Below are 57671 nucleotides of genomic sequence, written 5' to 3'. Positions count from 1 at the left end.
TGTCGGTCATCGTGATCCTGTCGGCAGGTGGGGGCGACCCTGAGGCCGCCCCTCGAAAACGGTGAAGCGGGAGTGCGGGGCTACTTGATCGCCGAGGCGTCGGCCTTCTCGGCGAAGGTCGGGTTCAGCAGCGTGGCCAGCGCGTCGTCGATCTGCGACTGCGCGGCGACGTCGCCGGTGGCGACGAAGGTCGGGCCGATCTTCGTGAGCACCTTCAGCTGAGCGTCACCGGGAACGTTGTCGACGCCGAGGTTGGTGCGCTCAGTGATGACCTTGGTGGCGACGGCGAGGTCGAGTCCGGCAACGTCGGAAAGAATCTGTGCGGTCTTCTCCGGGTTGGCCTGAGCCCACTCGCGAGCGTGCTCGTAGGCGTTCACGACGGTCTGGGCGACGTCGGGCTTCTCGGCGATGAATGCCTCGGTCGCGTTCAAGAAGCCGTAGCTGTTGAAGTCGACGTTGCGGTAGATGAGCTTGGCGCCGGCCTGCTCAGCACCGGCCATGATCGGGTCGAGGCCGCTCCAGGCATCGACAGAGCCGCTCTGCAGCGCCGACCAGCCGTCGGCGTGCTGCAGGTTTTCGACGATCACGTCGTCGGGGGTGAGGCCTTCGGCTTCAAGCGACTGCAACAGAAAGAAGTAGGGGTCTGTGCCCTTGGTGGCGGCAACGTGCTTGCCCTTGAGGTCGGCGACCGAGGTGATCGGCGAACCGTCGGCCACGACGATGGCTGCCCACTCGGGCTGGGAGAAGATGTTGATCGCCTGAATCGGCGAACCGTTGGAGCGGGCGAGCAGTGCGGCCGAGCCGGCCGTTGATCCGACATCGATGGCCCCGGCGCGCAGGGCCTCGTTCGCCTTGTTCGAGCCGGCCGACTGCACCCAGTTGACCGTGATGTCCTGGTCCGCGAGGGCATCCTCGAGCCAGCCCTGGTCCTTGATCACGAGGCTGAGCGGGTTGTAGGTGGCGAAGTCGATGTTGAGGGTTCCGCCCTCAGTCACGATGCCGGAATCGGCACCGGCCGACGAGGTCGCTTTGGTGTCGGCCTTGGCCGGCTGGTTTTCGCCGGCGACGCAGCCGGTGAGCAGCAGACTGGCGGCCGCGGCGGCGGCGATGAGGGCGGTGGCGGTGACGCTGCGTTTAGTCATGATGGTCTCTCGATTGGAGGGGCGTGGGTGCAGTGGGTGCAGTGGTGCGGGGATGCTGTGGTGCGGTGGATGCTGTGGGTCAGGCAGGGAAGAAAGGGTGACGGAGAGTCAGAACGGAAAACTGGCGGTCTGACCGGCGGAGTGGCTGGCCGGAAGGCCGGTCAACCGGTCGGATTCGGCTGCGGCGGCAGCGGACTGGGCGTTGGCCCGTTCTGCCTCCTGGGCTTCGGCTGCCACGTCGTGCCGATCGTCGTGCCGCACGTCGTGCGGGTTGTTCTGCCCGTCGTGCGCCCCGCCGTCATGCCGGTCGATGCCGAGACCGGCGAGCAGCTCGGCACGCAGCTGGGCGAGCTCGGCTGATCCGCGGTCACGCGGACGCACGCCCGGAACGACAAGCGACTGACGGATGCCGGCGGCCGAATCGCCATCGCCTCGCCCGAGCAGAATGATGCGGTCGGCCAACTGCAGCGCCTCGTCGACGTCGTGGGTGACGAGCAGCACGGTGGTCGGCGCGGCACGGTGCACGTCGAGCAGGAGGTCTTGCATCTTCAGGCGGGTGAGTGCGTCGAGGGCGCCGAACGGCTCGTCGAGCAGCAGCACGCCGGGGTTGCGAGCGAGGGCGCGGGCCAGCGAAGCGCGCTGGGCCATGCCGCCGGAGATTTCACGCGGCCGGTGGTCGGCGAAGTCGGCGAGGCCGACGAGCGCAAGCAATTCGGCGACGCGGGCCTCACCGGCAGCACGCGCCGTTCCGCGTGGGAGTCCGAGGGCCACGTTGCCGGCGACGGTGCGCCACGGCAGCAGTCGCGGTTCCTGAAAACCGACGGCGCAGCGCGGATCGATGCCGCGCACCGGCGTGCCATCGATGGTCACGCTACCCGCGGAAGGTTGGTCGAGACCGCCCGCGATGCGCAGCAGAGTCGACTTGCCGCATCCGCTCGTGCCGAGAATCGCGAGAATTTCACCGGCCGCGACCGTCAACGAAATATCGTCGAGCACCGCGAGCGAGCCGACGGATGCGCCGCGCTTGCGTTCGGCGGCAAACACCCGGCCGACGCGGTCGAAGGTCACGGAGAATGACGAGTTGTCGGCCGCAACGCTCTGCTCGTCGCTGCGTTCGCTGGCACGTTCGGTGCTGCGCTCGCTGCCGGGCTCAGGGCGACGCGAGGCTCGGAGGAGGGTGGCGGTGTCGCTCGACATGGCTGGTTTCCGGCAATCGTCTCGTGTGGGGTTGCACTGACGTTATCGATTGGCCGGTCTTGCACGCACGCGCGCTGAAACCCGGCGTAACACTTCGTTCGCAGCAGCATTCGTGAGGTGCCAACTTTTGCTAGTGATTCGGCTGCCGCACTAGCAAAAGTTGGCACCTCACGTAGAAAGGACGGGTCTAGCGGGAGGCCTCCACGATCTCGGCGATGCGAGCCGGCACGGTGTCGTCTTGCAAGGAGGTCACGTCGCCGAGCGGGCGTCCGTCGACGAGATCGGCCAGCAGCCGCCGCAGGATTTTGCCCGAGCGGGTTTTCGGCAGGTCAGGCACGGTGAACACCAGTCGGGGGCGGGCGATCGCGCCGATCTCCCGCGTCACGTGCGCCCGCAACAGGGTCGCGAGGGCGTCGTTCTGCGCAACAGACAGTGCGCCGGTGTCGGCGGCGGAGGCCGAGCCAGCGGCCGAGCCAGCCAGCGAGCCAGCCAGCGATCCAACCGAGCCGGCGAATGATCCGCCCGCCGATCCGTCCACCAGAACGGATGCCGCCGCATCCGTCGGGATCACAAACACCGCGATCGCCTGCCCCGTCGTCGGGTCGTTGACTCCGACGGCTGCCGCTTCGCCGACCATGGGGTGGGCGACCAGCGCTGATTCGATCTCGATGGTCGAGAGGCGGTGCCCCGACACATTGATGACGTCGTCGACGCGTCCGAGCAGCCAAATGTCGCCGTCATCGTCATATTTCGCGCCGTCGCCGGAGAAGAAGTAGCCCTGCTTCGCGAACCGCGCCCAGTAGGAGTCGCGGTAGCGCTCGGGGTTACCCCAGACGGTGCGGGCCATTCCCGGCCAGGTGCCGTCGATCACGAGATAGCCGCCCGAACCGTTCGGAACCTGCTCGCCGGCGTCGTTCACGACCCGCGTGGTCAGCCCGGGGATCGCGCGCAGGGCCGAACCGGGCTTCAACGTGCTCACACCGGGCAACGGCGCCATCACTGCCGCGCCGGTTTCAGACTGCCACCAGGTGTCGACGATCGGAGCGGTACCGGCACCGATGTTCTCGCGGAACCAGACCCATGCCTCCGGGTTGATCGCCTCGCCGACCGAGCCGAGCAGCCGAATGCTGGACAGGTCGTGTTCGGCCGGCAGCCCGTCGGGAAACCAGGTCATGAACGTGCGGATCAGTGTCGGCGCCGTGTAATAGGTGGTCACCTGGTAGCGCTCGATGATCTCAAAGTGCCGGGCCGGATGCGGGGTGTTCGGGGTGCCCTCGTAGATCACCGAGGTGGTGCCGTTCGACAGCGGTCCGTAGTGCACATAGCTGTGCGCGGTTACCCAAGCAAGGTCGGCCGTGCACCAATGCACGTCGTCGTCTTTGGCGTCGAAGATGGCCCAGTGGCTCCAGGAGGCGTGGGTCAGGTAGCCGCCGCTCGTGTGCACGAGGCCCTTCGGCTTGCCGGTGGTTCCCGAGGTGTAAATGATGAACAGCGGCGTCTCGGCATCGAAGAACTCGGGCTCATGCGTCTCGGAGGCGGAGTCGACGACGTCGTGCCACCAGACGTCGCGGCCCGGGGTCCAGGGGATGTCGGCGGATGCGGCTGCGGATGCGCTGGGGTCGGCGGATGCGCCGGCGGGCGTTGCGTCGCTGCTCGCGTCGCTGTTGCTGTCTGCGCTGCTGTCCACCGCGCCGGTGCGCCGCACCACGAGCACGTGCTCGATCGAGTCCACTCCCGCCACTGCCTCGTCGGCCGCGGCCTTGACCGCAACCGCGACTCCGCGCCGGTACTGGCCGTCGGTGGTGACGAGCAGTTTCGCGCCGGTGTCCTCGATCCGAAACCGCAGCGCTTCGGCCGAGAACCCGCCGAAGACGAGCGAGTGCACGGCACCCAGCCGCGCGATCGCCAACGTGATGATGATCGTCTCCGGAATCACCGGCAGATAGAGCACCACCCGGTCGCCCTGCACGATGCCGAGTGCGGTCAGTGCGTTGGCCGCCCTGTTCACCTCGTTTTGCAGGTCCCGGTAGGTCAGCGTGCGCCGGTCGCCCGGTTCGCCCTCGAAGTGAAAAGCGACCTTCTCACCCTTGCCAGCGGCAACGTGCCGGTCGACACAGTTCACGGCCACGTTGAGGGTGCCGCCAGCGAACCACTCGGCGCGCGGGATCGCGAGCGCTGCGGGGTCGTTGCCGGCATCACTCTCGTCGCCGGTCGCGGCCGAGACGCTGACACCAGTCGAGTCGCCGACCGTGGCCGACGGGTCGACGGATGCGTCGGCATCCGTTCGCAGCGCCGGCTGCCAGCTGTGGTCGGTGTGCCACGGCGTCGCCCAGTCGAGGCGTTTGGCCTGTTCGGCCCAGAACGCGACGGGGTCGGCATCCGCCTTCGCCCACCAGCTCTCGTCCACGTTGGCCTGCGCGGCGAACGCGGCGTCGGCGGGGTAGCGGCGATTCTCGGTGAGCAGGTTTTCGATGGTCGCGGACTCGGGAACGGAGGTGGTCGGCATAACGGTGATCCTTGTGAGTCGGGGGCGGTGCGTGGTGCGGAAGTGAAAACGCCGAGAATCGCCCGTGCTGCCGAGAATCGCCGCTAGAACGGCGACTCTCGGTAGAAACGGCGACTCTCGGCGGTGAGGGACTGACGGGGGAGCGCGCGGGGCTAGCTGAGCTCCGCGCCCTTCTTGAAGTAGCCGACCACCGGGCCGGCCGCGAAGGCCAGGGCGAGCAGCACCAGCACTCCGATGGAGAACGGTCCGTACGAGGCCTCGCCCACCAGAACCGGCAGGTTGAGCAGGATCACGACGAGGAATCCGATCAGGCTGACCAGCCCGATGGCCGGGGCGATGGTCGTGCGCCAGAGGCTCAGCTCGTGCTTGTTGCGGCGGAATATCGAGATGACCGACACGCTCGTGATCACGAGCAGCAGCACGATTCCGACCGACGAGATGCCGCCGAGCCAGGTGTAGAACTGGGTGATCGGGTCGAGCTGAAGCAGCACGGCGGCGATGATCAGCACGGCGACGATTGCGGATGCGAGAAGCGACGAGAGAGACGGCGAACCGTGCTTGGGGTGCGGCTTCGACAGCGCGGCCGGCAGCACCTGCTTGCTCGAGAGCGAGAAGAAGTAGCGCGAGACGATGCTGTGGAACGAGAGGATGCAGGCGAACAGGCTCGTCACGAACAGAATCTGGATGATGTGCCCGCCGACCGTGCCGAGGTACTTCTCGGTGGTCGTGGCCAGGATGCTTCCGGCGTTGTCCCCGGCGTTCTGCACGATGTCGCTCTGGCCGTTGGCCGTGATCAGCACCCAGCTTGAGACCGTGTAGAAGACGCCGATCAGAATCAGCGAGATGTAGGTGGCCTTCGGGATGGTCTTGTCGGGGTCCTTCGTCTCGTCACGGAACACGGCCGTTGCCTCGAAACCGATGAAGCTCAGGATCGCGAAAAGGATCGCGAAGCCCGGTGCGCCAGAGACGATCTCGGCCGGGTCGAAGATGCCGGTCGAGAAGCCTTCCGGCCCGCCGCCGGAGAACACGACTGCCGCGTCGAGCACGAGCACGATCGCGACCTCGGCGATCAACAGCACGCCCAGGATGCGGCCAGACAGTTCGATCTTCAGGTAGCCGAGCGCCGACACCACGACAAAGCCGACGGCCGCGTAGACCCACCACGGCACGGGCGGCAACCCGTAGCTCTGCAGGAGGCTGTCGAGCGCCGGACCGAAGAGGCCGAAGACACCGGCTTCGAGGGCGAGGTAGGAGAGCAGGGCGGCGAACGCGGTGCCGAGGCCGGCCGAACGGCCGAGACCCTTGTCGACGTAGGCGTAGAACGCGCCGGCCGAGCGCACGAACGGTGTGGCTGCGGTGAAGCCGACGGCGAAGAAGAGCAGCACGGCGGTCACGACGATGAAGGTGAAGGGAAAACCCGCTCCGTTGCCGAAGGCGATGCCGAGCGGAACCGGTCCGCCGATCACGCCGAGCGGCGAGGCCGCGGCGACGACGATGAAGACGATGCTGGCGACGCCGAGGGATCCGCGGAGCTTGCCAGGGCCGGATGCGACGGTGCCGGAAGCGCCTGGCGCCGAGTCGCCCGAACTCGAAGTGGAGCTGGGCGAAGCCGGCGCGGGGGCGGCGGCGGTAAGCGTATCGGCCATGACGATCCAATCAGATGCGGGCGAGCGGGTGAATGCGAGAGTATTCGCTGCCCGCGCCGTCTGTCGCGGTCGTTACTCCATGTGTCGACATGTGCCGTAACACAGCGGCGACGGTCGTGCAGCGGATCGTGCCGCCCCCGTTGATCGAGGAGCGGCCTCCTTCGTCGGCTGCTCTTCGATCAACGAAACGGTCATATACCGAATAGGCGCGTGCTCGCTGGCGCTCACCTGCTCCTCGACCAACGACGCGAGGGTGTCCCCTACGCCGGAATCCGCACCTGCGCCGCCGGATGGTCGGCCGCGACGCGTGCCGCCGCACCCGTGCCGCCGAGCTTCTCGCGCAGCGTGCCCGGCGCGTACTCCTTCTTGAACCGTCCGCGCTTCTGCAGCTCGGGCACGAGCAGCTCGGTCACCTGGCTCCAGGTTTCCGGAACCGCAATGCCGGCCAGGTTGAAACCGCCAACGCCGGTTTCCTCCACCCAGCCCTCCAGCTGGTCAGCAACGGTGGCGGCCGAGCCCACGATCACTGGGCCGTCGCCGCCGATCTTGGCGTATTCGGCGATCTCGCGGATGGTCCACTTTCGGTCGGGATCTGCCGCGGTGAACGCCCGCACCACCGACTGGATGCCCTCGCTCGCCTGGTCCTGCAGCACGCTGTCGGCGTCGAGCTGGGCAAAGTCGATGCCGGTCCAGCCCGACATCAGGGTGAGGGCGCCCACCCCGGACGCCAACTCCAGGTACCCCTGGAACAACCGCTGCGCTTCGGCATCCGTCTCGGCCACAACCACGGTCTGCTGGTTGATCACGGTGACGCTGCCGGCGGTGCGTCCGGCTGCACCGAGAGCATCCTGCAGCCCGGCGATCTGTTTCGCCAGAACGGTCTTGCTCGGGGCCGCGACGAACACCGATTCCGCGTGACGCGAGGCGAACTGCACGCCGCGCGGCGACGCCCCGGCCTGAAACAGGTACGGCGTGCGCTGCGGCGACGGCTCACTCAGGTGAATGCCGGGCACCGCGAAGAACTCGCCCTGGTGCGCGATCGGGTGCACCCGCGTCGGGTCCGCATAGACGCCGGACGCGGCATCCGCCACGACCGCGTCGTCATCCCAGCTGCGCTCCCAGAGCTTGTAGCAGACCTCGAGGTACTCCTCGGCGATGTCGTAGCGCCGGTCGTGCGCGACCTGGCCGCTGACCCCCAGGTTGAGGGCGCCGCTGGTGAGGTAGGAGGTGACGACGTTCCAGGCCACGCGCCCGCGGGTGAGGTGGTCGAGGGTCGACATGCGCCGCGCGAACGGAAACGGATGCTCGAACGACACCGACGAGGTCACCCCGAAACCGAGATCGCTGGTGACCGACGCCATCGCCGGGATCAGCTGCAGCGGGTCGTTGACCGGCACCTGCACGCCGCCGCGAAGTGCGGCATCCGCGCTGCCGCCGTAGACGTCGTAGACGCCGAGCACGTCGGCGAGAAAGAGGGCGTCGATCTTGCCGCGCTCGAGTGTCTGGGCGAGCTCCATCCAGTAGTCGAGGTCGAGATAGCGGCGCGACTGGTCACGCGGGTGCCGCCACAACCCCGGCGACAAATGCCCGACGGTGTTCATACTGAAGGCGTTGAGGCGGATTTCCTGCGGAATCTCTGGCATGCGTGCTCCGGGTTCGGGCTGTTTCGGCCGTGAGGTGCCACCTTTTGCTAGTGCGGAGCCCCGGCAACTAGCAAAAGATGGCACCTCACGGGCGGGATGATCGGGGGAGGGGGAAGGAAGCGGGAAGAGACGGGCTACTTCGGGGCCGCAGCCGGCTTCGCGCCCACGCCGACGTACCACTCGTACGGCGGCTCGGCGTCGTTGACGAGATAGTCGCCCACGATGCGCGCCTTGAACGCGACCGGGTTGTGCGAGGTCACGGTGCGGGCGTTGCGCCAGTGCCGGTCGAGCGAGGACGACGTTGAGGTAGCGGATGCCCCCAGGCCGTCGAAGAGGCGAGTGGTCACCCCGAGCGTCAGTTGCGACACCACGATCTGTGCCTGAGCAGTCTCGATCTCGGTCTCGCGCTTGGCGCGATCGCGCACCCCTGCCGAGGAATCCCGCGCGTCGAACGCCCGCTGCAACGACTGCGCGGCCCGCTCGGTCACGGCCTCTGCGGCAAAGGCATCGGCCGAAATGCGCCCGACGATGTCGAGGATCTGCGGGTCCTCTCGGGTGATCGGGGAGTTGCCATGGCTGAAGGCCCGCGATCGGTTGGCGACCTGGTCGGCCGCATCCCGCTCGGCAGCACGGGCGATGCCGGCCAGCACCGCCACCAACGAGAGCTGGTAGAGCGCGGTTTGGTAGGGGAACCGCTCGCTGAAATCGTAGACATGCGCCGCCTGCACGGGAGCCGCCGTGAAGACCGTCGTTCCGCTTCCGGTCAGGCGCTGGCCGAATCCGGTCCAGTTGTCGCTGATCTCGACCGAACCGGATGCTGTCGAGTCGGGCGCCGTCGAGACGAGTGCCGCGACCTCGACGCCGTCGGGGCTGACCGCTGTCGCGTCGATCCACTCGGCGAAGATGCTGCCGGTCGTGTAGAACTTGCTGCCCGTGATCGTGAAACCGTCGGGCGCGGCATCCAACCGGGTGTTCGTGACGCCGAGCGCCACCGCTCCGATCTCGGTGACCGCGTTGCCGACGAGCTGGCCGGCGGCGAAACGGGCGAGCCACTCGTCGCGGTCGACACTCTCTGGTGCATAGAGGCGGTCCTCGACGAAGCCGAGGTGCCCGCGGATCGCCTGGGCCACATGCGAGTCGGCCGCGGCCAGTTCGACCAAAAGTCGGAACAGCTGCGGCAGGCTCGCGCCGTCGCCGCCGGCCAGCACCGGAACGCGCACGGCAGTGAACCCGGATGCCTTCAGCCAGCCGATCTGCTCGGCCGGCAGGATGCGCTCCAGCTCGCGCTCGACGCTTCCTTCGGCGATCCGGGCGAAGACCGGGCGGTATTTCGCGGCGAGAACGGCGAAGTCGACGGGGGCCGGGGCCGAGTCGGGGCGCGAAGAAGGCGCCGGCGTCGCGCCGAGGCCGACGGCGGCGCCGGCGTTCACGTGCGCGGCGGCACCGCGGCGAGTGGTCGGGGCGCCGGTTGCGACCCGGGTCGGAGCGCCGGTCTCGGGCGCATCCGTTTGGGTCACGTCGTCAGGAATCTCAGCAGAACTCATGGCACGACCTAGGTGTAGAGGGAGACGGGTTGCACGGCGCCGGTGAGATAGTGCGCACCGACCTCAATCTTCTTGTAGTCGACCGGGTCGTGCAGGCTGTGCGTGCGGATGTTGCGCCAGAACACGTCGAGACCGATGCTCGATTTCGTGGAGCTGGCTCCGGTCACCTCGTAGACCCGGCTCGACACCTCGAGTCCGACCTCGGTGGAGACGATCTTGAGTCCGGCGATGGCGATTTCGAGCTCGGCGCGGTCGGCGGCGGTGGTCGCGCCGCCGCGTGCGATGGCCGTGTCGAATTGGCGACCGAGGGCATCCGCCAGCGCCTCGACGGCACGCGTGCGGGCCACCAGCTCGCCGACCGTGCGGTGCACGATCGGGTCGTCGGCGTAGCGCTCGGCGGTGGAGAGGAACCAGGCGTTCGGGCGGGCAAGCGTGAGCGTGCGCGCCTGGGCGAGCGCGCCCTCGGCGACCGCGAGGTAGATGTTGCCGAAGAGCAGCTGCACGCCGGGCGTGACGATGGACGAGAACGGCTCCTCATGGTCGACGCCGATCACGTCGTCGGCAGTGATCAACACATTGTTGTAGCGCACCGAGCCGCTGGCCGAGGCACGGTAGCCGAGGTGGTCCCAGTCGTCTTGGTGCTCGACGCCGGCCCGGTTGCCGTCGACGGCGAAGACCACGAGCTCGCCGTCGAATTCGCCGCCCTCTGCGATGCCGCCGGCGATGATTTTGTCGGCGACCGCGGCGCCGGTCGCGAAGCGCTTGAGGCCGTTGAGGCGGTAGCCGGGGGTGCCGGTGCCGGTGCCGGTGCCGTCATCCCAGACGATCGACAGGTCGGGACTGACCGGGTTGAACGAGTCGCTCCAGACCCACTGATTCGCGGCGCTCGCCGTGTACCAGGCCGCCTGACGCGACTCGTCGGGACCATAGAACGTGACACAGGCCTGGTTCAGGTAGTGGTAGCCGAGCAGCTGGCCGATGGATGCGTCGACGCGCGCGATGATCCGTACCGCGCGGAACGCGGTTTCCCAATGCGCACCCTCGCCACCGAACGCACTCGGAATGAGCAGGTTGATCAGCCCGGCCTCCCGCAGCAGGTCGAGCGGCTCGTGAGGGAGCGCGCTGGTGCGGTCGCGCTCCAGGGCGCCGCCCTCGAGCTGGCCGGCCACGCGCGTAGCGACGGCGGTCCATTGGTCGAGCTCGGCGGTATCCGCCTGGCCCGTCCACGGACTGCGCGTGAAGAGTGTGCTGGTTGTCATAGTGCGTTCCTTGCTCGACAGGCGGTATCTGTCCCGAGTCTGGCGGACAACGCGGCCCTCCCGCCACCGCCGCCGAAACCTGGGGTAACACGGGGTGCGCCTCACGCGCCTCCGCGCCCTCGCTTTGCCCGAGCCCCCCGCGCCGAACTGTGGCAGATGACGGTTTTCGGCCGAAAAAATGGTAATCCGCCACAGTTCGGCGAAAGCGGGGACGGCTGCCGCGCACTCGTCACGGGAAGCTGGGCGTGTCGGCAGGGCCCCGTGAACCTTGCGATGATTGACACATGACTCGAACCGTTGCCGGAGCCCGCGTGTTGATCACCGGAGCGGCCAGCGGCATGGGCCGGTTGTATGCCGAGCGGGCCGTCGCCGAGGGCGCCGCCGCCGTCGTGCTCTGGGACAGGGATGCGGCCGGCGTCACGTCCACCGCCGCCGAGCTGAGCGCGCTCGCCGGTGAGGGCACGCGCGTCGTTTCCTACGTCATCGACATCTCCGACCTCGGCGCGATCGCCCAGACCGCGCAACGCGTGCGCACTGAGGTGGGCAACCCGGACATCCTGATCAACAATGCCGGCATCATCCGTGGCAAGTATTTCTGGGAGCACGACAACGGCGACGACACCAGGCCGACCATGCAGATCAACGCGCTGGCGCCGATGTACATCACGCGCGAGTTTCTGCCGGGCATGATGGACAACTTCTACCGGGCGGCCCGCATTGTGAACATCGCCTCGGCGGCCGGCACGTTGTCGAACCCGCGGATGAGTGTGTACGCCGCCTCGAAAGCCGCCCTCATCGGCTGGAGCGACAGCCTGCGACTCGAACTCGAGCACCAGGATCACGACAATGTGAAGGTCACCACGGTCAGCCCCAGCTACATTTCGACCGGGATGTTCGCTGGCGCGCGCGGCCCGCTGCTCACCCCGGTGATGACTCCCGAATACGTGGTCAACCGGGTCTGGGCGGCCATGCTCGCGGGCAGGCCGCAGTTGATGATGCCGTGGACCGTCGGTCTGGCCAGGGCGCTGCGCGGCGTACTGCCGCAGCCCGCCTGGGATGCCGTCGCCGGCCGCGTCTTCGGCGTCTATCGTTCGATGGACAGCTTCACCGGACGCAACTGACCCGTTTCGTTGATTGAGGAGCGAGCGAGCGAAGCGAGCACGCGTCTCGAAATCTCGTGAGCTAACCCTCAAAACGTGACCACGGTCAGGAGATCGGCTCGCGGGATCTCGAGACGCGGCCTCCTTCGTCGGCTGCTCCTCGATCACCGGGATTCTCAGAGCTCGAGCCTGATCCGATAGCCAGCCCGCACCGCCGTCGCCTCAATCAGCTCCGCATTCCGCTCGTCAGGCCCCGTCGACCAGGCGAGCGCCGCCGCCGGGCTCTTGCCGAATTCTTCATGCCGCGTGATCAGCCGCTCCACACGGATGTCCTGCGGGAGGTCCACGAACATGCTCACGTCGAGAAGCGGCAGCACCCGCTCCCAACCTCCCGCATCGTGCAACAGATAGTTGCCCTCGATCACGACGACGGACGAATCCGGAAACACGGTGAGTGCGTCGGGTATCGGCTCCTCGATCGCGCGATCGAAGCCGGGAACCGAGACCGGTTCGGTTGTGAACCGAACAGCTGTCAGGACGTCAACGAAGCCGTCGACATCGAAGGTGTCTGGAGCACCCATCCGTTCGCGGCGTCCGAGCTGCACGAGCGTCGACTGGGGGAGATGGAATCCGTCCATCGGGAGCAGCACCGCGTGCTTGCCTCCCCTCAAGCGTTCCATCAACGCGGCCGCGATCGTCGATTTGCCGGAGCCGGGCGACCCGGCAATTCCGACCATCGTGCGGCGTCGGCCGATCGTGGCGTTCTCGACGACGCGCACGATCTCATCCAGGCTGCCGAGTGTGCTCACCAGGCCGATGCTAGCGCCAGCGCGACTGCCGTGACCGCCGCGCTGTCAGGTGCCTAGACTTGGCAGGTGGATACCACTGGATTGAATGAGTTTCTGGCCGACAACGAGTTCGCGGGCGTTGTGCTCGTGCGAAAGGGCGACGCGACGGTCTTCGAGTCGGCCACCGGCCTGGCCACCCAGCGCTGGGGCATCCCGAACACGATTGACACCCGCTTCGACACCGCGTCGATCACCAAGCTGTTCACCGCCGTTGCCGTGCTGCAGCAGGTTGAGCGTGGTGCGCTCGACCTTGAGACGTCGATCCACCACTATGTCGATCTTGCCGACACCACGATTGGCATCGGCGTCACCCTGCTTCACCTGCTGACCCACACGAGCGGCATCGCCGACATCGTCGACGAGGAGGCCGGCGAAGAATATGAGGCGCTCTGGGCGCGGGTGCCGAACTACACACTGACCGAAACCAAGGACTACCTGCCGCTGTTCGCCGACAAGGAGCCGGTCAGCGCGCCCGGCGTCGACAGTGAATACAGCGATGCCGGCTATATTCTCGCCGGCCTCGCCGTCGAGAAGGTGACCGGTCTGAGCTTTCGCCAGTACGTCATGAACGAGATTTTCGCCCCGGCCGGCATGACCGATTCGGGCTTCTTCGACCGCCGCGAAGCGACGCCGAAGCTGGCCGAGGGCTGGGACCAGGCCGAGAACGGCACGTGGGCCTCGAGCGTTTTCGCGACTCCGCCGATCGGCTCGCCCGATGGCGGCGCGCAGGCGACGGCGGCCGACCTGGTGACCTTCCTCGACGCTCTGCGCAACGGAACACTGCTCAACGCCGAGATGACCGAGGAGTTCTTCAGCCCCCAGGTCGAGCACGACGAGAGCACGGCGTTCGGCTTCGGCCTGGAGTTCGACCTCGACGAAGACGGTTCGGTGCGCTCCTATTACAAGGACGGCGTGAACGCGGGCGCCGGCGGAATCCTGCGCCACTACTACGAGCACGGCCTGGATGTCGTGGTGCTGAGCAACTCAGAAGAGGGCGCGTGGGATGTCATCCGCGAGCTCGATGAGCGTCTCGGCGGGTAGTCCATTTCGTTGATCGAGGAGCGCGCGAGCTTGCGAGCACGCGTCTCGAGATCTCGCGAGCCAATCTCTTGACTTGGGTTGCGTTTGAACGTCGGCTCACCGGGTCTCGACCCGATCGCGGGCGGCCTCCTCGACCACCGAGATGGTGTGAGCGAATCCGCCTACAACCCGTTCTCGGCCAGCCAATCGACGAGAAGCCGCTCGAACTCAGCCGGATGCTCAACGCTCGGCAGGTGGGCGGAGTCGCGAAAGACGTATCCGCTCGCTTCGGGAATCGCGGCAGTGAGATATTCGTAGCGGGCAAGCCGTGAACTGAGGTCGAACTCGCCGACGACGATCAGGGTCGGCACCGCAATGTCGCCCAGCCGATCGACGGCCGGCGGGTCGAGCGGAATGCGGGTCGGGTTGACGCCGCCATGCGCGGCATTCACCCGATGAAGTGAGGCGGCACGTCGCACAAACTCGGGGTCGAGATCGCTTTCGTGCCGGAGCGGGCCGACATCCCAGAGAGTGACCTCAAGCCGGGCGGCCTTGTGCCAATCTTCGGCAGTGCGGGCGGCGTCGATCAGGGCGAAGAGTTCGCTCTCCCGCTCAGTGTGAGGGGGATCGACGAAACCGCTGGGGCCAGAGCCGATTGCGACGAGGCCGGTCACCCGGTCCGGATGCTCGAGATCGAGATCGAGGGCGAGCCCGCCGCCCCGGGAGCTGCCGATCACAGCCGCCGTCAGAATGCCGAGGTGATCGAGAACGGCGAGGGCGTCGGCGCGTTCGTCGAAGGCGGCATCCGTGCACTGCGTCTGACCGTACCCGCGCGCATCGAAGCGGATCACGAAATGGCGTGCCGCCAGAGCTTCGATCTGCGGGTCCCACATGCGCAAGGTCGTGACCCCGGCATGCAGCAGGAGCAGCGCCGGCGACGAGATGTGCCCGTCGGTCTCGTAGTAGAGCGAGGCTCCGGGAACGTCGAGGTGAGGCATGGGATCAGCGTAGGCCGCGCTGTCGCTTTCGGGGAGAACTCGCGTTTCAACCCGCCGAGCTTGACCGTTCCGGTCGAGTTCGCCTGGCAGAACGGGGTGTCTCGACCGCAGGTGTCAAACTCGGCGAGGCGGCGCGGGGTGGGGCAGGCGAGGTGAGGCGACGAGGCGCCCAGCCTAGACTTCATGAAATGAGTGGAGTGCTGATCGGGTTCGCGATCATCGGGTTCGTGATCCTTGTCGGCTACGTCGTCGGGCGCACGGGTATCGCCGGTGACCACGCCGGACACGCGCTGAACCGGGTGGCGTTTTTCGTCGCAACGCCGGCTCTCTTGTTCACGGTTCTGTCCCACGCCGATGTGCGGGTGCTCTTCTCCTCGTTTCTGTTGACTGTGCTCTGCAGCGTCGCGGTCGGTGCGGCGCTGTTCGGTGTGCTGTCGCGCATCTTCTTCCGTCGCCCACTGGGCGAAACAGTGCTTGGCCAGGCCGGTGCCACCTACGTCAACGCAAACAACATCGGGCTGCCCGTCGCGATGTATGTGCTCGGTAGCGCCCAATACGTGGCGCCGGTGCTGCTGCTCCAACTGCTCGTCTTGGCACCGCTCACGCTCGGCATTCTCGACATGACAAGCGGCGGGCGGGTGTCGCTCGGGTCGATTCTCACCGGGCCGCTGCGCAACCCCATGATCATCGCCTCGGTGCTCGGAGTCGTGGTCGCGGTTTTCGGCATCACCGTTCCCGAACCGATCATGGCGCCGCTTGAACTGATCGGAGGGGCGGCGATCCCGATGGTGCTGCTGGCATTCGGGATGTCGCTACACGGGCAACGCCCGCTGCAGAAGGGTTCCGGACGCAAGCAGGTTGCAGCCGCATCCGTCATCAAGGTCGCGGTGATGCCCGTTGTCGCCTGGCTGTTCGGCCGATTCGTATTCGGCCTGGCTGGCTCAGATTTGTTCGCGGTCGTGATGGTGTCTGCGCTGCCGACCGCGCAGAACATCTACAACTTCGCAACGCGCTACAACCGCGGTGTGGTCGTTGCGCGGGACACCGTGCTGGTCACAACAGTCGCGTCAATTCCGGCACTGCTGGTGATCGCCTCGCTGCTCGCCTGAAACGCTAGAAGATCATCGGCCGATCGTCGTCTTCGCCCTCGATCTCGACATCCACGACCACGGGAACGTGATCGCTCGGGGCGTCGCCCTTGCGCTCGTCGCGGTGAATGCTCGCGTCGGTGACGAGGTCGGCGAATGCCGGCGAGCCCAGAATGAAGTCGATGCGCATGCCCTCGTTGCGTGGAAAGCGCAGCGCCTTGTAGTCCCAGAACGTGTAGCCCTCTGGCACGAGGGGGCGCACGACATCGGTCAGGCCGGCCGCCTCGAACGCCGCGAAGGCCGCGCGCTCGGGAGGGGAGATGTGGGTGGAGAGGCCGGGAACGAAGCTCGGGTCGCCCATGTCGGCGTCGGTCGGCGCCACATTGAAGTCGCCCATCAGCGCGAGCGCCAGGTGCGGGTTGCGGGCCAGCTCGTCGCGGGCGTGGGCCTCAAGCGTGGCCAGCCAGTCGAGCTTGTAGATGAAGTGGGCGTCGTCGAGCGCACGGCCGTTCGGAACGTAGAGGCTCCACAGGCGCAGATCGTCAACCGTGACGCCGAGTGCGCGGGCTTCGAGGGGCTGGTCCGGCCCTTCCTGACCTTTCAGAAAGCCGGGCATGCCGGGAAAGCTGGTGACGACATCCGTCATCGGCAGACGGCTGGCGAAGGCGACGCCGTTCCACTGGTTGAGGCCGTGCACGGCCAGCTCGTAGCCGGCCTCCTCGAACTGCTCGCGCGGAAACTGCTCCGGCTTGCACTTGATCTCCTGCATCGCGAGCACGTCGATGTCTTCGCGCACCATCCAGTCGACGGTGCGGTCGACGCGGGCACGGATGGAGTTGACGTTCCAAGTGGCAATACGCATGTGCTCCAGCCTATTTGCTGGGTCGGGAGTTGCCGACCTGGCACGGATGCCGAAGCGCGCTTTCCGGATAGCGGTGCGGGCAGCAGTGCGGGCAGCAGCGTCGGCAGAAACCGCTGGATTCGGCAGAAACCGCACGATGTGTGCGGTCGATGGCGACAGTGCGCCAATCGCGACGGTTTCTCCGACGCGAACGACGGACGAGCGCCTCTCCAGCGCCGCTCAAGGGCCGCTCGGCCAACACCGTGCGGTCGGAATGAGCACCAACGACCGGCAGAATGGACGCATGGCCAACGTGCAGATCGGTTATGCGGCGATGCTCGAGCAATTCGCGCCCGCCGAAGCAGTCGCGCTCGCGGCCTACGCCGAAGAACACGGCTTCAACGGCATCATGGCCGCCGACCATTTTCAGCCGTGGGTTCCGGCGCAGGGAGAGTCCTCCTTCGTCTGGAGCGTGCTGGCCGCGGTGGGCGAACGTACCAGCGGCGATTTCGGGCCGGGGGTGACGACGCCGACGTTCCGGTGGCATCCTGCGATGGTGGCGCAGGCATCCGCCACGCTCGCCTCGATGTATCCGGGCCGGCACTGGCTGGGCCTCGGCGCCGGCGAGGCTTTGAACGAGCACATCGTGGGCGCGTACTGGCCGGAGGCCGCCGAGCGGATCAACCGGATGTTCGAGGCCGTCGAGATCATCTCCAAACTCTTCACCGCGTCGATTGCCGGGCGCGATGTGAAGCATTCCGGGCAGTACTACAAACTCGAGTCAACCCGGCTCTGGACGATGCCCGCCGTCGCCCCCGAGATTCTGATCGCCACGGCCGGCCCGGTCACCGCCAAGCGCGCCGGCCGGCATGCCGATGGACTGATCACGGTCGAGGCCCCGATCGAGAAGCTGTCGATGCTGTTCAACAAGTTCGAGGCGGGGGCGCGGGAGGGCGGCAAGAATCCGTCGACCATGCCCAAGGTGCTGCGGCTTCACCTCAGCTGGGCCGAAACAGACGAACTCGCGATGGCCAACGCGCTGCGTGAGTGGCCGAACGGTGCCATGAGATTTCCGAAGAGTGACATCCGTTCGCCGTTCGAGTTCGAGCAGATCGCCAAGCATCTGCGCGCGGAAGATTTCGACGGACGGATGGTCATTTCCTCAGACCCCGACGTGCATCGCGCACACATTCAACAGTTCGTCGACCTCGGCTTCGACAAGATCTATCTGCACAACGTGGGCCGCAATCAACGCGAGTGGATCGACGTCTTCGGGCGCGACGTGCTGCCGAAACTGAGGAGCTGACGATGGCGACGGATGCGATGCGCGACGCGAGCGCGGATGTCACGGCCGGAAGCGCCGAGATTCGCGTCTTCGTGCTCGACGGAATCGGTGAGATCACCGCGGGCGACGACCTGGCTGAGATCATCCTTGCCGCCGCCGAGCGTGGTGCAGCGGATGGCGGACCGGCACTGGCCGATGGCGACATTCTCGCGGTCACGAGCAAGATCGTCTCGAAGGCCGAGGGTCGCCAACGGGCCGCGCACGACCGCGAGCAAGCGATCACCGATGAGACCGTGCGCGTCGTCGCGAGCCGCGCGCATCCGGGCGGAGTGACCCGCATCGTCGAGAACCGCCAGGGACTCGTGCTCGCCGCGGCCGGCGTCGATGCCAGCAACACTCCGGACGGAATCGTGCTGCTCCTGCCGGTCGACCCGGACGCCTCGGCCCACGCCCTCTGCACCACCCTCCGCAATCGCACCGGGTTGCGCCTCGGCGTACTCATCACCGACACCGCCGGCCGAGCCTGGCGAGAAGGGCAGACCGACATCGCGATCGGTGCGGCCGGGGTCGCGGTGCTCGATGACCTGCGCGGCACGACGGATGCCAACGGTCGCCGCCTCGACGCCACGGTTGCGGCAGTCGCCGACGAGATCGCGGCCGCCGCCGACCTGGTGAAGGGGAAAACGAGCGGCAACCCGGTGGCCGTGGTGCGGGGGCTCGGTCGGTTGGTCGGGGAGCTCGAGTCGGTCACCGAAACGGATGTGGCGGGTATGACGGCCGCGACGGGTGCGGCGGTCAGTGCAGGTGCAGGTGCAGGTGCAGGTGCCGATACCGCGGCGAAGCTCGTGCACGGTGCGCGCCGCCTGCAGAGGGCGAGCGAGTTCGACATGTTCAGGCTGGGCTCGACGGAGGCGCACGCCGAGGGGTTCGCCGAAGGTTTCGCCGCGGGGCGGGCCGCGGCGCTCGCCGAACTGACCGCCGCGTCGATGACCGCCCCGCCCGCCGTGCCTGTCGTTCCACTCACCGAGGGCTGACGAGTGATCCATTGTGTCCGCGAGTTGTCACAGATGGCCCCTTCGCGCGCGTTCAAGGGGCCATCTGTGACAACTCGCGGTGTCGGCGGCGGCGAATCATGAGCTGGGTCGTCGTAGTTCCGGTCAAGGGAACCGCGCGTGCGAAGTCCCGACTCGGTGCTCATCCCGAGCGCACTCAGCTCGCGGAGGCTTTCGCGCTCGATACCGTGACCGCGCTCCTGGCCGCACCTGCGGTCGACCGCGTGTTCGTGGTGACGGCCGACGACGAGATCGCCGAACGGATGTCTACCCTCGGTGCCGAGATCATCCGTGAGTCGTCCCATTCCGCACGCGAGAGGTCGCAGATCGCCCCTTCGCAGGCGTTCAAGGGGCGATCTGCGACCTCTCGCGAGAACGACGTCCACCACACGGACCCCACGGAGCACACGGACCCCACGGAGCACACGGACCCCACGGACCCCACGGAGCACACGGACCCCACGGACCACACGGACCGCACAGACCCCACGAACACTCCGCAACCCACCGACCCCCTCAATGCCGCCATCCGGCAGGGGATCGCCGCCGCGCGCACGGCCGCGCCCGCCAGCAACCTCGCGGTCGTGACCGGCGACCTGCCCGCCCTCGCCGTCGCCGACGTCGAGAACGCCCTCGCTCTGGCCGCAGCCCACGAGCGCTCGATGATTCCAGACGAAGAAGGCACCGGAACGACAGCCTTGCTCGCCACGAGAGGGGTCGCGTTTGCTCCCCAATTCGGAGCAGGCTCCCGCCTCGCCCACGAAACGGCCGGACACATTCCGCTGACGATCCCGCCCACCGCCTCGATCCGACGCGACGTCGACACCGTCGCCAATCTCGCCGAGGCGCTGCACCTCGGCGTCGGCGCTTACACGAGTGCGCTGATCGCGAGCACCTCGCGGGCGATGGCCGCGGTCGAGGAGACGTCGCGCATCCAGAGCGGAACAGCCGCCGAACGGATGCCCCCGGCCTCCAGCTCGGCCACCGCCGCGGCATCCGTCTCGTCGACGAGCCAGGCGTCGAGCACGCCGCCCACTCCACCGGTGCCACTCACTCCCCCCGTACCGCTCACGCCGCCCGACCCGCGCGAGCCGTAGTGCAGCCCGACCGCCGCCGCTGACGTTTCGACGCCGATCACGTTCAGGCAGTGGTCGGCCATGCCGCGCACCGCGCTGCCGCCGATGATCGGAGACACCCCGACGACGCGCGCACGCGTGGCGCGCAACGCCTCGCGGATGCCCGGCACCGCCAGAATCGTTCCGACAGAGACAACCGGATTCGACGGCGGCAGAATCACCAGATCGGCATCACGGATGGCCTCGAGCACGCCGGGCGCGGCGGTCGACGTCTCGAGACCGATCTGCACGAATTCCGTCACCTCGACGTGGGCGCGATAGCGCACCCACCATTCCTCGAAGTGGATCAGATCGCCGGCCGCGTGCTCGTCGACCGCGGCGGCGAGACGCACATGGGTCTCGACCGGCTGATCGCTCATCGGCAGCAGGGTCACGCCGGGCTGCCAGCGGCGGCAGAGAAACTCGGTCGCCTCGCTCAACGTCGATCCGCTCCGCAGGAGGTCGGTGCGCACGATGTGCGTGGCCAGGTCGAGGTCGCCGAGCGTGAACCATGGCCAGCCACGCCCGTAGGCCGCGATCTCCGTCGAGGTGCGGCGTGATTCGTCGGGACGTCCCCAGCCCTGTTCCTCGTTGATTCCGCCGCCGAGGGTGTACATCACGGTGTCGAGGTCTGGGCAGATGCGCAGTCCGTCGAGCCACATGTCGTCGCCGGTGTTGACGATCACGGTCACCGAGCTGCCGGCATCCGTGTTCGCAAGTTCCTGCAGCAGGCCGCGTGTGAAGCGCGCACCGCCAACGCCGCCGGCCAGCACTGTGATCTTCGTCATGGGACTCCTTCTTGCCTGTCATTCAATGCTCTCGCATCTTCGAATGCTCACCGTGCGTCGCCGTCGCCGTCGCCTTCGTCGGGCCCGCGCGTGCGCTCATATCGTCGGCAGACGGATGCCGAGGCGACGATTCAAGCGCACGCGCCGGCGAAAGCGGGGCAAGAAAGGCGCGCAACGTGATCATCGCGCTCGCATAGCGATTGCACATCCGGCGTCGATACGCTGGCGCACGAAACCGTGGAACACAGCAATGACGCTCCCCCCGACTCACCCCTGAGCCTTCGAGAGAGAACACCGCCATGAAGCGCATGAGCACTAAGACCACAGTCATCACCAGCATCGCACTCGTCGTCGTGCTGCTCGGCGGGGCCGCCGCCGTGTTCGGCCCGGCTTTCTATCGCGATGTCATCGTCGGTCCGGCCGCTGCCGCACCGGTCGACGACCTCGGTACCGTCGCCCCGAGCACGCTCACGGCCGACGAGCTCGCCGGGGAATGGACCGTCAGCGCCGGCTCCTACGCCGGCTACCGCGTCGACGAGGTGCTGAACGGCACCGACGTGACCGTGACCGCTCGCACCGAAACCGTCACCGGCACGATCACCGCGACGGCCACCGAGATCACGGCGGTCTCGATTGACGTGGATGTCGCCTCCATCGCCACCGACGAGGCGGCCAGAGACAACTATTTCCGCACGCAGGCGATCGACACGGCGACGAATCCCACCGCGACCTTCGTGCTCACCGAGCCGATCACGGCGCCGGCCGATCCCACGTCGGGGGAGTCGCAGACCGTCTCCGCCACCGGAATCCTCACGCTCAACGGTGTCAGCAAGGATGTGACGGTTGACCTCACGGCCGCCCTCGATGGCGATGGCGTCAAGATCGCCGGCCAGATCCCGATCACCTTTTCCGATTTCAACGTCACGGCGCCCAACCTCGGCTTCGTGAAGGTCGAGGACGCCGGCTCCATCGACGTGCTGCTCAACCTCACGAAGTAGAGCGCCCGCACCCTGCTCGCTCGCGTCGCGGCCGTTCGTCCCGGCCACGCGTGCGCTCAAATCGTCGCCGAGACGGATGCCCAGGCGACGATTCAAGCGCACGCGCGGCACCGGGCGGGGCGCCAGCCTACGCCCAGCGCCCCTCCAACGAGTGCACGCCCGGCATCGGCCCCTGCCCCGGCTCAGCCGCACCCCACGTCGTCGCCGCCAGCGCCTCGGCGATCGGCTCGACCTCGTCGGGCAGCGCTCCGGCAGTCACCCGAATGAACGACTGCGCCGAATCGGTCGCAAAGAATGGTGAGCCGCCGGCCACGCGAATTCCGGATGCCGCCAGCTGCACGATCGCATCCCGCTCATCGTTCACCGGAAGCCAGGCGTTCACGCCATCCGCCTGTGTCAGGTCGAGGCCGTGCCGGCGCAACGCCTCTGTCAGGGATTTCTGCCTCGCAAAATAGATGCGCCGCGCCTCGCTGATCTCGTCGACACTCTCGCGAGAGGTGAGCAGATCGTAGAGAATCGTCTGCAGCATGCGGCTGGTCCACCCCGGTCCGAGCATCCGGCGGGCGACGATCGGATCGACCAGGGCAGCCGGCCCGCCGAGCGCGGCGATGCGCAAGTCGGGGCCGTGCGATTTCGAGAAACTGCGCACATGAAGCACCCGGTCGGGCAACCAGCGGCCGAGACTCACGTCGGGGCTGATGCTGATCTCGCCCGAGTGATCGTCTTCGATCACCACGGTGTCGGCATTGCGTTTGTGGGCCGAGAGCAGCCGGGCGAGTTGTTCAGCGCGCGCGGCCGTCATGGAGGCACCCGTCGGATTCTGCGCCCGCGGCTGCACAATGACCGCGGTCGGCCCCAGCTTGAGCGCAGTCTGAAAAGACGAGGGAGTGATGCCGTGCCGGTCGACATCCACCGGCACGCGCTCGAGACCGAGCTGGTCGAGCAGATCGAAAAAGGGCGGGAAACCCGGGCTCTCCACGATCACGCGGTCACCGAACCGGGTGACCGCGTCGAGGCTGCGCGAGATCGCATCGAGTGCGCCGTCGACGACGGTGATCGACTCGACCGGGTATGGCCACGAGTCGGTGAGAACGGCGAGAAGCTCGGGAATCACCGGCAGATCCTGATAGGTCGGCGTGACGGCACGCTGCGACACCCGCGAGAGTGCGGGGCCGAGTGCGGGAAGCAGCTGCGGGTCGGGGGTGCCGCGGGAGAGGTCGATTCGCGCGTTCTGGTGGCGGCCGGCCATCGACTGGCTGCGCGCCGGCAACCACTTCGGTGCAGCATCCAACACGAAGGTGCCGCTGCGTCCGCGCGACACAATCAACCCGACCGAGCCGAGCGCCTGCCAGGCATGACTGATGGTCGCGGGGCTCACCCCGAGCAGGGTCGCGAACTCGCGCACGGTCGGCAGGCGATCGCCGGGAGCAAGGCGACCGGATGCGATCAACCGGCCGATCGCAGCCGCAATCCCAGCAGGTGTTCGGCTCTCAATTTCATCAAGAAAGATTTGCATGAACTCTTGCCCCCGGCTGGTTTGGACGACAGGATGATTAACGCGTGCGTCACACTCAGAAACACAACAGAAATGTTTACGTCGAATAATAACAAAGAGGACAACGCAGTCCACGGTTCGACACAAACCCATTTCGGCGCTGCTTCAAGCTCAGTGCCGAGCACCATGTGGAGGCAACAATGACGGTTGACAGTTCAAGAACAGTTCGCGCAGCAATCACCCAGGTCGAATGGACGGGTGACGAAGAGTCAATGATCGCCAAGCACGAAGACTTCGTGCGGCAGGCGGCCGAGCAGGGTGTGCAGATCATCTGTTTCCAGGAACTGTTCCACGGCCCCTACTTCGGAATCGTGCAGGACTCGAAGTACTACGAATACGCCCAGAAGGTGCCCGGCCCCCTGACCGAGCGTTTTCAGAAGCTCGCGGCCAAGTACAAGATGGTCATCGTTCTTCCGATCTACGAAGAAGACCAGCCGGGGGTGCTCTACAACACCGCGGCCGTCATCGACGCCGACGGCAGCTACCTCGGCAAGTACCGCAAGCACCACATCCCCCACCTGCCGCAGTTCTGGGAGAAGTTCTACTTCCGTCCGGGCAACGCCGAGTACCCCGTCTTCGACACCGCTGTCGGCAAGGTCGGCGTCTACATCTGCTACGACCGTCACTTTCCAGAAGGATGGCGTGTGCTGGGTCTGAACGGAGCCGAGATCGTATTCAATCCCTCGGCGACCAAGCCCGGTCTCTCGAACCGTCTCTGGGAGCTGGAGCAGCCCGCTGCGGCAGCCGCCAACCAGTACTACGTCGGAGCGAACAACCGCATCGGCACCGAAACCGAAGAGTTCGGCGACGACGCCGTGACGTTCTACGGCAGCTCCTACTTCGCTGACCCGCGTGGCAACTATGTCGGAGATGTCGCCTCCACCGACACCGAAGAGATGGTTGTGCGCGACCTCGACATGGGCCTCATTCGTGAGGTGCGCAACTCCTGGCAGTTCTACCGTGACCGCCGGCCCGACTCGTACGACCCGATCGTCGCGCCGTAGAGAACCGTTCTAGAGAAACGATCTAGAGAACCGATCTAGAGAACTGATCGCCGCTGAGCATGCCGAGACCACCGTCTCGGCATGCTCGATCGGCGAACCCGGAATCCCGCACAACCCAGGAGACCCCATGAAGACGCTCATCAAAAACGGAACAGTCGTCAACTCCACCGGCACCGCACGCGCAGACGTGCTGATCGACGGTGAAACGATCGCAGCCGTGCTCGCGCCGGGTTCGACGCTGCTCGGCTTCGACGTCGAGCGCAACGTCGACTCCGTCATCGATGCCGGCGGCAAGTACGTGATCCCCGGAGGGATCGACGCGCACACCCACATGCAGATGCCATTCGGCGGCACAGAGGCCTCCGACACCTTCGAGACGGGAACCCGGGCAGCGGCGCACGGCGGAACCACCAGCATCGTCGACTTCGTGGTGCAGTACGCCGGCGAGAACGTGCTCGACCAGTTCGCGCTCTGGCACGAGAAGGCCCGCGGCAACTGCGCCATCGACTACGGCTTTCACCAGATTCTTTCCGATGTGCAGGACTCCAGCCTGACCGCGATGGATGAGCTGGTGCGCGAAGGCGTCTCCAGTTTCAAGCTCTTCATGGCCTACAAAGGCGTCTTCCTCTCCGACGATGGCCAAATCGTCAAGGCCATGCAGAGGGCGGCCACCAACGGCAGCATGATCATGATGCACGCCGAGAACGGCAGCGTCATCGACCTGCTCGTGCAGCAGTCGCTCGCCGCCGGCAACTCCACTCCCTACTACCACGGGGTCACCCGGCCGTGGCAGGCCGAAGAAGAGGCCACCCACCGCGCGATCATGCTCGCCAACCTCACCGGCGCTCCGCTCTACGTCGTGCACGTCTCGGCCAAGCAGGCCGTCGAACAGATCGCCATCGCCCGCGACCGCGGTCAAAACGTCTTCGGCGAGACCTGCCCCCAGTACCTCTATCTCTCGCTCGAAGACAACCTCGGTGCCCAGAGTGAGGAGTGGGGCAGCTTCGAGGGCGCCAAATGGGTCTGCTCGACGCCGCTGCGTTCCAAGGAGGAGGGCCACCAGCACCACATGTGGCAGAGCCTGCGCACGAACGACATCCAGATGGTCTCCACCGACCACTGCCCGTTCTGCATGAAGGGCCAGAAAGACATGGGGCTGACCGACTTCTCGAAGATCCCCAACGGCATCGGCTCGGTCGAACACCGCATGGACCTGCTCTACCAGGGCGTCGTCGACAAGAAGATCTCCCTCGAGCGTTGGGTCGAGGTCACCTCGACCACGCCGGCACGCATGTTCGGCATGTACGGCAAGAAGGGCGTCATCCAGCCGGGCGCCGACGGCGACGTGGTCATCTACGACCCCAACGGTCACACCTCAATCGGCATGCCGACGGATGCCGATGGCAAGCCGACCGGGCGCACTCACCACATGAACATGGACTACTCGGCTTGGGAAGGCTACGAAATCGACGGACACGTCGACACCGTGCTCTCCCGCGGCAAGGTCATCATCGACGACAACCAGTACCTCGGGCAGAAGGGCGACGGCCAGTACGTCAAGCGCGGCCTCAGCCAGTACTTGATCTAGACAGCCTGATCTCACCCACTCCTGACCTGGCCGCCGCCCCCGCCGCATCCAGCCCCTGATTCATACTCCGCACAGGAAGAGACAACAGATGGACTTCGGAGCAGTACTTCAGACCAACCCGCCGTCGGCGCGCACCGTGCAACTGGCCAAGCTGGCCGAGGATCACGGGTTCAGCCACGTCTGGACCTTCGACTCCCACCTGCTCTGGCAGGAGCCCTATGTGATCTACAGCAAGATCCTCGCCGAGACCCGCAAGATCATCGTCGGCCCGATGGTGACGAACCCGGCGACTCGGGACTGGACCGTCACGGCCTCCACCTATGCCACGCTCAACGAGATGTACGGCAACCGCACAATCTGCGGCATCGGCCGCGGCGACTCGGCCGTGCGCGTCACCAACGGGGCGCCGACCAACCTGAAGACCCTGCGGGAGTCGATTCACGTCATCCGTGAACTGGCCAACTCGCGTTCGGTCGAATACAACGGGGCGACGCTGCAGTTTCCGTGGAGCGTCGGCTCGAAGCTCGACGTCTGGGTGGCCGCCTACGGCCCGCTCGCGCTCAAGCTCACCGGGGAGGTCGGCGACGGTTTCATCTTGCAGATGGCCGACCTCGACGTGGCCGAGTGGATGATCAAGACGGTTCGCACCGCCGCAGCCAACGTCGGTCGTGACCCGGAATCGATCAAATTCTGTGTTGCAGCCCCGATGTACATCGGCGACGATGTGCAGCACATGCGCGACCAGTGCCGCTGGTTCGGCGGTATGGTCGGCAACCATGTGGCCGACATCGTCGCAAAGTACGGCGCCGATGCGCCCGTGCCGAAGGCGCTCACCGACTACATCAAGGGTCGAGAGGGCTACGACTACAACGAGCACGGCCGCGCCGGCAACACCCACGCCGACTTCGTGCCCGACGAGATCGTCGACCGGTTCTGCCTGCTGGGCACCGCCGATCAGCACATTGAGAAGCTCAAGTCACTCAAAGAGATGGGCGTCGACCAGTTCGCCGGCTATCTGCAGCACGACAACAAAGAAGAGACCCTGCGCGTCTATGGAGAAACCGTGATCCCGGCGCTCGCCGAGCACATCGTGGCGAAGGCATGACCAAGCGGGGAAGCACGTCCCCGCACGGGTCAACAACGGGGCAACGTTTCGCACTCGGCGCGCTGGGGATTCTCGCGCTCGCCGCGCTCTGGGAACTCTACAAATTCGTCGGTCCCGCCGACGGCGTCGTCGTCAACGGCGTGACGGTGCTGCCGCGCACCAGCGACCTCGCCATGCCGCACCTCTGGACGATGTTCGCCCGCATCTTCGAACCGGTCACCGGGGCATCCACTGCCCTGCCGATGTGGCTGGCCGTGCTGCAGGCCTGCTTGTTCACGCTCGGCATCGCAGCGGTCGGGTGGCTGGTCGGCGTGACCGTCGGCCTCACGTTGGCCCTGCTCATGCAGCGCTTTCGCCTAGCAGAGGCCGCCATTCTGCCCTGGGTCATCCTCAGCCAGACGGTGCCGCTGATCGCACTCGCGCCGCTTGTTCGGCGCTGGGGGGCGCAAATCCATTTCGGCGAGTTCACCTGGGAGAACTGGATGTCGGTGGCCCTGATCGCCTCCTATCTCGCGTTCTTCCCGGTCTCGGTCGGGGCACTGCGCGGCCTGAACGCTCCCGAGCAAGCGCACGAAGATCTGATGCACTGCTACTCCGTTGGCTGGTGGAAGACCCTCTGGCGGCTGCGGCTCCCGGCGAGCATCGGCTACCTGCTGCCCGCCCTCCGGCTGGCCGCGGCCAGCGCCGTGATCGGCACCGTCGTCGCCGAGGTGTCAATCGGGTTGCGCGGTGGCCTCGGTCGCATGATTGTCGAGTTCGCGGGGGCAGCGGGCGGCGATCCCGGCAAGCCCTGGGCTCCGATTTTCGGGTCGATTCTCGTCGGTCTCGTCGCGGCCGCCTTCGTCGCCCTCATCGGGCTATTTCTTGGTCGTTTCCGTAGGGGAGAGGTTGCAGCATGAGCGTTCACACCGACGACACGTCACCACCGAGCACACCGGCCGCTGGCACGCCGGCTACCGGCACGCCGGCCGCTGGCACACCGGCGCACGCCGCACCCCCGGCCGCCCCAGCGACCGCGCCGACGGCATCCGTCGCGCCGAATCGTGCAGCGGCGATCCCGGCCGTCGAGGTGACCGGCGTCAGCCGTATCTTCCCTGGCAAGAAGGGCGCAACCGTCACCGCACTCGACAACGTGAGCATGACCGTCGCGCCCGGCGAATTCGTGTCGCTGATCGGCCCGAGCGGATGCGGCAAGAGCACGCTGATGCGGTTGATCGCCGATCTCGACAGCCCGACGATGGGCAGCATCACGGTGTTCGGCAAGCCGGCCAGGCAGGCGCGCATCGACCAGGACTACGGCATCGCCTTTCAACAGGCCGGCCTGCTGCCGTGGCGCACGGTCGCCGGAAACATCGAGCTTCCACTCGAACTACACGGTGCAGGCAAGGCCGCGCGGCGGGCCAGAGTCGCCGAGCTGATCGAACTCGTCGGGCTGAGCGACTTTGCCGGGCACTATCCCGACCAACTCTCAGGCGGCATGCAGCAGCGCGTCGCGATCGCCCGCTCCCTGGCTGAAAGCCCGAGCCTGCTACTCATGGACGAACCATTCGGTGCCCTCGACGAAATGACGAGGGAGCGGATGCAGAACGAACTCGTGCGCATCTGCGGTGAGACCGGGGCCGCCGTGGTGTTCGTCACCCACTCCATTCCCGAAGCGGTCTTTCTCTCCGACCGCGTCGTGGTGATGTCGCCGCGGCCCGGGCGCATCCGCGATGTGCTCAGCGTCAAGCTCGGTGACACCGGCGAACGTGGCGAGAACCTGCGTGAAGACGAGCAGTTCTTCCACGCGGTGAGCCAAGTGCGGGAACTGTTGCACGGCACGCCGGCGGGCGGCGCCGGCCCGGGTGGAGCGGGTGGCACGTCTGCCGGCGGGCCTCGCGGAGTCGACATCCGATGAGAGACACCGCCAGCTCCAACGGGCTCGCCCGCACCATTCTGGCGCCGGTGCTGTTCGGCCTGCTCGTCGTCGCCATCTGGCAGTTCGCGGTCACGGCGCTCGAGATCAAACCGTTCATCCTGCCCGGCCCGCTCGCGATCGGCGAGCAGTTCACCGCCAACCTGTCCAATGTCTGGGCCGGCATGGTGGTCACCGGGCGCAACGCCCTGATCGGCTTGATCGTCGGCTCGGTGATCGGCATTCTCGCCGCCATCGTCTCGGCGCTGCTGCGGGTCTTCGACGAGATGGCGGCGCCCATCGTGGCCGCCATTGCCGTGGTGCCGATCGTCGCCCTCGCTCCCGTGCTCTACACGATGTTCGGTGCGGCGGCCGAGACGGCCCGGCAGATCGTCGCTGCCCTGGCCGTGTTCGTTCCCGTCTACTTCAACACCCTCAAGGGCCTCCGCCAGGTGAGCCCCGTGCATCGCGATCTGATGAGGGCCTATGCGGCCTCAAGCTGGCAGGCCACGAAAACCGTGACGCTGCCTACGGCGACCCCTTACGTCTTCACCGGGCTGCGCATCGCATCCTCTCTCGCCGTCATCTCCTCGCTCATCGCCGAGTACTTCGGTGGCCCGGTCGGCGGGCTCGGCAAGTCGATCACCTCGGCCGCCTCGAGCAGCAATTACGGCTTGGCCTGGGCCTACGTGCTCGGGTCGATTCTGCTCGGACTCCTCTTCTATTGCGCAGCGCTCGGCCTCGAGAAGCTGGTCACCCGCCGGAAAGCCGGCTAAACGTCGGTCCGTCACGAGCGGACCGGGCGAAAGCAGCACTGCTCTTCACACGCAACATGCACCATGCATCACACGAGTAGCACCATCCCAGAAACACCAAGCAAGGAGGAAGACATGAAACACAGCACACGATGGCTCGGCACGGTTGGCGCCGTGGCCGCAGTCAGCGCGCTCGTCCTCAGCGGGTGCAGCACCGGTGGCGACACCACAGGATCAGGTCCGTCAGACAACCCCACCGCTGGGGCGCTCACCCCGGTAAGCCTGCAGTTGCAGTGGTCGGCGCAGGCGCAGTTCGCCGGCTACTACGCGGCAGTCGACCAGGGCTATTACAGAGATGAAGGCCTCGACGTGACGATCAAGGAGGGCGGCTCCGACATCGTTCCGCAGGACGCCCTCGCCGCCGGCGACGTCGACTATGCCATCTCGTGGGTGCCCAAGGTGCTCGGCTCGATCGAGCAGGGCGCCAACATCACGGATGTCGCCCAGATCTTCGAACGCAGCGCCACCACCCAGATCTCGTTCAAAGACAAAAACATCACCAGCCCTGCCGATCTCAAGGGCAAGAACGTGGGCAGCTGGGGCTATGGCAACGAGTGGGAACTCTTCGCCGGCATGCAGAAAGACGGTGTGCAGCTGAGTGATATCAACCTGGTGCAGCAGGCCTTCGACATGAGCGGATTCCTGGCCGGTGACATCGACGCGGCCCAGGCGATGACCTACAACGAATACGCCCAGGTGCTCGAGACGATCAACCCGAAAACCGGCAAGCTGTACCAGCCCGATGAACTCAACGTCATCAACTGGAACGACGTCGGCACGGCCATGCTGCAGGATGCCATCTGGGCGAACGCAGACAAGCTCACGAGCGACTCTGACTACGCCGACCAGACTGTCAAGTTCATCAAGGCCTCCATCAAGGGTTGGATCTTTGCGGCGGGCGACCCGCAGAAGGCTGCAGACATCGTGGCCGGCGCCGGCTCGCAGCTTCCTGCCGGTCACCAGCTCTGGATGACCAACGAGGTGAACAAGCTGATCTGGCCGTCGACCAACGGCATCGGAATGATCGACGAAGCGGCCTGGAAAAACACGGTCGACATCGCGATGAACACCAAGAACGAAACCGGTGCCACCATCATCACGAAAGATCCGCCCGAGACCGCGTACAGCAACGAGTACGTGACGAAGGCACTCGATGAGTTGAAGGCCGACGGAGTCGACGTGATGGGCGCCGACTTCAAGCCGATCACCGTCACCTTGAAAGAGGGCGGCGAGTAACCTCCTTTTCCCGGCCGGGCGGCCGCAATCTGTTCTGTTTGGAACTGGGCCGCCCGGCTTTCACCCCCGCATCACCGGCACGACCGAAAGGCACAGGCGCCATGTCCGACACCTCCCCCGCAGAACTCGACGCTCTCACCCGACAGCTCGATCGCGACCACGTCTTTCATTCCTGGTCGGCGCAGGCCGGCCTGAATCCGTTCGTGGTCGCCGGCGGGCTGGGCTCCCGCGTCTGGGACTACGACGGGCGCAGCTACCTCGACTTCTCCAGCCAGCTGGTCAACGTGAACATCGGACACCAGCATCCGGCCGTCGTCGACGCCATCACGAAGCAGGCGCAGACCCTCACCACCGTCGCCCCGGCCACGGCGAACCTCACGCGTGGCGAAGCAGCCAAGCGCATCGTCGACCGGGCGCCTGCCGGGTTCAACAAAGTCTTCTTCACCAATGGTGGCGCGGATGCGAATGAGAACGCCATCAGGATGGCCCGCCTGCACACCGGCCGCGACACCATCCTCTCGACCTATCGCTCGTACCACGGCAACACCGGCGCGGCCATCGTCGCGACGGGGGACTGGCGCCGCATTCCCAACCAGTTCGCCACCGGACACGTTCACTTCTTCGGCCCGTTCGCCTACCGCAGCGAATTCTGGTCGACCTCGCCGGAGCAGGAGTCGGAGCGCGCGCTGCACCACCTCGAACGGGTCATCCAGAGCGAGGGCGCCGGCACGATCGCGGCGATTCTGCTCGAGACGATTCCCGGCACGGCCGGCGTGCTGATGCCGCCGCCCGGCTACCTCGAAGGCGTGCGCGCCCTCTGCGATCGCTACGGCATCATGCTCATCTTCGATGAGGTCATGTGCGGCTTCGGGCGTACCGGGCAGTGGTTCGCGTTTCAGGGCTACGACGTCGTACCCGACCTGATCACCTTCGCGAAGGGTGTGAACTCGGGCTACATTCCGACCGGCGGCGTAATCATCTCCGACGAGATCGCCGGCGACTTCGACACGAACGTCTTTCCCGGCGGGCTCACCTACAGCGGGCATCCGTTGGCAATGGCCTCGATCGTCGCGGCTCTCGACGCGATGGAAGCCGAAGGCATCGTCACGAATGCGGCGCGGATCGGCACCGACGTGCTCGCGCCCGGCCTGGCTGCGTTGGCGGCGAAGCACCCGATCATCGGCGAGGTGCGCGGCGTCGGCGTCTTCTGGGCGCTCGATCTGGTGGCCGACCCCGAGACCAGGGAGCCGGTCAGCGCTGCGGTGATGGGGCGCATCAAGAGCGAGCTGCTCGCCCGCAACCTGTTGCCGTTCCTCTCCGACAACCGCGTGCACGTCGTGCCGCCGTGTGTTGTCACCGATGCCGAGGTCGCCGAGGCGCTGGCGATCTACGACGAGGTCTTCGGCCTCGACCTGCTCGGCTAGTCCTGCCTACGCTCCCTTCGCCCGCTACCTCCCCCGCCATTTCCCCATTCGACGGAGATTTTGCCTCTCAACCCCGAATTCGGAGCAAAAACAATCGAATTCGCGAGAATCTCCGTCGAATGGGTACAGCCCAGACCTGATGTAACCGCTATCAAAGGAACCCCTCATGACTGACACCCCCACCCTCAACCACTGGATCAACGGCGGCGAAGCCACCGGCTCCTCCACCCGCACCTCGCCCGTCTTCAACCCGGCCACCGGTCGCGTCGCCAAGAACGTGCGCCTGGCCAGTACCGCGGATGTCGACGTCGCTGTCGCCGCCGCATCCGCCGCCTACCCGCTCTGGCGCGATACCTCGCAGGCCAAACGGCAGAGCGTGATGTACAACTTTCGCGAACTGCTCAACGCGCGCAAGGGGGAGCTGGCCGACATCCTCACCGCCGAACACGGCAAGGTGACCAGCGACGCGCTCGGCGAGATCGCCCGCGGCATCGAGGTCGTCGAGTTCGCGCTCGGCATGCCGCACCTCTCGAAGGGCGATTTCTCCGAGAACGTCTCGACCGGAGTCGACGTCTACACGCTGCGCCAGCCGCTCGGTGTCGTCGGAATCATCAGCCCGTTCAACTTTCCGGCGATGGTGCCGCTCTGGTTCTTCCCGATCGCGATCGCCGCCGGCAACACCGTGGTGCTGAAGCCGAGCGAGAAAGACCCGTCGGCCTCCAACTGGATGGCCGCGCTGATGGCCGAGGCCGGTCTGCCCGCCGGCGTGCTCAACGTCGTACACGGCGACAAGGAGTCGGTCGACGCGCTACTGGGTCACCCAGACGTACAGTCGATCTCCTTCGTCGGCTCCACCCCGATCGCCCGCTACATCTACGAGACGGCCTCCCGCAACGGCAAGCGCGTGCAGGCTCTCGGCGGGGCGAAGAACCACATGCTCGTGCTGCCAGACGCTGACCTCGATCTCACGGCGGATGCCGCGGTGAACGCCGGGTTCGGATCCGCCGGTGAACGCTGCATGGCGATCAGCGTCGTGCTCGCCGTCGAACCGATCGCCGATGAATTGATCGCGAAGATCACCGAACGGATGTCGGGCCTCAAGGTCGGCGACGGAATGCGCGGCTGCGACATGGGCCCGCTGATCACCGAGGCGCACCGCGACAAGGTGGCCGGCTATATCGACATTGCGGCGAAAGACGGAGCCACAGTCGTCGTCGACGGACGCGGCGTCGAGGTCGACGGCGAGGCATCCGGATTCTGGCTCGGCCCGACCCTGTTCGACAACGTCAGCACCGACTCGGCCGTCTACCAAGACGAGATTTTCGGCCCGGTGCTCTCGGTCATTCGAGTGGCCAGCTACGAGGAGGGCCTGCACATCATCAACACCGGTCGTTACGGCAATGGCACCGCCATCTTCACCAACGACGGCGGGGCCGGGCGCCGGTTCCAGAACGAGGTGCAGGTGGGAATGGTCGGCATCAACGTGCCGATCCCCGTGCCGGTGGCGTACCACTCGTTCGGTGGCTGGAAGGAGTCGGCATTCGGTGATGCGAAGGCCTACGGACCCAGCGGCATCGCCTTCTTCACTCGCGAGAAGGCGGTCACGAGCCGCTGGCTCGACCCGAGCCACGGCGGCATCAACCTGGGGTTCCCGTTGAACCACTAGCTTTTCGTTGGTCGAGGAGCTCGCGACGCAGGGCGCGCGTCTCGAGACCCGGCGAGCCGATCTCCCAACGTGAGTTGCGTTTGAGGGTTGGCCGACGGAGGTCTCGAGACACGTGCTCGCACGCTCGCGCGTTCCTCGACCACCGAGGTTGGACGCCCCGCATCCGGGCGGCACAGCCGCCCGCGTACCCTAAAGTTGACAGTGTGACGGACACTCGGCAGCAGCTCATCGACTACATCTCGGCAGAAGCCGTCTTCCATGGCGACTTCACCCTCACCAGCGGCAAGAAGGCGACCTACTACGTCGACCTCCGCAAGGTGAGCCTCGACCACCGGGTTGCCCCGCTGATCGGCCAGGTCATGCTCGATCTGATCGCCGACATCCCGGATGTCTCGGCCGTCGGTGGCATGACGATGGGCGCGGACCCCGTTGCCGCCGCCATCCTGCACCAGGGTGCTGTCCGTGGCGCAACCTACGACGCTTTCGTCGTGCGCAAGGAGCCGAAGGACCACGGACGCGGCAAGCAGGTTGAAGGCCCAGACCTCGCCGGCAAGCGCGTGATCGTGCTCGAAGACACCTCGACCACCGGTGGTTCGCCCCTCGCTGCCGTCGAAGCCCTGCTCAAGGTCGGCGCGATCATCGCCGGCGTCGCAGTGGTCGTCGACCGCAACACCGGCGCGCGTGAAGTGATCGAAGCCGCCGGCTACCCCTACTACGCAGCAATCGGGCTTGACGACCTGGGATTGAGCTAGTGACGGATGGGCGCGAGCCTGACCTGACGCCGGAGCAGCCGAACGAGCCTGCTTCCACCGCTGACGCTGCGGCGACGGATGCCCCGGATGTCCAGGCTGCCGCCGCCGACACCGCCGACGCTCCTGAGACTGCTGCGACGGAAACCCCGTTGGTCGAGGCTGTCGAGACCGAAGCCGTCGAGACCGAAGCTGTCGAGACCGAAGCCGTCGAGGCCGAAGCCGTCGAGACCGAAGCTGTCGAGACCGAGGCTGTCGATGCTGAACCCGCGCCCTGGTGGACCACCCACGTGCAGTCCCCGCTCGTGCTCAACACCGAAGAGCTGACCCTCCCTCCGGTCGCGGCCGCCAGCCCGACCCGGCCGGCACCGGTTCGCACGTCAACGCCCGCGCCCGTCACTCCTGTCGCGCCCGTCGTGCCTGCCGCACCTGTCATTCCCGCAGCCCCCGTCGCCCCCGTAGTCCCCGTCGTATCGGTCCCTCCCGCGAATGAGACGCCTGTCGCGCCACCGCGCGAACGCGGCACCGCACCCTCCTTCGACGACCTGACCCGTGGGCCTGTCGTCGCAACGCCGAGTGCCGATGCGAGTGCGAGTGCGAGTGTCGACGAGGTGCCGACTCCGGTCGTCGCTCCATCGCTTCCGGCGCCCGCTGCGCCAGAAGCCGGCCCGGTCACTGCACCGACGGTCGCTCTGACCTCGGCGGATGCGGCAACCCAAGTGGTCCCGTCGCAGGCCGATGCACCCGCCGGTCCCGACGCATCCGTTCCGGTTGCACCGGTCTCGACGGGCTTGACCAACGGAGGCGGCTCGACCGGCGATGGAGGCCCAACCAACGGTGGAGGCCCAACCAACGGTGGCGGCACGACCAGCTCCCCCAGCACGATGCAGAAGGCCCTGATTTCGATCGCTGCCGCACTGCTCGTGATCATCGTGCTCGTCGGCCTGTTCTTTCTCGGCCAGAAGCTCGGCGGTGATTCCGCGCCGGTCGCGGCGCCATCTCCGTCGGCCACGGCAACCGCCAAGCCGTCAGTCACACCGACGCCCACGCCTACTCCCACGGTCGAACCGACCGGTCCGCAGCCGGTCGGCGTGCACAAATGGAACACCTTGCGCGGCGGAGAATGCCTGCAGCCGTACACCTCGCCGTGGGACGAGGAGTTCACCGTCGTCGAGTGCACGACCCCGCACGTGGCGCAGCTCGTCTACCGCGGAGTCGTCACTGCCGACCCGGCCGCTGCCTTCCCTGGCGAAGCAGCTCTCGCGGCGCAGATGAATCTGCTCTGCAACGCTCCCGGAGTCATCGACCTCAATGTCGCCGGGGAGTACCCCGACGTTCAGGTGCAGGGCAGCTACCCGGCCACCGCTGAAGAGTGGGTTGCCGGAGACCGCTTCTACTACTGCTTCGTGAGCCGTTCATCGGGTGAACCGTTGACGGCGAGCCTGGCTGGTCCGGGGCCGACGGCTGGTTAGTTGAGGATGAGGCCCAGCACGGCCGCGCCGCCCCCGCCGAGCACGAGCGCGATCACGAGGGTCCAGGCCAGAATGCGCTGGTTGCGCTTGCGGGATTCGCTGTAGATCGAGTCGTCGTCGTCGTGGTTGTTGCTCATGCCACAACACTAACGGGCGTCGCGGCCACGGGCGGGCGGGGCCGGGTGCTTTTTCGCTGATGAACTTCAGGCTCATATGACTCTGAAGTTCATCAGCAAAAACGCGGGTGTCTCACCGTCGGTCGGTGGCGCACACCCACCGACGGCAACCCGAGCTAGATTTCGTCTGACTCCACCGGGGTCTGCGTGACGAGCTTGTGCACGCCGGACAAGATCTCGTCGGGACGGAACGGGTAGCGGTTGATTTCCGCCTCGTCGCTGATTCCGGTCATGACCAGGATGGTGTGCAGTCCGGCTTCGATTCCGGCGATGATGTCGGTGTCCATTCGGTCGCCGATCATTCCGGTGTTCTCGGAGTGCGCGCCGATCTTGTTCATCGCCGAGCGGAACATCATCGGATTCGGCTTGCCCACGATGTAGGGGTCCATGCCGGTGGCCTTGGTGATCAAAGCGGCGATCGCACCCGTCGCGGGCATCGGTCCGTCGGCGCTCGGCCCCGTCGCATCCGGGTTCGTCGCGATGAAGCGCGCGCCCTTCAGGATCAAGCGGATGGCCTTGGTGATCGCCTCGAAGGAGTAGTTGCGCGTCTCGCCCACGACCACGAAATCGGGGTCGGTCTCGGTCATGATGAAGCCGGCCTCGTGCAGGGCCGTGGTGATTCCGGCCTCACCGATCACGAAGGCGCTGCCGCCCGGAATCTGCGACTTCAGAAAGTCAGCCGTGGCCAATGCGCTGGTCCAGATGCGGTCTTCCGGCACGTTCAGACCGGAGTCGCGCAGGCGCGCACTCAGATCGCGCGGGGTGAAAATCGAGTTGTTGGTCAGAACAAGAAACGGGGTTCCCGTGTCGGTCCACTGCTGGAGCAGCGCCGCTGCTCCGGGGAGGGCGCTGTTTTCATGTACCAGCACACCGTCCATGTCAGTGAGCCAGCATTCAATCTCGTCACGGCGTGCCATCTGGCGTTCCTCTCGTCGGACCTTCAGCCTATCGCCGCCAGGTTTCAGTGGAGTTACGCTCTGAGCCAGATCGAGCCGGCGACATCCGTTGCGAGCGTGTACGTCGTGCCGTCGTCCCGGCTCACGGTCAGCGCGTCGTCGGGGGTTCGAGCGGTCACCGTGAGTGTGCTGCCCGGCACGATTCCGTCGGCGGCCAGATCGCGCAGGATGCCGGGGTCACGGTCGCTGATGCGCAGCACGGTTCCGCCGTGGCCGGGCGCGGCATCCCGCAACAGAACCGCGGGCACGCGCGTGACGGTGCCGTCGACGGCGGGAATCAGGTCGCCGTGCGGGTCGGCGGTGGGGGAGCCGAGGCGCAGATTGATCGCCTCGAGCAGCCGATCTGACATGGCGTGCTCGAGAACCTCGGCCTCCTCATGCACTTCGTCCCAGCTGTAGCCGAGCTCGCGCACGAGCCAGGTCTCGATCAAGCGGTGCCGTCGTACGACAGCGGTGGCCAGTCGGTGGCCCTCGTCGGTCAGGGTGAGCGGACCATACGGAACGTGGGTGATCAACCCGGAGGCCGCCAGCTTCTTCACCATTTCGGTCACAGAGGGCGGGGCGACGCCCAGGCGCACGGCCAGCACCGACGGCGTGATCGGGTTGTTCTGCCATTCGGTGTGCGCGTAGATGGTCTTGAGGTAGTCCTCGGTGGCCACGGTGATCTGTTTCATGCTGACTTCAGGCTAGTCCGGTCGCCGAGAATCGCCCGAAATGCCGACCTGCGCTACCCGGTGAAGATGAGCACGAGCAGCACCACATTGAGGGCCACCAGTAGCACCGCGCAGAGCGCGCCGGCCGCTGTCGTGAACCAGCGATTGGCGAACTCGCCGAGCAGCCCGCGCTGCGCACTCACCCAGACGAGCGGAATGAGCGCGAACGGAATCCCGAACGACAACACCACCTGGCTGAGCACGAGGGCCTGGGTCGGGTCGAATCCGGAGCCGAGGATCACCAGCGCGGGGATGAGTGTCACGAGCCGGCGCAGCACGAGTGGAATCCGCACGTGCAGCAGCCCGTGCATGATCTCCGCCCCCGCGTATGCGCCGACCGAAGTCGAGGCCAACCCTGAGGCGAGCAGCCCGACAGCGAAGATCGTCGCGACCGCCGGTCCGAGTGTGGTTTGCAGCGCTGTGTAGGCGCCCTGCAGGGTGTCGGTGCCCGCCACCCCTTGCAGAGCGGATGCCGCGAGCAGCAAGATCGCCAGGTTCACGGTGCCGGCGATCAGCATGGCAATCGAGACGTCCCACTTCGTCGCCCAGAGCAACCGGCGGGTCGGCAGCGTGCCCACGCTGCTGGTCGCTTGAGGCTGCGGGAACCGGTCACGGGCGAGCGCTGAGTGGGCGTAGATCGCGTGCGGCATGATCGTCGCACCGAGGATGGAGGCGGCGAGGAGCACAGAGTCGGCGCCTTCGAAACGCGGCACGAGCCCGGCGGCGAACCCCGCCGCATCCGGTGGTGCGAAGAACACACCGGCGGTGAACCCGACGGTGATGATCAGCATCAGGCTGATGATGACGCGTTCGAACGTGCGCGGCCCGCGCCGCGTCTGCACGGCGAGCACGATCATCGAGATGGTTCCCGTGATGATTCCGCCGACCAAGAGCGGCACACCGAAGAGCAGATAGAGCGCAACGGCCCCGCCGATGATCTCCGCCAAATCGGTGGCCATCGCCACGAGTTCTGCCTGTATCCAGTAGAGCCGGCGCGCGAGCGGGCGTCGGATGCGCTCCCCGAGAATCTCGGGAAGGCTCTTGCCGGTCACGATGCCGAGTTTCGCTGAGAGGTACTGAATCAGCCACGCCATCACGTTGGCCGCCACAACCACCCAGACGAGGAGGTAGCCGTAGCGCGCGCCGGCGGTCATATTGCTGGCGACATTTCCCGGGTCGAGGTAGGCGACCCCGGCCACGAGGGCCGGCCCGAGCAGCCAGATCAATCGGGCGGATGCCGGTGTTGCGGTCGATCCCGCACGGGGCGCCGCGCGCGTCAGTAAATCTTTAGGCATGCCTAAATCATACGTACGGCGGCCGATGAAACCAAGCCTTCTGCGCACACCCGATCGGGGACGTCTCAGCGCCCATGCTCACTGGCTGGCGACAGAAAGCGGCAGTAGAATGCTCGCTACGTCGCCGTGCGGCGGCGGTGTTGGGAGGCTTCCGATGAGGATTTCCGCCCGGAGGGCCATCATATTCACGACCGCCCTTCTGCTCGCTGTGGGCACGCTCACGGCCTGTTCCACTGGTTCAAAAACGCAGGACGGCACGAGTTCAACCTCGAATGCCTCGATCGGCCTCCTGCTGCCCAACACGGTGACCGCCCGATACGAAACTGCCGACAAGCCCTACTTCGAGGCGAAAGTTGCGTCGCTCTGCCCCGACTGCACGGTGCTCTATGCCAACGCAGAAGGCGACGCAGCGAAGCAGCAGCAGCAGGCTGAATCGATGCTCACCGAGGGCGCCAAGGTTCTCGTGCTCGACCCGGTCGACGGTGTCGCGGCAGCGGCCATCGTCAGCGAGGCGAAGGCGAAGAACGTGCCGGTCATCTCCTACGACCGCCTGATCGACAGCCCCGACCTCGCGTTCTACGTTTCGTTCGACAACGAAAAGGTCGGCGAAATGCAGGGCACAGCGTTGGTTGACAAGCTGAAGGCGGATGGAGTTGCTCCCGGTGACGGCGGCATCCTGATGGTCAACGGTTCGCCCACCGACAACAACGCCGCATTGTTCAAGGCCGGCGCGCACAAGATCATCGACCCGAGTGGCTACAAGATCCTCGCCGAGTTCGACACGCCCGGATGGGACCCGGCCCAGGCTCAAACCTGGGTGGCCGGCCAGATCGCCCAGTTCGGTGACCAGATCAAGGGCGTCTACGCCGCCAACGACAGCATTGCCGGTGGTGCAATCGCAGCGCTGAAGGCCGCCGGTGTCACCCCGATCCCGCCGACGACCGGACAGGATGCCGACTTGGCGGCAATTCAACGGATCCTTGTGGGGGATCAGTACATGACCGTGTACAAGGCGCTGAGGTTGGAAGCCGAAAAGGCCGCATCGTTGGCCGTCGACCTTGTCAACGGCAAGACGGTGAAGGGCAGCAGCACGGTGAAGGCACCCACCGGCGGTGCTGACATTGAGTCGTTCCTGCTGACGCCGGTTGCCGTCTTTGTCGACAATATTCAGTCAACCGTCGTGGCTGACGGCTTCTACACCGCCGCCGAAATCTGCACTCCGGACTATGTGACGGCCTGCACGGCGGCGGGCATCAAGTAACTTCTTCGACCGCGACCGTTACCAAATTGGCATCTGAGAATATCTCAATGTTTGTTGCCATGGCCAACGAAACGGAGCAGTATCCAGTTGCCACCGTTCAACGTGGAAGGTGGCCCCGTGAGGGAATCAACACAGCATCCCGAGGAGGGCAGAGGCTTGAAGAAGTCCCTATTGATCCCAGTTGCCGCATTCGCCGGCGCTTCACTGCTCATGCTTGCCGGTTGTTCGAATTCCGGCGGAGGCGGTGAGACCACGGCCACAACAGCCGCAGCGCGCGCCTGCGTCATCCTGCCAGATGCAGCGACGTCGCCGCGATGGGAAAGCCTCGACCGCCCGGCACTCGACAAGGCATTCACCGACGCCGGCTTCACAGCCGACATCCAGAACGCCCAAGGCGACACGAGCAAGTACGCGACGATCGCCGACCAACAGCTCAGCAAGGGTTGCGGCGTGATGGTGCTCGTCGACTACAACGGTGCAGCGGTCGCGGTCGCGACCAAAGCCCAAGGTGAGGGCATCCCGGTCATCGCCTACGATCGTCCGATCGCCGGCGCCAACTACTACGTCTCCTTCGACAACGAGAAGGTCGGCGAACTCGAGGGCCAGTCGATCCTCGACGGGCTCAAGGCGGCGGGTAAAGATCCGGCCACCGCGACCGTCGTATACATGGGCGGAGACCCGGCCGACGGCAACGCGAAGATGTTCCACGACGGCGCCGACAAGGTAATGGCGGCCGCTGGCATCAAGCCGGCCCAGGAACCCGCAGGAGTCTGGGACGGTGACAAGTCCGCGACGAACTTCGAACAGGCACTGACCGCACTCGGCGGCAAGGTCGACGCAGTCTGGGTCGCCAACGACACCAACGCCGCTGGCGTCATCACGATCCTCGACAAGAACGGCCTGAAGGTTCCGGTCTCTGGCCAGGACGCCAGCGTCGCCGGTCTGCAGAACGTGCTGCTTGGCAAGCAGACGGCGACGGTCTACAAGCAGGTCGCTCTCGAAGCGGACGCCGCATCGAAACTGGCCATCAGCCTGCTGAAGGGTGACAAGCCGACCGTGGACAAGAAGCTCGCCGACGGCACACCGTACATCGCGGTGACCCCGGTGCTCGTCGGGCCGGAACAGGTCGAGACAGTCGTCACGAACGGTGACGCGACAGCCTCCGACATCTGCACCGCCGAGGTGCAGGCCGCCTGTGCAGAGTACGGCGTGAAATAGCAGCAGCCACCCCGCGGAGGGGCTTCGCTCAATGAGCGAGGCCCTTCCGGCATCCCTCAGAACAACCCTCACGAGCACCTCAGCACCTCAGCCCCTCAGCACCTCAGTAACCTCCCTGTCAGGAAGGAACGGCTCATGGATGCGCCGATCACCGAAGTTGCACCGATCATCGAACTGACGGATGTCGTCAAGAGTTTCGGCCCGGTGAGCGTGCTCAAGGGGGTGAATCTCAAGGCCTACCCGGGCAAAGTCACCGCGCTTGTCGGCGACAACGGCGCCGGCAAGTCGACACTCATCAAGGGTCTCGCCGGCGTGCAACCGTACGACTCGGGTAACGTCCGCTTCAACGGGGAGATCGTGCATCTGCATTCACCGCGCGAGGCCGCCAGGCTCGGCATCGAAGTGGTCTACCAAGACCTCGCCCTCTGCGACAACCTCGACATCGTGCAGAACATGTTCCTCGGTCGAGAGGAACTCAGTGCGGGCACCTTTGACGAGGGCAGGATGGAGCGCGAGGCCGCGGAGACGCTCCGCCAGCTTTCAGTGAGAACAGTACGGTCGGTGCGGCAGAAGGTTTCCTCGCTCTCCGGCGGCCAGCGTCAAACGGTCGCCATCGCGCGATCCGTTCTGAAGAAGGCCAAGGTCGTGATCCTCGACGAGCCGACCGCCGCTCTCGGCGTCGCCCAGACCGAGCAGGTGCTCGAGCTCGTCGCCCGGCTCGCCGAGCAGGATGTGGCGGTCATCCTCATCAGTCACAACCTCGCCGATGTGTTCGAGGTGGCCGATTTCATCAGCGTGCTCTACCTCGGACAGATGGTGGCATCCGTCAAAGCGGCAGACACCAACCGTGACGACATCGTTGGCTACATCACAGGTAGTAAGACCTACACGGGGGCACAATCATGAGCAACAGCGGCCCCGACACCACACCGACCGCCGCCCTGGCGACGAAGAGCACTGCCGAACTCATCGGCAGTGGTCAGGAGGGCACGGTTGTCGATCAAGCCAAGGCCTATCTGCAGCGGGTCCGCCACGGCGACATGGGTGCGCTGCCCGCGATCGGCGGCTTCGTGGTGCTCAGCCTGCTGTTCGGATTTCTGAGCCCGTTCTTCTTCACCGAGCGCAACTTCGCCAATCTGCTGACCCAAGCGGCGACGCTCGTGATGCTCGGAATGGCGCTTGTCTTCGTGATCCTGCTCGGCGAGATCGACCTCTCCGCCGGCGTCACCTCCGGACTCACGATGGTCATCTTCATCGTGCTCGTCAACGTCAACGGACTCAACTGGATGGTTGCGCTGCTCATCGCGCTGCTCACCGGCGTGGCGATCGGTTCGTTCATCGGATTCTTCGTCGCCCGTGTCGGCATTCCCTCCTTCGTCGTCACCCTCGGCCTCTTCCTCGCTTTTCAGGGCCTCGAGCTCATCATCATTGGCAGCGGCGGCCTCTACCGGGTGCAGACGCCGGAGATCCTCGCGATCATGAACAGCAATATGCCGGTCTGGGCGGGCTGGGCAATGCTCGCCGTCATCCTCGCCGTCTCGCTGGCCACCTCGTTCTGGGACCGCTCCCGCCGTACCCGCGCCGGTGTTCCGAACCGCACGATCGCCCTGGTCTGGATCAAGCTCGCCGTCATCGCCGTGGTCGGCGGCGTCGTCATCGCCATTCTCAGCCAGAATCGCGGCACCGGGTTCAGGGTCGTGGCAGGTGTGCCGATCGTCGTGCCGTTCACCCTGGCCATCCTCTGGATGGGCACATTCGTACTCGACCGCACCCGGTTCGGCCGCTATATCTACGCGGTCGGCGGCAATGCCGAGGCGGCCAGGCGCGCGGGCGTCAAGGTGGTGCTCATCCGTTGGACGGCATTCATCGTCTGTTCGACACTGGCGGTGGTCTCCGGACTGTTCAGCATCAGCAAAGTGGGATCGGTGGATGCCGCGGCCGGTCGCGACATCGTGCTGAGCGGCGTCGCCGCGGCGGTTGTCGGCGGCGTCAGCCTGTTTGGTGGCCGCGGGCGTCTGCTGCACGCGGCAATCGGTGCGCTGGTCATCGCGGTCATCACGAACGGGCTCGGCCTGCTGAACTTGCCGGCAGGCGTCAACTTCGTCGTCACCGGCAGCGTGCTGATCCTGGCTGCGACGATCGACGCGGTGTCCCGTGTGCGTTCCGGCGGCTCGCTCACGCGCACCTGAGCCGTCGAGACACGATCACCGATCCGCTGCCCGATCGTTGAACCCAGGCGGGTCGCGTACGGTTGAACGGTGACTGAGCCAGCCGTGCACCCCCCTCTTGACGCCGAGCAGAACCCGACGGTCGAGCTGTCGACCTACGGCGTCGGCCCGTGGCCGGGCGGTCGGGAGGAATGGCCGGAAGACGCGCACTACGACCGGGAGCTGCTCGAACGCGGTGACACCCGCAACGTCATCGACCGCTACCGCTACTGGACCATGGCCGCCATCGTGGCTGACCTCGACGAGCACCGGCATCCGTTTCACGTCGCCATCGAGAACTGGCAGCACGACATGAACATCGGCTCGATCGTGCGCAGCGCCAACGCCTTCGCGGCCGACACCGTGCACATCGTCGGGCGCAAGCGCTGGAACAAACGCGGCGCCATGGTCACCGACCGCTACCAGCACGTCATGCACCACCCCGACGTGGCCTCCTTTCTGGCCTGGGCGCAGAGCGAGGACTTGCCGGTGATCTCCATCGACAACGTTCCGGGCTGCGTCAAGATCGAGACGTTCGCTTTTCCCGAGCGCTGTGTTTTGCTCTTCGGTCAGGAAGGTCCGGGTCTCTCGCCCGAGGCGATCGCCGCAGCGGATGCCGTGGTCGAGATCACGCAGTTCGGGTCGACTCGGTCGATCAATGCGTCGGCAGCGGCTGCTGTCACCATGCACAGCTGGGTCATGCAGCACGTCAGTTTTTGACCCGCATAGCTGACCCGCATAGCTGACCCGCACAATTCCCGGTTGACCCCGTCACCCCGGTGAAGCCGGTCACTCCGGTGACCCCGGTCACCCCGGCGACACCGCTGGCATCAACGGGTGCCGAGGCCGGTCTCTGGGCGGCACTGGCGGCCCTGCTGCTCGGAGCCGGGGGCACGACGCTCGTCGTGACGCGGCGCATTCGCCGCCGCAGCTAGTCGGAGTCCACAGCTAGTCTGAGAGAGGCGGGGCGGTCTTCGGGCCACTCCGCCTCTCTCTATGAGGCTCTATTTTTTCGGCGCCGAGACGCGTCGGGCAGTATGAATGGAAAGAGAACGTAGGCATGGGTGTGCAGAAGTTGAAGACGGTTGCGGCGACGATGGCGAGCATTGCGGCGGCTGGCCTGATCTGTCTGCTCGCGCTCGGCGGCGCGGCCACGAGCGCCGCGGCCGCCGAGGTTCCGACCGGTTTGTCGGTCACGATCACCGATGGCGTCGACGAGGTCACTGCCGGCAGTGACGTGACCTACACGGCAGAGCTGAGCAACACCGGCAGCGATCCGGTCACTGCGACGCTCGTGGTCACGGTGCCCGGCTACGTGGAGATCACGGCAGCCGATGGCGCGGAGAGCGACGGTACGGAGAGCGTCACAGCGGCGACCGCAACGGATGCGGCGTGGGTAGTCACGGTGGAGCCCGGCGCTGTCGCCACGGTCGCCGTGGGCGCTCGGGTCGGCGAGATCCCCGCCGATGAACTGCGGGTCACGACGCTCGTGAGCGTCTATCTCGGCGACGGTGACGATGCTCGGGCCGCGGCCCCGGTCATCCGTTCGGCCGATGCGAACACGATTGAGGGCGTCACTGACCCGGCAGCGGTCGCGACCTCGCAAGAGGCCGACGCCCCCGACACGATGTCCGTCGGCGCCGCGGTGATGATCGGCGCCGCTGCACTCGTCTTTCTCGCCCTCGTGGTGATGATCTTGCTTCTGATCATTCGGTCGAAGCGTGGGCGCTCGCCAGAGAACGCGCGTGGTCGCCGCTCCTCCCGCGACTAGTCAGGCTCAGCGCAAAGCTCGCGCAGCGCGGAAGCGATACTCTGGCTGAGGTCTGCCGCACGGTCGTCGGCACAGAGTCGGGGAGTCGAAGACGCGTGACGCTGGATAGTGACGTCGACTGGAACTCCAGTCGGGACGCGACTTTTGCCCCTCGTCAACCATTTCCGCGGCTTGCCGCGCACCTCGTGGCGCGGCCCGCGTTGACGAGTCGGCTTGATCGTTTGACCGCGCTGACTCTCGTGCAGGCCTTGCCAGGCGCAGGCAAGACTCACCTCGTCGGATCATGGGCGAAAGGGCTCTGGAATACCGGAACCATCGTCGAATGGATCGACGCGCGCGCGGAGATGAACTCTCCTGGCGTTCTGCTTGCTCACGTCTACCGCGCGCTGAATCGAGCGACGGATGACGACGACGCGGGACTCATCGTCGTGATCGACAACGCCGACTGTATCGATGACCCCGCGGCCATCGACCAACTCTTGACACTGCTCACCCGCCTGCCAGGACTCCACCTCGTGGTGTGCAGCCGCTTTACGCACCCCATCCGAGCGGCGGCCGAACAGCAACGAGTTGATCTGCACGTTCTAACGGGTCGCGACCTCGCTCTGACGGCCGACGAATTGTCGCAGTTTGCGACATCCCGGGGCCACGTTCTCAGCGCGCGGCAGCTCGGCGAACTGCACGATCTCACCGGAGGGTGGCTGCAGCTGACGCGGCTGATTCTGGATGACACCTCGGCGGAATCCGAGCACTTTTCTCTCGGGTCGGCAGAACGCTATTTGCGCACCTTAGTGATGCCGCAGGTTGTGAATGAAGCCGAGACGGACATCGCATTCCGGCTCGCGGTCCCGCGAATGATCACGGAAGCGCTCGTCACGATGCTGCTCGGCACGTCCGCAGGTCAGTCAGAAACCGAGTCGGCGCCCGCTGAGTGGAGTTCTCCCGACGACGTGATTGACCTGTTCGACGCGCTGGGGCTACTCAAGCGGGTTGGTGCGGACGTTGGTGCGGGCGCGACGTGGCGCATTCCCACCGTTATTCGCACGGTGTTGCTCGATGAGTTCGGAATTCGTAGTCCGCTTGCCGCGGCAGAAACACACCGTCTTCTTTCCACGTTCTACGCCGCGACGGATCCTGTTGATCTCGGGGCAGCGCTGACACACGCTCGGGCGGGGGAAGACTGGGCGTTTTTGAACCAGGTCGTCTATGAGCAGGCGTTCAAACTGATGTTGATCGATTCCAACGCCTTGATCGCGGCTTTCTCGTCATTGCCCGACGCGGTGCTTCTGAGATACCCCAGTCTCAACGTTGCCGCCACGATGGCCGATACGTTCGCGAGCGATCCAGAGCACGACAACGGTCGACCGCTCCTGCGCAGCTACCTGAGCGCCGCCGAAGGAAAACTCGCCGATCTGAGCGCGTTCGATTCGATGGCTGAACTCAGCGCGGTTGCCGTTGCCGAGGTGATTTCTCGGCGCTCAGCGGGTCTTCTCGACTCAGCCATGGATCTGGCACGTGGAATTGATTTCGAAATTGCGCGGCGACGCGGCGGAACGGATGCCGGAGGCTCTTCAGAGCAGGTGGCGTGGTTCCGTTTTCAATGGGCGATGACCGCGTTGCTGGCGGGAGACATCGAGCTGTGCACGCAACTTTCGTTCGATGCCTTCGAAGTGGCGCGGGAGGAGGGCAACGATCTCGTCGCCTCCAATGCTGCCGCGCAGCTGGCCCTGATCCATGCGCTGGGTGGCGAGGAAGCCGGCGCCCTGCGTTGGCTCAGACGGCATCACGGTTTCGAGACGCACGGAACGGTGACTGACTACCTGATCGGTGTTCCCGCACGAGTCGCCCAGGCGTACCGCGCGTTGGATGAACTCGACTCTGAGGCCGCGACCGCCCAGCTTCTGGCTGCCGGCGATGCTGCCCAAGAGCTCGAGATGTGGGCGTTCATCGCAGAGGCGGACGCCCGGCACGCGCTGCTCTTCGCTGAGCCGATTGCAATGCTGGCTCGACTGGGCCACTTGACTGTCGTGCATGCCCGGGTTCTTGCCGGTGGGGGACACGCGCATCGCGCTGTCGAGAAAGCGCAGATTGATCTCCTGCTGGCGATGGGCGAGCTCAACCAGGCGAGTCAGCGACTGACCGATGCCGAACGAGGCGACCAGTCACGTGCGGCTCAACAGCTCGGTGTTCAGCGTGCACGGCTGCAGCTCATCGCGGGCAACTACGAGCGGGCGCAGAAGATCGCGTCGGCCGGCATCTGGAATGCGGCGACAACACTGCGCGATCAGATCGACCTGCTGATGATCGCGGCGGTGGCTCAGCTGGCCGTGGGGGAGCATCCGGCTGCGGCGAAATCATTCACCCGTGCTCACGCGCTCGCCACGCACGCGCGCACCCTGGCGCCGTACGCACTGATCCCGGCGGAGGACCGCGAAGCACTGCTGCAGCTATCGAACATCGAGCTGACGGCGGATGCCCAGGTCCGCATCGCGCAGATGCGCCCGGTTTATCCGCGTCGGGCCCAGCTGATCGTGCTCACCAAGCGGGAGGAAGCGGTGCTTGCCGAACTCGTCAAGACCGACTCTTTTGCGGCCATCGCCGCCGCGTTGACCGTCTCGATGAACACGGTCAAGAAGCAGGCGGCCAGCATCTATTCAAAGCTGGGCGTGCACGACCGCATGGCGGCGCTGTCCAGCGCACACCAGCTCGGGCTGCTCGGAGCGACGGGCTCCTCATAGCACCACCCGCTTCGCGCCTGCCACCGTCTGCCAGGACCAGGCCGGTACCAAACCGAGAACCATATTCGCGAAAAATGCCCCCCTCGGCTGGCAGACCTCCGGCTACTCAGGCTTGATTGACTGGGGCCATCCTGAGATGCGCCCCCTGTTTGTGTGTGAACGATGACCGCCGATGCACGTGTGCATGGGCGGTCGTCTCTGCAGACGGCGCGGTGTGATGTAGACGGATGGGGTTTTACAGTATGGGTGCACGCATGAGCAGGGCGACGCGACCGAACCGGAAGAGCGGAATGCGTGTTCTCTCGGTCACCGCGATCGCCGCGCTGCTGGCCGCATCCTTCACCTCGTTCGGCCTGGCCGGCGCGGCATCCGCAGCCTCCGCGGCGACCCCCGAAATATCGGTGGCCGCAGCGGACCTACCGGCCGAGGCATCCGCCCAGGTGCTCGACGCGAGCGCGACGCTGCCCGCCGCCCTCTGCACGCCAGACCAGCAGCGCGCGACCGAGCGGTTCTGGCGCTTCGGCACTGCGGCGGGTATCGACTTCGGAGTGTCAGGCACGACGGCGACGCCATTCGTCGCGACCGGGGACACCTCAGAAGGGTCCACGGTCATCACCGACGCCAGCGGCTCGCTGCTGTTCTGGGCAAATGGGGAGTCCATCTTCAACCGTCACGACGTCGCGATGAGCAACGGCACCGGGTTGCTCGGGAATCCCTCGGCCACGCAGACCGTTGCGGCCTTTCCCCTGATGTTCCAGCCCGGCAAGTACGTCGTGGCCACCACCAGCACCGATGTCGGGCCGCCCGGCCCGAACGGAAACCTGACCTACTCGGTGGTGGACATGGCACTGGATGGTGGGGACGGGGCCGTTGTCGCCACGCAGAAGAATCTGCCCCTCGGCGCAGTGAACACGGCTTCCGAGGCGCTGACAGCAATACCCAACGCCGACGGCACGGGATTCTGGGTGCTGACCTATACGAATAACTCGCCAAACGTTCTGGCCTACAAGTTTGATGGCAACGGCTACACCGGAACCGTCGTCACAAGTGTGCTGCCGAGCAACAACATGAATGGCTATGGCACACTCAGCCTCAGCCCCGACCGAACGAAGCTGTTGGCGTCGACCAACCAGGCACCAGCGGTGTCGACGGCAACAGGCGTTGCGAAACTGCGCCTCCTTGAGTTCAATGCGTCCACCGGCGCCATCGCGCAGACCGCAGAGTGGGCCGGCGCCGTCAGTCAGGGGCGGCGCGGCTATTCGGCCGACTTCAGTCCCAGCGGCGACTACGTCTATTTCAGCCGCATTTTCGACACCGGTGGGCTGTTCCGTTACACGATCTCCGGCGCGGCGACGGCGGCGAGCATCAAGGCCAGCGAAACCCTGATCGGTCGGATCGGTACGTCGGGTGGACAGGTCAAACGTGGTCCAGACGGACGCATGTACATCGCCTCCCGCGGAGTCGCAGCGCTGACCGTCATCAAGACTCCCGATGCGCCGTCGGGGGCGACTCCGGCACTGACGACGACGGCGGTCGGCTATGCCGGACACGGCTATCCGCTTCCCGCCGGATCCGTGAGCCAATTCGGTCTGCCTCAGATGGTCACGGGTTGTCTGTCACTGGACTTCGGGGATGCCCCCGACTCCTACGGAACCCTGCTGGAAAACAGCGGGGCAGTGCATTCCCTCAAGTCGGGGCTCACCCTCGGCAGCGAGTGGGATGAGGAATCCAACGGCCGTCCGACCGCCAGCGCCAACGGTGACGACACGAACGGGACCGTCAACGACGAAGACGGCCTCGCCGCGGCCCTCACCGTTGGGCCCGGCCGGGCCACGCTCGCGACGGTGACGGCGACGAACACCACCGGCACGGAGGCCACGCTGGCCGGGTGGATCGATCTCAATGGCAACGGCACGTTCGAGCCCGGTGAACGGCAGACGCTCGCCGTGCCGGCGAACTCCGGCACCGCGAATTACGCGCTGACCTGGCCCGCCCAGGGGGCCGTGCAGGCGACCTTTGCCCGATTCCGGCTCTTCGACGGCGCTGTCGCGACACCTTCACCGCAAGGCTCGGCGGTCGGCGGCGAGGTGGAGGACTACCCGGTCGCTGTCTCCTCCTACACTGTCGCGAAGCACGCATCCGTGCCCTCCGCGCACCCGGGTGACACTGTCGACTACACGGTGACGGTCACGAACACCGGAAATGTCGCGTTCACGACGTCTCAGCCGGCCACCTTCACGGATGACCTCAGTGGCGTTCTCGATGACGCCACCGTGGTGGCCGGCAGCGTCACGCCCGGCGCAGTAGTGGCGGGGAACACACTCAGTTGGTCGGGTGCGCTCGCCGTCGGCGAGACGAAAACGATCACCTATACGGTGACCGTGACCGATCCGCGCAGCGGCGATGGCGTGCTCAGCAACGTCGTCGTTCCCGGCGCGAACGGCCAGTGCGACCCCGCCGGCGTCTGCGCCACGACCACGTCGGTGAATTCCTTCGCCGTGGTGAAGTCGACAACGGCCACTGCCGTCGTTGCGGGCGAGGTCATTCCGTTCACGATTACCGTCACGAACACCGGCCAGGTCGACTACACGACCGCCGACCCGGCCTCGTTCAGCGACGATCTGTCGGCCGTACTCGATGACGCCACCTACAACGGCGACGCCGACGACGATGCCGGGCATGACGTCAGCTACTCCTCGGGGATCCTGAGTTGGTCCGGCCCGCTCGCCGCGGGCGCATCGGTCACGATCACCTATTCGGTGACAGTCAATGACCCAGCTACCGGCAACTCGAAACTGGCGAACACCGTCGTCACCCCACCGGGATCCGGCGGTGACTGCCCGACCGGCAGCGCCAACCTGAACTGTGTCGTGCATGTGCCCGGACAGTCGTACACGCTGTCGAAACTGGCCTCGAAGACCTCTGTCGTCGCCGGCGGCACCGTGGAGTACACCGTCACGGTCACCAACACGGGTGCCGTGGACTACACGACGGATGCCCCCGCCTCGTTCAGCGATGACCTGAGCGGCGTGCTCGATGACGCCAGCTATCTCGCCGGCAGCGCCACGAACGGCGCCACGGTCACGGGCAACACGCTCAACTGGTCCGGTGCTCTCGCGGTCGACGAAACGAAGACCATCAGCTACTCGGTGAGAGTGAACAACCCGGTCGCCGGCGACCAGCTGTTGAAAAACTCGGTGGCGGCCACGACCCGCGGCGGAACCTGCCTGCCCGGGCTGTGTGCGACGACCACCCCCGTCGCATCCTTCACTGTGTCGAAGGCTGCGTCCGGAGCGTCCGTGATTCTGGGCGGCACGGTGACCTACACGGTGACCGTGACGAACACGGGCACCGCGGCCTACACGGCCGGGAGCCCCGCGGCATTCAGCGACGACCTCTCCGAAGTGCTGGACGACGCGACGTATGTTGTGGGCAGTGCCACGAACGGCGCCACCCTGACCGGCAGCACGCTCAACTGGTCTGGTGCCCTCGCAGTGGGCGCATCCGTCGATGTGAGCTATGCGGTGACGCTGAAGACGCCGGCCGCCGGCGACCAGGCGCTGACCAACACGGTCGTTCCCGACGCGGCGACCGGCGGCGCGTGCGACCCGGCCTCGGCCTGCACGGTCACGACGACTGTGCGGTCCTTCACCGTGGCCAAGGCGGCCTCGGCGGCCACTGTGCATCCCGGCTCGACGGTGAGCTATGACGTGACCGTGACGAACACGGGCACCGCGGACTATACGGCGACCGAACCAGCAGCGTTCACCGACGACCTGTCGGCTGTGCTCGACGATGCGACCTTTAATGACGACGCGTCGGGCGGCGCGACCGTCGACCCGGCCACCGGCATCCTCTCTTGGTCGGGAGCGTTGGCGGTCGGTGCGACCGAAACGATCACCTACTCGGTGACGGTGAATTCTCCGAACTCGGGCAACACTGTGCTGGCTGACAGCGTGCTGGTCAACACGGTGGTCCCGGATGCCACGGTGGGCGGTGGGTGTGCAACCGCAGCCGACTGCACGACCACCACGGCCGTGCAGTCGTTCGCGGTGGCGAAGAGCGCCTCGGCGACCTCGGTTCTGCCGGGCGGCACCATCACCTACGCGGTAACCGTGACGAACACCGGAATGGTCGCCTACTCAGTCGGTGCTCCTGCATCCTTCACCGATGATCTGACCGGTGTGCTCGATGACGCCACCTATAACGCCGGAAGCGCGACAAACGGTGCCACCGTGACCGCGTCCACGCTGTCCTGGTCGGGAGCCCTCGCCATCGGTGCGACGCAGACCATCACCTATTCGGTGACGGCGAACGGCGCGACGGCAGGGAGCCACGTGCTCTCGAATTCGGTGACGCCTGACGCGTCGGCCGGTGGAACCTGCCTGGTTGCCGCCGAATGCACGACCGCGACGCCGGTGCAGTCGTTCAGCGTGCTGAAGTCGACGACGGCCACGACCGTCACCCCCGGCGATACCGTCGAGTACACCATCGACGTGACGAACACCGGGCAGGTCGACTACACGGCGGGCAATCCCGCCTCGTTCACCGACGACCTGTCGGCGGTTCTCGACGACGCCACCTACAACAACGACGCCGACAATGGCGCTGGCTTCACCGACCCGGTGTTGACGTGGTCTGGCGCGCTTCTGATCGGTGAGACCGTGACGATCACCTATTCGGTGACGGTCAACGACCCGATCACCGGAGACTCGCAGTTGGCGAACACCGTGGTGACGCCGCCGGGCTCCGGCGGCGACTGTGGGGTGGCCAGCAACAACCTCAACTGTGAGGCGCACGTTCCCGGCCAGTCGTACACGGTCGCCAAGGCCGTGTCCGATCCCTCCGCGATCGCCGGCGACACCGTGGAGTACACGGTCACGGTGACGAACACCGGGGCTGTCGACTACACGACGGATACCCCCGCCTCGTTCTCCGACGACCTGTCGGCCGTGCTCGATGACGCCAGCTACGTCGCGAACAGTGCCACGAATGGCGCAGTTGTCAGCGGCAACACCCTCACCTGGGCCGGTGCGCTGGCGGTCGGCGCATCCGTTGACGTGACCTATTCGGTGACGGTCACCGGGGCGGCGACCGGTGACGGGCTGCTGACCAACGCGGTGGTTCCGACGAACCGCGGCGGCGGCTGCGACCCGGCGGGCGTCTGTGAGACCACCACTACGGTGTCGGCGTTCACCGCGGAGAAGGCGGTTTCGGCCGGCGTCGCCGCCCCCGGCGAGACGGTGAGCTACACGGTGACGGTGACCAACACCGGGCAGACCGCGTACACGGTGGCTGCTCCGGCCTCGTTCTTTGACGATCTCTCTGCCGTTCTCGATGACGCCACCTATAACAGTGATGCCTCGCCCGGTGCGGCGGTCAACTCGACGACGAAGGTCTTGACCTGGTCGGGCGAACTCGCGGTCGGCGCATCCGTTGATGTCACGTATTCGGTGACGGTGAACACGCCCGACCTCGGAAACAAGGTGTTGACGAACGAGGTCGTGCCTGATGCCTCGATCGGTGGTCTCTGTGATCCTCTCGCCGAGTGCACTGTGACGACGAACGTGCGCTCCTTCACCACTGCCAAGACGGCCTCGGCGTCGTCGATTCACCCGGGGAGCACCGTGACGTACACGGTGACGGTAGCGAACACCGGCACGGCTGACTACACGGTCGCCGCCCCTGCCTCGTTCACGGATGACCTGTCTGCCGTGCTCGACGACGCCACCTACAACGGTGATGCGTCTGCGGGTGTCACGGTGGACACGACGACGACGAACGTGCTGTCGTGGTCGGGTGCGCTGGCGGTCGGTGCGACCGTCACGATCACCTACTCGGTGACCGTGAACGCGCCGAACTCAGGCGATGGCACGCTGACCAACGCGGTACTCCCGGATGCGACCACGGGCGGCGGCTGCGCGACTGCCGCTGACTGCACGGCCACCACGCAGGTGCAGTCGTTCGATGTCGCCAAGACCGCCTCGGCGACGTCGGCCTTTCCGAGCTCCACGATCACCTACGCGGTGACGGTGACGAACACCGGAACCGTCGACTACCCGGCGGGTGGCCCGGCATCCTTCACCGACAACCTGGCCGCTGTGCTTGACGACGCCAACTACAACGGGGACGCCACGAATGGCGCCACGGTGACCGGATCGGTGCTCTCCTGGTCTGGCCCGCTGGCCGTCGGGGCGTCCGAGACGATCACCTACTCGGTGACCGTCGGTGCTCCGGGAACGGGTGACAGCGTGCTGCACAACGCCGTGGTGACGCCGCCGAACTCGGGAGGCAGCTGCCTCGCCGGTTCGACCGATCCGCTCTGCTCGACGGTGACACCGGTCGCGTCGTTCCAGGTTTCGAAGACGACGGATGCGACAACGGTCACCCCCGGTGAAACGGTCGCCTACACGGTGACGGTCACGAACACGGGAGCCGTTGACTACACGGCCGCCGCGCCCGCGAGCTTCACCGATGACATGTCGGACGTGCTCGACGACGCCAGCTACAACAACGACGCCGACGGCGGGGCGACCTATGCTGCTCCGACGCTGGCCTGGTCAGGTGCCCTCGCTGTCGGGGAGACGATCACGGTCGGCTACTCGCTGACGGTCAACAGCCCGAACACGGGCGACGGCAAACTGGTGAACTCAGTGGTCACCCCGCCGAACATGGGCGGCGGTTGCCCGACCGGTTCGACGAACTCCGCCTGCACGACGCAGGTTCCCGGACCGATGTTGAAGCTCGTCAAGACCCAGTCGAGTGAAACGGTTCTGCCCGGTAACACCGTGACGTACACGGTCACGGTCGAGAACACCGGCGAGGGCGACTTCACCGCCGCGAACCCGGCCGCGTTCACTGACAACCTCTCGCGAGTGCTCGACGACGCCAGCTACAACGACGATGCGTCGAACGGTGCGTCGGTGACCGGTGGCCTGCTGTCCTGGTCGGGCGCACTGGCCTCCGGTGCGACAGAGACGATCACCTATTCGGTGAGTGTCACTGGTGACTCGACCGGCGACCACCAGCTGTTCAACTCGGTGCAGACACCGCCGTCAGTGACGAGCAACTGTGCAATCGGGTCGACCAACCCAGAGTGTTCCACGGTCGCGAAGGCTTCATCGTTCACGGTGTCGAAGGCTGCGGATGTCGCGTCGGCGAAACCGGGTCAGGTCGTCAGCTACACGGTGACTGTGAGCAATACCGGGCAGACCGCCTACACGGCTGACGCTCCGGCATCCTTCACCGATGACCTCTCGAACGTGCTCGACGACGCCACCTACAACGCGGATGCGTCGAACGGCGCGACGGTCGTCGACGGCGTGCTGACCTGGTCTGGTCCGATCGCAGCCGGCGCCACAACGACGGTGAGCTATTCGGTCACCGTCACCGGTGCGGCGTCCGGCGACCACACGCTGACCAACGTCGTCATTCCAGCGGCGTCGACCGGCGGCGGCTGTGCCACGGCCGGTTCCTGCGCGACGGACACCCCGGTGTCGACGTCGCCGGTCACGCCGGTCACGCCGACCACTCCTCCAACGGCGCCCCCGGTCACGCCGACAACGCCGGGCGCACCGGGCGCACCGGTCACATCGTTGGCATCGACGGGTGTCGAGGCCGGGTTGTGGACGGGGCTGGCTGCCCTGCTGCTCGGAGCCGGGGGAGTCGCGCTGCTCGTGACCCGTCGCATCCGGCACGTCGGTCGGCGGCGGTAGCGAGGTGCGGGGAAGGGGCATGTGATGAGCGATAGTCGCTTCTTGCGTGAGCTGGTGCATGAGGAACGGTGGGATGACGTTGGCCGTCTGGCCAGCAGTCATCTCATCACAATCTCGTTCGAAGACCCGAACGCCTGGCCTGCCGCATTCACCGCGCTCCCGACGACCTGGAGCCGCGTCTCGAGATCTCGCGAGCCAATCTCTTGACTTGGGTTGCGTTTGAACGTCGGCTCGCGAGGTCTCGAGACACTCGCTGGCGCTCGCTCCTCGACCAACGAAATGGTGATATTCGTCCACCACCACGCCGCGCAGCGGCCCGGAAGCTCGAGACCGGGCGGCCCGATTTCGGGATCGCACCCACCGTTGGTCGAGGAGTGCCCGACGGAGTCGGCCGCGTCTATGAGGCATATGCACCATTTCGTTGATCGAGGAGCAGCCGACGCAGGAGGCCGCGTCTCGAGATCTCGCGAGCCGATCCTTGAACTCGGCTTGAGTTCGAACGTCGGCTCGCGAGGTCTCGAGACACTCGCTGGCGCTCGCTCCTCGACCAACGAAATGGTGAGATTCGTTCACCACCATGCCGCGCAGCGGCCCCGCAGCTCGAGACCCGGCGAGTCGATCTCGGGATCGCCGGTTGCGTCTGGGGTTCGGCTCGCGGGGTCTCGAGACGCGTGCTCGCAGGCTCGCGCGCTCCTCGACCACCGAGGCGGTCTCGGACGGACGCTCAGCGGCTGAGCGTGGTGTGGGCGCGGTGCTTGCGGGCGGGTATCCAGTCGCCGCTGGGGGCCATCCAGGGTGGCGCCTTGACCTGCACGGCACCGTCGAGGATGCGGATCAACCAACCGGAGGTGTCGATGGTGGAGTGGTGATACCAACACAGCGCGACCCCGTTGTTGATATTGGTTTTACCGCCGCGATACCAGGGCACCACGTGGTGCATTTCGGCCCAGCCCGGCGGTGACGTGCAGCCGAAGACGACGCAACCGCCGTCGCGGGCGATAATCGCCCGGCGTTGCGCCCGGGTGAAGAAGCGTTGCTTCAGA

The 57671-nt window shown here is 66.1% G+C and carries 44 protein-coding genes and 1 pseudogene (1 of these 45 running past the window's edge); 27 read left to right on the top strand and 18 right to left on the bottom strand.

Annotated features, from left to right (window positions below):
- The 8 genes and pseudogenes from ABD791_RS09590 to ABD791_RS09555 form a co-directional block, all read right to left on the bottom strand.
- Nucleotides 1-10, bottom strand: the start of a protein-coding gene (locus ABD791_RS09590) for an ABC transporter permease (protein ID WP_345065441.1). It extends 854 nt beyond the left edge of the window; 10 of the gene's 864 nt are visible here — the first part of the coding sequence; the start codon lies at nt 8-10; its stop codon lies off the left edge, out of view.
- A gap of 70 nt (nt 11-80) precedes the next feature.
- On the bottom strand, nt 81-1142 hold the full coding sequence (locus tag ABD791_RS09585; RefSeq protein ID WP_345065438.1) for an aliphatic sulfonate ABC transporter substrate-binding protein: 1062 nt from the start codon (nt 1140-1142) through the stop codon (nt 81-83).
- A gap of 297 nt (nt 1143-1439) precedes the next feature.
- Nucleotides 1440-2339 (bottom strand): annotated as a pseudogene (locus ABD791_RS09580) (ABC transporter ATP-binding protein); the annotation flags it as partial.
- 187 nt (nt 2340-2526) lie between these two features.
- Nucleotides 2527-4845 (bottom strand): AMP-binding protein, encoded by a 2319-nt coding sequence (locus tag ABD791_RS09575; RefSeq protein ID WP_345065435.1) that lies wholly within the window; start codon nt 4843-4845, stop codon nt 2527-2529.
- A 152-nt stretch (nt 4846-4997) separates the two neighbouring features.
- Nucleotides 4998-6491, bottom strand: a complete 1494-nt coding sequence (locus tag ABD791_RS09570; RefSeq protein ID WP_345065432.1) for an APC family permease — start codon at nt 6489-6491, stop codon at nt 4998-5000.
- A 260-nt stretch (nt 6492-6751) separates the two neighbouring features.
- Nucleotides 6752-8134 carry an LLM class flavin-dependent oxidoreductase gene (locus tag ABD791_RS09565; protein WP_345065430.1) on the bottom strand — a complete coding sequence of 461 codons (1383 nt, stop codon included), beginning with the start codon at nt 8132-8134 and terminating at the stop codon, nt 6752-6754.
- 134 nt (nt 8135-8268) lie between these two features.
- Nucleotides 8269-9678, bottom strand: a complete 1410-nt coding sequence (locus ABD791_RS09560) for an acyl-CoA dehydrogenase family protein (protein WP_345065427.1) — start codon at nt 9676-9678, stop codon at nt 8269-8271.
- An 8-nt stretch (nt 9679-9686) separates the two neighbouring features.
- Nucleotides 9687-10937: an acyl-CoA dehydrogenase family protein gene (locus tag ABD791_RS09555; protein WP_345065425.1), complete on the bottom strand. Its 1251-nt coding sequence runs from the start codon at nt 10935-10937 to the stop codon at nt 9687-9689.
- Between the two features lie 284 nt (nt 10938-11221).
- Here ABD791_RS09555 and ABD791_RS09550 point away from each other — a divergent pair, with 284 nt between their 5' ends.
- Nucleotides 11222-12058, top strand: a complete 837-nt coding sequence (locus ABD791_RS09550; protein ID WP_345065423.1) for an SDR family oxidoreductase — start codon at nt 11222-11224, stop codon at nt 12056-12058.
- A 155-nt stretch (nt 12059-12213) separates the two neighbouring features.
- On the opposite strand, the gene ABD791_RS09545 is transcribed toward ABD791_RS09550, so the two are convergent.
- The gene (locus ABD791_RS09545) at nt 12214-12846 is read right to left on the bottom strand and encodes a nucleoside/nucleotide kinase family protein (RefSeq protein WP_345065420.1); all 633 of its coding nucleotides are present in this window, start codon (nt 12844-12846) and stop codon (nt 12214-12216) included.
- 66 nt (nt 12847-12912) lie between these two features.
- Between ABD791_RS09545 and ABD791_RS09540 the strand changes: the two genes are divergently transcribed.
- The gene (locus ABD791_RS09540; RefSeq protein WP_345065417.1) at nt 12913-13926 is read left to right on the top strand and encodes a serine hydrolase domain-containing protein; all 1014 of its coding nucleotides are present in this window, start codon (nt 12913-12915) and stop codon (nt 13924-13926) included.
- Between the two features lie 161 nt (nt 13927-14087).
- On the opposite strand, the gene ABD791_RS09535 is transcribed toward ABD791_RS09540, so the two are convergent.
- A complete protein-coding gene (locus tag ABD791_RS09535; protein ID WP_345065415.1) occupies nt 14088-14903 on the bottom strand; it encodes an alpha/beta fold hydrolase in 816 nt (271 codons plus the stop codon).
- 188 nt (nt 14904-15091) lie between these two features.
- On the opposite strand from ABD791_RS09535, the gene ABD791_RS09530 reads away from it, so the two are divergent.
- Entirely contained in the window at nt 15092-16012 is a 921-nt protein-coding gene (locus tag ABD791_RS09530) for an AEC family transporter (protein ID WP_345065412.1), read from the top strand.
- A 4-nt stretch (nt 16013-16016) separates the two neighbouring features.
- Here the strand turns inward: ABD791_RS09530 and ABD791_RS09525 are convergent, their stop codons facing one another.
- The gene (locus ABD791_RS09525; protein WP_345065410.1) at nt 16017-16853 is read right to left on the bottom strand and encodes an exodeoxyribonuclease III; all 837 of its coding nucleotides are present in this window, start codon (nt 16851-16853) and stop codon (nt 16017-16019) included.
- A gap of 283 nt (nt 16854-17136) precedes the next feature.
- On the opposite strand from ABD791_RS09525, the gene ABD791_RS09520 reads away from it, so the two are divergent.
- Both ABD791_RS09520 and cofE read left to right on the top strand, forming a co-directional pair.
- A complete protein-coding gene (locus tag ABD791_RS09520) occupies nt 17137-18138 on the top strand; it encodes a TIGR03557 family F420-dependent LLM class oxidoreductase (RefSeq protein ID WP_345065408.1) in 1002 nt (333 codons plus the stop codon).
- 2 nt (nt 18139-18140) lie between these two features.
- Nucleotides 18141-19151 (top strand): coenzyme F420-0:L-glutamate ligase, encoded by a 1011-nt coding sequence (gene cofE / locus ABD791_RS09515; protein ID WP_345065406.1) that lies wholly within the window; start codon nt 18141-18143, stop codon nt 19149-19151.
- An 886-nt stretch (nt 19152-20037) separates the two neighbouring features.
- Here the strand turns inward: cofE and cofD are convergent.
- On the bottom strand, nt 20038-21072 hold the full coding sequence (gene cofD / locus ABD791_RS09510) for a 2-phospho-L-lactate transferase (protein WP_345065403.1): 1035 nt from the start codon (nt 21070-21072) through the stop codon (nt 20038-20040).
- A gap of 308 nt (nt 21073-21380) precedes the next feature.
- Between cofD and ABD791_RS09505 the strand changes: the two genes are divergently transcribed.
- Nucleotides 21381-22070: a YceI family protein gene (locus tag ABD791_RS09505; protein WP_345065400.1), complete on the top strand. Its 690-nt coding sequence runs from the start codon at nt 21381-21383 to the stop codon at nt 22068-22070.
- A 127-nt stretch (nt 22071-22197) separates the two neighbouring features.
- On the opposite strand, the gene ABD791_RS09500 is transcribed toward ABD791_RS09505, so the two are convergent.
- Nucleotides 22198-23586 (bottom strand): aminotransferase-like domain-containing protein, encoded by a 1389-nt coding sequence (locus tag ABD791_RS09500; protein ID WP_345065398.1) that lies wholly within the window; start codon nt 23584-23586, stop codon nt 22198-22200.
- 179 nt (nt 23587-23765) lie between these two features.
- On the opposite strand from ABD791_RS09500, the gene ABD791_RS09495 reads away from it, so the two are divergent.
- The 11 genes from ABD791_RS09495 (at nt 23766) to ABD791_RS09445 (ending at nt 36578) form a co-directional block, all read left to right on the top strand.
- The gene (locus ABD791_RS09495) at nt 23766-24629 is read left to right on the top strand and encodes a nitrilase-related carbon-nitrogen hydrolase (protein ID WP_345065395.1); all 864 of its coding nucleotides are present in this window, start codon (nt 23766-23768) and stop codon (nt 24627-24629) included.
- A gap of 127 nt (nt 24630-24756) precedes the next feature.
- Nucleotides 24757-26217, top strand: a complete 1461-nt coding sequence (gene hydA, locus ABD791_RS09490; RefSeq protein WP_345065393.1) for a dihydropyrimidinase — start codon at nt 24757-24759, stop codon at nt 26215-26217.
- An 88-nt stretch (nt 26218-26305) separates the two neighbouring features.
- Nucleotides 26306-27322, top strand: coding sequence for a TIGR03842 family LLM class F420-dependent oxidoreductase (locus ABD791_RS09485; RefSeq protein WP_345065391.1), 1017 nt, complete (start codon nt 26306-26308; stop codon nt 27320-27322).
- Nucleotides 27319-28221 (top strand): ABC transporter permease, encoded by a 903-nt coding sequence (locus ABD791_RS09480; protein ID WP_345065389.1) that lies wholly within the window; start codon nt 27319-27321, stop codon nt 28219-28221. Before ABD791_RS09485 ends, ABD791_RS09480 begins: the two co-directional genes overlap by 4 nt.
- Nucleotides 28218-29219 carry an ABC transporter ATP-binding protein gene (locus ABD791_RS09475; protein WP_345065386.1) on the top strand — a complete coding sequence of 334 codons (1002 nt, stop codon included), beginning with the start codon at nt 28218-28220 and terminating at the stop codon, nt 29217-29219. The genes ABD791_RS09480 and ABD791_RS09475 overlap by 4 nt, the downstream gene beginning before the upstream one ends.
- The gene (locus ABD791_RS09470) at nt 29216-29992 is read left to right on the top strand and encodes an ABC transporter permease (protein ID WP_345065383.1); all 777 of its coding nucleotides are present in this window, start codon (nt 29216-29218) and stop codon (nt 29990-29992) included. Before ABD791_RS09475 ends, ABD791_RS09470 begins: the two co-directional genes overlap by 4 nt.
- A gap of 114 nt (nt 29993-30106) precedes the next feature.
- Nucleotides 30107-31267 carry an ABC transporter substrate-binding protein gene (locus tag ABD791_RS09465; RefSeq protein WP_345065380.1) on the top strand — a complete coding sequence of 387 codons (1161 nt, stop codon included), beginning with the start codon at nt 30107-30109 and terminating at the stop codon, nt 31265-31267.
- Between the two features lie 101 nt (nt 31268-31368).
- Nucleotides 31369-32691, top strand: a complete 1323-nt coding sequence (locus tag ABD791_RS09460) for an aspartate aminotransferase family protein (protein WP_345065377.1) — start codon at nt 31369-31371, stop codon at nt 32689-32691.
- 166 nt (nt 32692-32857) lie between these two features.
- A complete protein-coding gene (locus ABD791_RS09455; RefSeq protein WP_345065374.1) occupies nt 32858-34357 on the top strand; it encodes a CoA-acylating methylmalonate-semialdehyde dehydrogenase in 1500 nt (499 codons plus the stop codon).
- 203 nt (nt 34358-34560) lie between these two features.
- Nucleotides 34561-35109, top strand: coding sequence for an orotate phosphoribosyltransferase (gene pyrE, locus ABD791_RS09450; protein ID WP_345065371.1), 549 nt, complete (start codon nt 34561-34563; stop codon nt 35107-35109).
- Nucleotides 35109-36578, top strand: coding sequence for a hypothetical protein (locus tag ABD791_RS09445; RefSeq protein WP_345065369.1), 1470 nt, complete (start codon nt 35109-35111; stop codon nt 36576-36578). The genes pyrE and ABD791_RS09445 overlap by 1 nt, the downstream gene beginning before the upstream one ends.
- Here ABD791_RS09445 and ABD791_RS09440 read toward each other — a convergent pair.
- The 4 genes from ABD791_RS09440 to ABD791_RS09425 form a co-directional block, all read right to left on the bottom strand.
- On the bottom strand, nt 36575-36715 hold the full coding sequence (locus tag ABD791_RS09440) for a hypothetical protein (RefSeq protein ID WP_345065366.1): 141 nt from the start codon (nt 36713-36715) through the stop codon (nt 36575-36577). The two genes, ABD791_RS09445 and ABD791_RS09440, sit on opposite strands and share 4 nt — an antisense overlap.
- A 155-nt stretch (nt 36716-36870) precedes the next feature.
- Nucleotides 36871-37671 (bottom strand): HAD-IIA family hydrolase, encoded by an 801-nt coding sequence (locus ABD791_RS09435; protein ID WP_345065363.1) that lies wholly within the window; start codon nt 37669-37671, stop codon nt 36871-36873.
- Between the two features lie 53 nt (nt 37672-37724).
- Nucleotides 37725-38384 (bottom strand): metal-dependent transcriptional regulator, encoded by a 660-nt coding sequence (locus ABD791_RS09430; RefSeq protein WP_345065359.1) that lies wholly within the window; start codon nt 38382-38384, stop codon nt 37725-37727.
- 53 nt (nt 38385-38437) lie between these two features.
- Nucleotides 38438-39718: an Nramp family divalent metal transporter gene (locus ABD791_RS09425; protein WP_345065356.1), complete on the bottom strand. Its 1281-nt coding sequence runs from the start codon at nt 39716-39718 to the stop codon at nt 38438-38440.
- A 154-nt stretch (nt 39719-39872) separates the two neighbouring features.
- Between ABD791_RS09425 and ABD791_RS09420 the strand changes: the two genes are divergently transcribed.
- The 10 genes from ABD791_RS09420 to ABD791_RS09375 all read left to right on the top strand — a co-directional run bounded on the left by ABD791_RS09420 (nt 39873) and on the right by ABD791_RS09375 (nt 56835).
- Entirely contained in the window at nt 39873-40979 is a 1107-nt protein-coding gene (locus ABD791_RS09420) for a sugar ABC transporter substrate-binding protein (RefSeq protein WP_345065353.1), read from the top strand.
- Between the two features lie 156 nt (nt 40980-41135).
- Entirely contained in the window at nt 41136-42197 is a 1062-nt protein-coding gene (locus ABD791_RS09415; protein WP_345065350.1) for a sugar ABC transporter substrate-binding protein, read from the top strand.
- 135 nt (nt 42198-42332) lie between these two features.
- Nucleotides 42333-43103: an ATP-binding cassette domain-containing protein gene (locus tag ABD791_RS09410; protein WP_345065348.1), complete on the top strand. Its 771-nt coding sequence runs from the start codon at nt 42333-42335 to the stop codon at nt 43101-43103.
- The gene (locus ABD791_RS09405) at nt 43100-44386 is read left to right on the top strand and encodes a sugar ABC transporter permease (RefSeq protein ID WP_345065345.1); all 1287 of its coding nucleotides are present in this window, start codon (nt 43100-43102) and stop codon (nt 44384-44386) included. The genes ABD791_RS09410 and ABD791_RS09405 overlap by 4 nt, the downstream gene beginning before the upstream one ends.
- 69 nt (nt 44387-44455) lie before the next feature.
- Complete coding sequence (locus tag ABD791_RS09400) at nt 44456-45124, top strand: TrmH family RNA methyltransferase (protein ID WP_425562244.1); 669 nt, start codon at nt 44456-44458, stop codon at nt 45122-45124.
- A gap of 59 nt (nt 45125-45183) precedes the next feature.
- Nucleotides 45184-45339, top strand: coding sequence for an LPXTG cell wall anchor domain-containing protein (locus ABD791_RS09395; RefSeq protein WP_345065342.1), 156 nt, complete (start codon nt 45184-45186; stop codon nt 45337-45339).
- Between the two features lie 125 nt (nt 45340-45464).
- Complete coding sequence (locus tag ABD791_RS09390; RefSeq protein ID WP_345065339.1) at nt 45465-46175, top strand: hypothetical protein; 711 nt, start codon at nt 45465-45467, stop codon at nt 46173-46175.
- Nucleotides 46176-46396: 221 nt separating this feature from the next.
- Complete coding sequence (locus ABD791_RS09385) at nt 46397-48913, top strand: LuxR C-terminal-related transcriptional regulator (protein WP_345065336.1); 2517 nt, start codon at nt 46397-46399, stop codon at nt 48911-48913.
- Nucleotides 48914-49203: 290 nt separating this feature from the next.
- Nucleotides 49204-56628 carry a DUF7927 domain-containing protein gene (locus ABD791_RS09380; RefSeq protein WP_345065334.1) on the top strand — a complete coding sequence of 2475 codons (7425 nt, stop codon included), beginning with the start codon at nt 49204-49206 and terminating at the stop codon, nt 56626-56628.
- Between the two features lie 24 nt (nt 56629-56652).
- Nucleotides 56653-56835, top strand: a complete 183-nt coding sequence (locus ABD791_RS09375) for a hypothetical protein (RefSeq protein ID WP_345065330.1) — start codon at nt 56653-56655, stop codon at nt 56833-56835.
- A 517-nt stretch (nt 56836-57352) separates the two neighbouring features.
- Here ABD791_RS09375 and ABD791_RS09370 read toward each other — a convergent pair.
- Nucleotides 57353-57671: HNH endonuclease signature motif containing protein (locus tag ABD791_RS09370; protein ID WP_345065328.1), on the bottom strand; the 319-nt coding region annotated here is incomplete at its 5' end.

Origin of the sequence: Glaciibacter kafniensis (assembly GCF_039538945.1) — a bacterium.
Taxonomy (GTDB): domain Bacteria; phylum Actinomycetota; class Actinomycetes; order Actinomycetales; family Microbacteriaceae; genus Cryobacterium; species Cryobacterium kafniensis.
This window is presented reverse-complemented; position numbering and strand designations above follow the sequence as displayed.

Excerpts from the sequence above, each read along its gene's own strand:
- cofD (WP_345065403.1), bottom strand. The coding sequence starts at position 21,072 with ATGACGAAGATCACAGTGCTGGCCGGCGGCGTTGGCGGTGCGCGCTTC.
- hydA (WP_345065393.1), top strand. The coding sequence starts at position 24,757 with ATGAAGACGCTCATCAAAAACGGAACAGTCGTCAACTCCACCGGCACC.
- ABD791_RS09460 (WP_345065377.1), top strand. The coding sequence starts at position 31,369 with ATGTCCGACACCTCCCCCGCAGAACTCGACGCTCTCACCCGACAGCTC.
- ABD791_RS09480 (WP_345065389.1), top strand. The coding sequence starts at position 27,319 with ATGACCAAGCGGGGAAGCACGTCCCCGCACGGGTCAACAACGGGGCAA.
- ABD791_RS09520 (WP_345065408.1), top strand. The coding sequence starts at position 17,137 with ATGGCCAACGTGCAGATCGGTTATGCGGCGATGCTCGAGCAATTCGCG.
- ABD791_RS09455 (WP_345065374.1), top strand. The coding sequence starts at position 32,858 with ATGACTGACACCCCCACCCTCAACCACTGGATCAACGGCGGCGAAGCC.
- ABD791_RS09530 (WP_345065412.1), top strand. The coding sequence starts at position 15,092 with ATGAGTGGAGTGCTGATCGGGTTCGCGATCATCGGGTTCGTGATCCTT.
- ABD791_RS09575 (WP_345065435.1), bottom strand. The coding sequence starts at position 4,845 with ATGCCGACCACCTCCGTTCCCGAGTCCGCGACCATCGAAAACCTGCTC.
- ABD791_RS09375 (WP_345065330.1), top strand. The coding sequence starts at position 56,653 with ATGAGCGATAGTCGCTTCTTGCGTGAGCTGGTGCATGAGGAACGGTGG.
- ABD791_RS09485 (WP_345065391.1), top strand. The coding sequence starts at position 26,306 with ATGGACTTCGGAGCAGTACTTCAGACCAACCCGCCGTCGGCGCGCACC.
- ABD791_RS09560 (WP_345065427.1), bottom strand. The coding sequence starts at position 9,678 with ATGAGTTCTGCTGAGATTCCTGACGACGTGACCCAAACGGATGCGCCC.
- ABD791_RS09380 (WP_345065334.1), top strand. The coding sequence starts at position 49,204 with ATGCGTGTTCTCTCGGTCACCGCGATCGCCGCGCTGCTGGCCGCATCC.
- ABD791_RS09565 (WP_345065430.1), bottom strand. The coding sequence starts at position 8,134 with ATGCCAGAGATTCCGCAGGAAATCCGCCTCAACGCCTTCAGTATGAAC.
- ABD791_RS09535 (WP_345065415.1), bottom strand. The coding sequence starts at position 14,903 with ATGCCTCACCTCGACGTTCCCGGAGCCTCGCTCTACTACGAGACCGAC.
- ABD791_RS09495 (WP_345065395.1), top strand. The coding sequence starts at position 23,766 with ATGACGGTTGACAGTTCAAGAACAGTTCGCGCAGCAATCACCCAGGTC.
- ABD791_RS09435 (WP_345065363.1), bottom strand. The coding sequence starts at position 37,671 with ATGGCACGCCGTGACGAGATTGAATGCTGGCTCACTGACATGGACGGT.
- ABD791_RS09550 (WP_345065423.1), top strand. The coding sequence starts at position 11,222 with ATGACTCGAACCGTTGCCGGAGCCCGCGTGTTGATCACCGGAGCGGCC.
- ABD791_RS09430 (WP_345065359.1), bottom strand. The coding sequence starts at position 38,384 with ATGAAACAGATCACCGTGGCCACCGAGGACTACCTCAAGACCATCTAC.
- ABD791_RS09500 (WP_345065398.1), bottom strand. The coding sequence starts at position 23,586 with ATGCAAATCTTTCTTGATGAAATTGAGAGCCGAACACCTGCTGGGATT.
- ABD791_RS09470 (WP_345065383.1), top strand. The coding sequence starts at position 29,216 with ATGAGAGACACCGCCAGCTCCAACGGGCTCGCCCGCACCATTCTGGCG.
- ABD791_RS09440 (WP_345065366.1), bottom strand. The coding sequence starts at position 36,715 with ATGAGCAACAACCACGACGACGACGACTCGATCTACAGCGAATCCCGC.
- ABD791_RS09475 (WP_345065386.1), top strand. The coding sequence starts at position 28,218 with ATGAGCGTTCACACCGACGACACGTCACCACCGAGCACACCGGCCGCT.
- ABD791_RS09405 (WP_345065345.1), top strand. The coding sequence starts at position 43,100 with ATGAGCAACAGCGGCCCCGACACCACACCGACCGCCGCCCTGGCGACG.
- ABD791_RS09505 (WP_345065400.1), top strand. The coding sequence starts at position 21,381 with ATGAGCACTAAGACCACAGTCATCACCAGCATCGCACTCGTCGTCGTG.
- ABD791_RS09570 (WP_345065432.1), bottom strand. The coding sequence starts at position 6,491 with ATGGCCGATACGCTTACCGCCGCCGCCCCCGCGCCGGCTTCGCCCAGC.
- cofE (WP_345065406.1), top strand. The coding sequence starts at position 18,141 with ATGGCGACGGATGCGATGCGCGACGCGAGCGCGGATGTCACGGCCGGA.
- ABD791_RS09525 (WP_345065410.1), bottom strand. The coding sequence starts at position 16,853 with ATGCGTATTGCCACTTGGAACGTCAACTCCATCCGTGCCCGCGTCGAC.
- ABD791_RS09410 (WP_345065348.1), top strand. The coding sequence starts at position 42,333 with ATGGATGCGCCGATCACCGAAGTTGCACCGATCATCGAACTGACGGAT.
- ABD791_RS09420 (WP_345065353.1), top strand. The coding sequence starts at position 39,873 with ATGAGGATTTCCGCCCGGAGGGCCATCATATTCACGACCGCCCTTCTG.
- ABD791_RS09465 (WP_345065380.1), top strand. The coding sequence starts at position 30,107 with ATGAAACACAGCACACGATGGCTCGGCACGGTTGGCGCCGTGGCCGCA.
- ABD791_RS09425 (WP_345065356.1), bottom strand. The coding sequence starts at position 39,718 with ATGCCTAAAGATTTACTGACGCGCGCGGCGCCCCGTGCGGGATCGACC.
- ABD791_RS09555 (WP_345065425.1), bottom strand. The coding sequence starts at position 10,937 with ATGACAACCAGCACACTCTTCACGCGCAGTCCGTGGACGGGCCAGGCG.
- ABD791_RS09390 (WP_345065339.1), top strand. The coding sequence starts at position 45,465 with ATGGGTGTGCAGAAGTTGAAGACGGTTGCGGCGACGATGGCGAGCATT.
- ABD791_RS09585 (WP_345065438.1), bottom strand. The coding sequence starts at position 1,142 with ATGACTAAACGCAGCGTCACCGCCACCGCCCTCATCGCCGCCGCCGCG.